Raw genomic sequence first — 57671 nt, forward strand, 5'->3', positions numbered from 1 at the left:
AAGATCCGGGCACTGAACCGTAGGCCGGATAAGGCGTTTTACGCCGCATCCGGCATTCAACGCCTGATGCGACGCTGACGCGTATTATCAGGCCTACAAAATCCGAGCACTGAACCGTAGGCCGGATAAGGCGTTTTACGCCGCATCCGGCATTCAACGCCTGATGCGACGCTGGCGCGTCTTATCAGGCCTACAAGATCCGGGCACTGAACCGTAGGCCGGATAAGGCGTTTTACGCCGCATCCGGCATTCAACGCCTGATGCGACGCTGGCGCGTATTATCAGGCCTACAAAATCCGGGCACTGAACCGTAGGCCGGATAAGGCGTTTTACGCCGCATCCGGCAACCGTTGCCGGAACCGAAAACAACAACTCACCCCGCCCGTAAAAGCATTTTCATTTTTTCGCTGCGACAAAACTGACGCTTCACTTCCACCACCAGCGGATGGCGCGACAGCACAATCATCACCACAAACGCCAGTGCGCCTGCGGTAATTTGCACCGCCAGCAGCGTCCCCAGTGCCAGTTGCCCTTTCAGCACCACGCCCAGCACATAACTGATCACCAGCGTCGGTAATGAGAGATAAAACGGTAGCCACAAGCTCAGGATGTACTGCCGATAACTGGAGCCGAGCACCGGTTTAATCATCACGAAATAACTCAGCACAGTGTTGATAATCTGCACCAGCAGGAAGCCCAGCGTGACGCCGATTGCGCCCGCCATCTGCCCACCAATAACAATCGCCGGAATAAACAGAAATGTTTTGAATACATTGAATTTAAAGCTGATATCGACCCGCGCTTTCGCCATCAGCAGCGAACCAATCGGGTTACCCACTGAACGCAGTAGCCCCACCACGCACAGCAATTGCAGCACCGGAATGATGCTGTTCCATTTCTCACCAAATACCAGCGGCACAAAATTATTGGCTACCACCATCAATCCCAACAGCGCTGGAAAGTTGATAATCCCCACCACCGACAGCAGCTTGTAGAAGTTGACGCGCAGCTTTTCGGTGTCGTCCTGAATTTTGGCGAACGCTGGAAACAGCACGCGGGTGATTATCGGGTTCAACTTCATCGGCGGTACAACAGCCACGTTGTACGCCAGGTTGTAGCCCCCCGCCACGCCCGCGCCGAGAATACGTGCCAGCACCAGCGTTGAAAGGTTGGTATTGAGATAGTTGATGATGCTGTCTGCCGTCAGCCAGGCACCAAAGCGTAAGTTTGGTGCCACCGACGCCAGCGAAAAACGCAGGCCGGGACGATAAATTTTACGGCCAAAGTAGCCAAACAGCAGCGTTCTCACCGCACTATTGACCAGATAACCAAGGATTGCGGTCATCGCCAGTGGCCAGAAATGAGCGCTAACCACCGTAAAGGTAAAGCCCGCCAGCACGGCGCTGGTTTCGATCATGCCGATCTTGTTGAACTCCAGTTCCTTCTGCATCAACGCGCGGAACTGTTGCCCGTGGGGGATCACCACAAACGCCAGCGACAATGTTTTAATCAACGGCACCAAATCCGGGTTATTCAGCACGCCACCAATGGCGTCACTCAACAAAAACACCGCCGCGCACACCACGATCCCCAGCCCAACGTTCAGCCAGTACAGTGTGGTGAGTTCAAGGTGACTGATTTCTTTCCGCTGAATAATGGAGTTGGCGATGCCGAAGTCAGAAAGCGTATCTGCCAGCGTAATGATCACCAGCGACACGGTAAGCAGGCCGAACTGATGGTTATCGATAATCCGCGCCAACACGGTCATCTGTACCAGTCCCAGGCCGATGATGATCACCGTGGCAATCGCTGACCACTTCGCGCCACTGATGGTTTTTTCACGTAAGCTCATATCAATATGCCGCTTTGTTAACGAAGCCCTTGAACACCGTCAGGAAAACGATCCGGATATCGAACCAGACGCTCCATTCGCGGATATACTCAAGGTCAAACTCGACGCGTTTTTCCATTTTCTCCAGCGTGTCGGTCTCGCCGCGCCAGCCGTTAATCTGCGCCCAACCGGTAATGCCTGGTTTCACTTTATGGCGCAGCATGTAGCCTTCAATGAGCTGGCGATATTGTTCGTTATGCGCCACCGCGTGCGGGCGCGGACCAACAATCGACATTCCTCCCGTCAGCACATTGATAAATTGCGGCAGTTCATCCAGCGAGGTTCGGCGTAGAAAGTTCCCCACTCTGGTCACACGCGGATCGTTTTGTGTCGCCTGGGTCACGACGTTGTCATTTTCCATCACTTTCATAGAGCGAAACTTCCACACTTTGATCGGCTTGCCATCCATGCCATAGCGGGTCTGGCGGAAAATTATTGGCCCAGGGGAACTCAGTTTCACTGCCAGGGCAATGCAGCACAGCACCGGGGAGATCAGCAGTAAGATCAAGGTAGCCAGCACAATATCTTCAGCGCGTTTGATCAGGCGGTTAACCCCAGAAAGCGGCGTGTCGTACAGCGGTACCACCGGTACGCCGTTCATCTCTTCGATACGTGAATGGAGAATGTTGAAAGTAAATACATCGGGGATCAGCAGCACCGAACAGGTGGTGTCTGCCAACGCATGTACCAGCTTTTTCACTCGCGCGCCGTCGCACATCTGCATGGCGATATAGACGTTATGAATCTTGCCCGCCTTAGCGTCCTCAACCAGTTGTTGCAGGTTGCCTGCCCAGTCATTAGAAACGCCGCCCGGCTTCGGATCGTGATATACGCCCACCACTTCAAACCCTAACCACGGCTGATTACGGAAGCTCTCGATCAGCATTTGTCCGGCGGCTAAGTCCCCCGCCACCGCGACCATGCGTTTGTTATAGCCATGATTACGCAACCATCCCGCCCCAATGCGAATACACGAACGGCAAACCACCAGTCCGATGCTGGTCAGCCCATACCACGCCAGCCAGATTTTCAGTTGCGTATCGAAATCATTGTTGAACGCCACCAGTCCGGCGCTGAAAATCACGCTTAAGGTCCAGTTTTGTAGCAGCAGGGCAAATTCTGTCGCTGCCCGAACACCTCGCCATGAGCGATAAAAATCGGTGATGCCGCCCAACATCTGGAACACCACCAGCGTAATCAGCGCCACCAACAGATGCATGTAGAAGAATGACCGCCCGCTCACTTCGCAAACCAGCCATAGCCCGGCAAACATGATGGTGATATCTGAAAAGCGTTGCACCATAGAGATTAACGATGCATTGGTTTTCGCTCGCTCGCGCTTTTTTAGATTTGTCATCGTTGTTCCTGTTATTAGCCCCTTACCCGCAATGGGGTAAGGGAAAAACAGACATTACTCGTTCAGCAACGTCAGCAGAGTGCGCGTTCGCGCTTCCATCAGCGGCACATCGCCGCGCGATTCCACATTCAGCCGCACCACCGGTTCGGTGTTGGAAGAGCGCAGATTGAAACGCCAGTCGGCAAAGGTCATGCTGATACCGTCGGTGCGATCCACCGCCAGCGCCTCGCGGCTAAAGTGCTGTTCGACGCGGTTAATTGCCTCAGCGGGTTGCGCCAGCTTGCTGTTGATCTCCCCACTTGCCGGAAATGCCGTCATGCGGTCACGCACCAGTTCACCCAGTGTTTTCCCTTTCAGGCACACCAGTTCGGCTACCAGCAGCCACGGGATCATGCCGCTGTCGCAATAAGCAAAATCACGGAAATAGTGATGGGCGCTCATTTCGCCACCGTAGATGGCGTCTTCCTTGCGCATACGTTCTTTAATAAAGGCGTGTCCGGTTTTCGACATCACCGACGTACCGCCTGCAGCGGTCACCACATCGACAGTGTTCCAGGAGAGACGCGGATCGTGGATGATCTTCGCGCCAGGATTTTTTTCGAGGAACGCTTCTGCCAGCAGGCCGACGATGTAGTAGCCCTCGATAAACTGCCCTTTTTCGTCGAACAGGAAGCAGCGGTCGAAATCGCCATCAAAGGCAATACCCATGTCCGCACCGTGTTTGATAACCGCATTACGCGTATCGTCACGGCATTCCGGCAGCAGCGGATTAGGAATACCGTTGGGGAAATTGCCGTCTGGCGTGTTGTGCACCTTGATTAATTCCACGGGGGCGTCGAGTGCTTTCAGACGGGCTTCGATAGCATCCACCACCGGCCCCGCAGCGCCGTTACCGGCGTTGATCACCAGCTTGAGCGGCGTGAGGTTTTTGTGGTTGATATAACCGAACAGGTGATCAACGTAAGCGTCACGCAGGTTGATTTGCTGATAGCGACCACGTGTTGTTTCATCGACAGGCGGGAAGTCATTGGCTTCAGCCAGACGCTGGACGTCGCGCAGTCCGGTATCGCCGCTGATCGGGCGAGCCCCTTCGCGCACCAGTTTCATGCCGTTGTAATCCATCGGATTATGGCTGGCGGTGACTTCGATACCGCCATCTACGCCGAGATGGAACGTGGCAAAATAGATCTCTTCGGTGCCTGACATGCCGATATCCAGCACATCGACGCCCGCGTCCTGTAAACCTTTTGCCAGCGCCAGTTTTAAGGTTTCACTGGTGAGGCGGACATCACCACCTAATACAATAGTTTTCGGTTTAAGAAATTCGCCATAGGCGCGACCAATACGCCAGGCAATATCTTCATTCAGTTCTTCGCCTAATTTTCCGCGAATATCGTAGGCTTTAAAGCAGGTTAATTTTTTCATGTCGATACCCTTTTTCAGGCAATAGTTGGCCCTGACCGAAGCGGCCAATTTTGTTTTTGTCGTTATTTACATCGCGATTCGGCATTCATTGCCTGATGCGACGCTACCGCGCCTTATCAGGCCTACAAAACCCGAACCACAGGTCGGATAAGGCGTTCACACCCGTCCGTAGCGATCCGAAAAACGCACCACATCATCCTCTTCGAGATAAGAGCCGGAGCGCACTTCAATTAAATCGAGCGGAATTTTCCCCGGATTTTCCAGGCAATGCGTCGCCCCCAGCGGAATATAAATGGACTCGTTTTCACCAAGCAGTTTGATATCACCGTCAATGGTGACTTTTGCCGTTCCCGCCACCACCACCCAGTGTTCTGCCCGGTGATGGTGCATCTGTACCGACAACCCCTCGCCCGGTTTCACGGTGATGCGTTTCACCTGGTAGCGGTCGCCTGCGTCGATAGAGTCATATTTGCCCCACGGGCGGTACACTTCGCGATGCACCCGATGCTCATGACGACCATCAGCTTTGATCTGCTCGACCACTTTTTTCACATCCTGCACCGCGTTCCGATCGGCAATCAACACCGCGTCTTTGGTCTGCACCACGACCAGATCTTTCACCCCAACGGTGGTCACCAGGCCAGATTCGGCATACACATAGCTGTTTTCGGTTTTGTGATTAATCACGTCGCCGTGGCAAACATTGCCCTCGGCGGTGTGTGCGCTGATCTCCCATAATGAGGACCAGGAACCGACATCGCTCCAGCCCGCATCCATCGGCACCACAACGGCATCTGCCGTGCGTTCCATGACCGCGTAATCCACCGACTCTTCCGGGCAGGCGAGAAACGCTTCTTCATCCACACGAATAAAATCGAGATCCGGATCGATGGCGCTCATCGCTTTTTCACAGGCGTCGAGAATATCCGGACGATATTTTTTCAGTTCTTCGAGATAACGTCCGGCGCGGAACAGGAACATGCCGCTGTTCCAGTAATAATCACCGTTTGCCACATAGCCCTGCGCGGTTTCCAGATTCGGTTTTTCGACAAACTGCGCCACTTCAAAGGCCACCATATCCTGCTCGCCGGGGGAAACGTCGCCGCGACGAATATAGCCATAACCGGTTTCAGGTAGATCCGGCACAATGCCGAAGGTCACCAGCTTGCCCGCTTCGGCATACGGCATGGCATTACGCACGGCGCTGCGAAAAGCGTCCTCATCGGCAATCACATGATCCGCCGCCAGCACCAGCATTAACGGGTCGCTCTCGGGGCTATGGCGTTTTGTCGCCAGTGCCGCCAGCGCAATGGCAGGTGCGGTGTTGCGCCCTACCGGTTCGAGAATAATGTTCTCGGTGAGTTTGTTTAGTTGACGCAATTGCTCCGCGACAATAAAACGATGTTGTTCATTGCAAATCACCACCGGGCTTTCGCACTCCACGCCATTCAGGCGGCAGATGGTGGTTTGCAGCATGGTGAGATCACCTTTCAGGCATAAAAACTGCTTGGGGTAAAGTACGCGGGAAAGCGGCCATAAGCGGCTACCGGAGCCACCTGCCATCACCACAGGATAGAGTTTCGACTGCGCCATAATTATCCCCGAATATCATTTATAAATTGACGTAACACGTTCTCTTTATCGAGCGTGCGTTCGGCATATTCACGTGCCACCGTGTTGTGTCTGGGCACCAGGAGCGCCTGGCGGATCCCCGCCACCAGCGCCTCTACCGATTCCGGTTCTACGCAAACCGCAATACCTGGAAAGGTGGCGCAAAGCTGCCCCAGTTCTGTGTGGGCTTCTGCGGTAATCACCGCGTTACCGCCTGCCGCCAGAATATTGGTCAGTTTCGACGGCAATACGGCATCTGCCGCGCCGCGTTTTTGCACTACCAGATGGCAATCGCCCATCTTCAGCAGTGCGGGCAAGGCTTTATACGATTGCAGCGGGAAAAATTGCATGTTGCGCAGCCCACGCTGCTGCGCCATTTTTTCCAGCCGCGCTTTGCCGCCGCCCTGCCCGACAATGGCAAAAATCAACGGTTCATCGCGCAGGCGATCGGCGGCTTCAATAACGTTTTCCAGCCCCTGCTTTTCGCCAATATTGCCGGAGTAAAGAATGATTTTTTTGTTATCCGGCAGACCAAGCTGGTTACGAAGGGCGTCGACATCGGCCTGTGCAACGTGCTGAAAACGAGCGATTTCCGACCAGTTGGGGAAGAAGATGACTTTTTCCGCCGCCACGCCTTTTTCGATGGCTTTATTCATCATCGAGCGTGAAATCGTGGAGACATTATCAACGTTGTGCAGCCCGCTACGTTCGAACGCTGTTGCCAGGTGGGCCACTTTGCCGCCGTTGCCTTTTCCGGCAAGACCCAGCCCCAGCATGGCGTCCACTTCGTAATCCTGAATATGCAGCACGGTACGCGCGCCAGAGAGTTTTGCCAGCAGGCGCATTCCCGGCGTGCAAAACAGCGTTGGCACCACGCCGATAATGCGATCCGGCCTCCAGCGGCGTTGCGCCATCAGCGGGAAGAAACTGCTGACGGCAAAACTGCCAAGATGCAAAAGGCGTTTCAGGGTACTGGGCTGTTCTGGCACATACAGCGGGCAGCGCCACACCGTGGCTGTGCCCTCTTCCCGTTTGTACCGCCAGGCGGAATAGTTCTCGCCCACCTGCCACTGCGGATAGTAAGGCGGCGCGGTAATGACCCGCACTTCATGACCTTGTGCTGCCAGCCATTCCACCATCTCGCCAGTGTATTTGCCGATGCCGGTTAGCTCTGGCGAGTAGTTAATGCCGTAGACCAGAATTTTCATAAGCCAGGCACTCCGGCACGCTTCTCAGCGAGAAAATAGGCGCGGCTGTTCGCATGAACATCGTCACTGGCCAGCAGCGCGTCCGCCGTCAACCAGCGGTAATCGTCATGCTGTTCGTCCGGCAGCAACAGCTCTTCTTCCGCTACCCTGAAGCGAAAACCGAGCACCACATAGTGGGTGGTGAAATCTGTACCGGAGAAGTTATCGTCATAAAAATGCTGCCAGACGCCGTAAAACTGGCCTGCTTTCATCGGCAGTCGCAGCCCCAGTTCCGCCAGCGTCAGCCGCTCAAATGCGGCTTCCAGCGTTTCATCCTTCTGCACGCGCCCTCCCGGCACAAACCAGTAACCCTGCGCCGGGCGGTTGGTTCTTTTGCCAAGCAGGAACTCGCCGCGGCTGTTCTCGACAATAAAGTCGAGAGAGACAAGCGGGGTCGAGCGCACTACTGTGGCAAAGTCTTCCTGACGTAAAAACATCATTACCCCCGAAAACGCACTTGATTCTCAAGAAACCACTGGTAGGTGCTGGCAAGCCCCGCCTCCAGTGAGATTTCGTGATACCAGCCAAGTTGATGCAGGCGTGTCACATCCAACAGTTTGCGCGGCGTGCCGTCCGGTTTGCTGGCGTCGAAAACTACCCGACCTTTGTAGCCCACCACTTTAGCGATAGTTTGCGCCAGCTCGCGGATGGTGCAGTCAACGCCGGTGCCAACGTTAATGTGCGACAGCATCGGCTGGGTGTTCTCCAACCAGACTTCGTGCGCCAGCTCCATCACATGAATGCTCGCCGCCGCCATATCATCGACATGCAGAAATTCGCGCATCGGTGTGCCGCTGCCCCACACCACCACGTCCGGCGCATTCTGTGCTGTCGCCTCGTGGAAGCGGCGCAGCAATGCAGGGATCACGTGCGAGTGACTCGGGTGGAAGTTGTCATGTGGCCCGTACAGGTTGGTCGGCATGACCGAGCGGTAATCGCGTCCATATTGGCGGTTGTATGATTCGCACAGTTTGATCCCGGCGATTTTGGCAATCGCGTAGGGCTCATTGGTCGGCTCCAGCGTCCCCTGTAACAACTCGCTTTCTGCCATCGGCTGTTTTGCCAGTTTTGGGTAGATGCAGGACGAACCGAGAAAGAGCAGTTTGTTCACGTCGTTCTGATGCGCGGCATGAATGATGTTGCTCTCAATCATCATGTTCTGGTAGATGAAATCCGCCGGATAAGTATTGTTGGCAACAATGCCGCCCACTTTCGCCGCCGCCAGATACACCTGGTCAATGCGCTCACTGGCAAAGAAATCATCCACCGCGCGGCTGTCCAGCAGGTTCAGTTCGTCGCGGGTAAGCAATACCAGTTCCACATCGCCGCGCTGTTCGAGCTGGCGCTTGATGGCGGAACCGACCATCCCGCGATGGCCAGCGATAAAAATACGTTGTTTACTCATGCTTAAGACTCCAGCGCGATCGCCACGTCGTAGCCGTGAGATTTCAGCAGAGAGTGTTTTTTCGCTGCCTCAAGGTCGTTAGCCACCATTTCAGAGACCATCTCTTTGAGGGTGATTTCCGGTTTCCAGCCCAGTTTTTCGTGCGCTTTGGTCGGATCACCGAGCAGCGTTTCAACTTCAGCCGGACGGAAGTAACGTGGGTCAACGGCGATAATTACATCACCCGGTTTTACGCCTGGTGCGTCATGCCCGGTGACGGAAACCACTATGCCCTTCTCTTCAACGCCCGTGCCTTCAAAGCGCAGTTTGATACCCAGTTGTGCCGCCGCCATTTCCACAAACTGGCGCACGGAATACTGAACGCCGGTCGCGATAACGAAATCTTCTGGCTGTTCCTGTTGCAGCATCATCCACTGCATTTTTACGTAATCTTTGGCATGACCCCAGTCACGCAGGGAATCCATATTGCCGAGGTACAGGCAGGACTCCAGCCCCTGAGCGATGTTGGCGATTGCGCGGGTAATTTTGCGGGTGACGAAGGTTTCGCCACGGCGCGGCGATTCATGATTAAACAGAATGCCGTTGCAGGCGTACATGCCATAGGATTCGCGGTAGTTGACGGTTATCCAGTAGGCGTACAGTTTGGCGACCGCATACGGAGAGCGCGGGTAGAACGGCGTAGTCTCTTTCTGTGGAATTTCCTGCACCAGACCGTACAGTTCAGAGGTGGAAGCCTGATAGAAACGGGTTTTCTTTTCCAGACCGAGGAAGCGGATCGCCTCCAACAGACGCAGTGTGCCCATCGCGTCAACGTCTGCGGTATATTCCGGTGATTCAAAAGAAACCGCAACGTGGCTCATCGCCCCCAGGTTGTACACTTCATCCGGCTGTACTTCACGCAAAATGCGCGTCAGGTTGGAGGTATCACTCAGGTCGCCATAATGCAGATGGAATTTCGGATTGCAGGTGTGTGGATCCTGATAAATATGATCCACGCGCTCGGTATTGAATGACGATGCGCGGCGCTTAATACCATGCACCTCGTAACCTTTCTCCAGCAGCAGTTCTGCCAGGTAAGAACCATCTTGTCCGGTTACGCCGGTGATGAGAGCGACTTTTGACATGTCTTATTCCTCTGTATTTTTTGAATTTATTCAGTTTCAACGCGTTTGCGTATCACCACTGCGGGGTTCCCCCGGCAAACCACATTTGCCGGAAGCGATTTAAAAACACTGCTTCGCGCACCTACGACGGTGCCGTCGGCAATAGTGACGCCGGGCGCGACAAAAACATCCGTCGCCAGCCAGCATTTCTCGCCAATCACAATTGGCAAGGCGTTAATAGTGAAATAGTCACTTGCATGATCATGACTGCCGGTACACAAATAACTTTTTTGTGAAATTACCGAATGAGCGCCAATGGTAATTTCGCCAAGGGTATATAAATTAACCTCATCACCGATCCACGCGTAATCACCTAAAGTTAATTTCCACGGATAAGTAATTTTTACTGACGGGCGAATAACTACGTTTTTTCCTATTTTTGCGCCGAATAAACGTAACAAAAATGCCCGCCAGCGATACAATACTTGCGGTGACCAGGCAAATAATGTTGCCTGTACCGCCCACCATAATTGCACTTTAATCGCGTTGCCGCCCCGGAACCCTTTCGGCACCGAGAACCCACTTAAATCCTGCATCGTTTTCCCTTATATTCAGCTTTTGTTATATAAGGCTTTCGTCTTTGAGGTAGTACGCTGGCGTAAATGCCAGGATAATTCAGCCCAGAAGCCAGGCACATGTAATATTTGTCGTTGTACTTTTTTGGCGTCTGCACACAATTCCATATTATTGGTGGTAGAAATGCCCCCCATGGAAAATTCAGACACCAGTCCATTGAGTTTTTTAAATGCGTAACCGGCCTTATACATTTTGGCCGCCAGCGCGTAATCGGAAGAAACTTTATATTCCAGATCATAACGCCATTTTTTCAGACCAGAAACCGGGAAAAATATCGCCTGATGACTGGCGGGCAGACTGTGATAAATATACCAGCCAGGTTTGGCGCTACGTTTAATTTTATGGCCATCGCCAAAATCCAGCAGCGCATCGCCAGTGACCATCACGTTATCTTGTTGTGTTTTTAACTTACGCACAAAATTCGCGGCATTCGGGTGAAAGATATCGCCCGAGTTGAGAAACAAAGCAAATTTGCTTTGCGCCATCGCAATGCCTTTGTTCATGGCGTCGTAGATGCCGTTATCTGGCTCACTGACAAAACGTAAGTTATGAACACCATTGAGATTTTCCAGATACTCACGGCTGCCGTCATTCGAACCGCCATCGACAACAATCCATTCGAAGCTGATATCCTCCGCCTGCGCCAGATGCGTCAGGGAGGCGTGTGTTTTAACTATCCCTTCGAGATTACGAAACGCGACGGTGATTATGCTAAGCAACATGTTCTTACCTCGTAATACCCGTCATACTTCAAGCTGCATGTGCGTTGGTTTTCCTCGCTCCCCCCAGTCACGTACTCGTGTAGGCTCCTGGGATTCGCTGTGTCACCAACTTCCTGCAACTCGAATTATTTAGGGTGTATATTTAACGCTTTTCGCAAAATAAACGGACAGACGATTAAAAATGCATATTCCGGGCTAAATATTGAACCGGTAAAAAACAGCGACACCGGAGTAAAAAGATATAATTGCACGCGAAAATTGCGGTTATCACCAAAAGCGTTGAGCATCATTTTTATCACTTTCCCCATGTACCACAGCGATAAAAACACCGCGAACCAGGAAAAATAAATAATCAGCAGATATAAACCATTGTCTATGGTTTTTCCGACATCCGCACCGTTAAATATTCCGAATGATGCGACATATTCATAAAGTGAGCCAAATCTGACCACACCGTCAATATGGGTCAAAGAATAACCGACCATCACCAGCGGACCAACAATACGATAATACGATGACGATCCTTCCGTACCTAAATCTCCCAGACGGGTGGAAATATAAGGAAACGCAATGACCACACCAACCAGGAATACAGCCAAAGAAATCAATGCCAGCGGTAATTTTTTCTTAATCGCCTCTTTATTCAGATACTGAAATGCCCACTCCAGCAAATAAAACAGGATAAAGGTCATAACCCCTGAAAACGATCCGGATAATATTATCCCTGCGAGAATCATAGCATCGGTTTTAGGGGTTTTGATACCAAACTGTTTGATACTGAGCCAAATTGAGATTAATGCCAGAGCGAAAAATGCTGGTTCGAAATAAAGTGCCGTGGTGCGCTTGCCACCGAATTTAATGAAATTCAGTACATAGCTGTTACTGTAAATCAGGTATTTCGAAATCGACTCCATAATACTGCTGCCGCCAGTAAGGATAATTTGCGCCATCTCCACCGCCGCCAGCGCCACCACCAGCCCAACCACCAAATAAAAGAAGCGTAATATCTTGCGGTGGTTGTGTGGCGAAATGGTTTTAAAGCGAATGCTCCACACCATGCCAATAATGATCACGATATAGACAAACAGCATCGTCGAGGTAACGTATTTGCTGGCATCCAAAGACTGACCAAACAGGTAGTTAAACGCCGTGAGTCCCGCACCAATCCCTAACGCTATCATCAATTTTTTAACGCTGATGCGCTCTAAAAACAGCAACAACAAGACAGGCAAAAAGGTGACGATGGTGATGGGAAAACTTTCGCCAAGCTGGGCGATTTTGACGTTAACCAGCAGGTAAATCAGCGGCAACAGCAGGTAGCTACAGATCCTGATAGAACTTGACATACTCCTCCAGCATCTGTTGTCCACTGTAGGCGGTGCGACTGCGCTGGCTGAACCCGGTAAGTGTGGTGCCAAATATCGCCTGCGCGATTTCTGGTTTACTTAACTGCACCAGTTGCAGCACTTCTTCTTCGCTGACGGTTTTACCGCCAGACTTTTGCAGCACTTCCCACGCCGCGTCGCTGTGAGTGGCAATCACCGGCACACCGATGGATAACGCTTCACACAAAATCAGCGGGTAGTTATCGACGCGAGAGCTAAATACCAGCGCATCCATTTGATTAAGCGCGCTCATCAGCTTACGTTTGTCGGTTTCAAAACCGTGATTGACCACGTTGCCTGCGCTAAACGGCGAGAACTTACCGAAGGTATGAAGTTCGATTTTATCGCCCAGCGCCATCATTTCGCGTACCAGTCGCTGGTTAGTTTTGCCGTCATAACGCAGGTCATGCGCCACCACAGCGATTTTCGGCTTGCCCTGGGTTTCGCGCACCGGTGGCAGTTCCGCCAGAATTGCCTCGGTTGCCACGTCAATCCCGTTATTGATAATCCGGCAACGCCCAGGCCCGTACAGACTATTGAAAGCGTCAGCCACATGCTGGCTGGGGGAAATAAACTGACAGCCCAGCGCCAGCATCTCACGGAACAACTGGCGTTTGCCTGTAACTCGCTGGTGCGCGCGATCAACCTTCACCGGCGGATAGTTATTTAGAGTCGGGCATTTCTGACAGCCCGTTTTCCAGCCTTCACAACCGTCGGTAAAGGCGCAGCGTCCGGTGACACTCCAGTGGTCGTGCAGCGTCCAGAGCAGAGTGACATCTGGCTTGTGGTTTTTCACTTTTTCGCAAAATCTCACCACGTTGTTGAGATTCAACCAGTAACTGTGCAGGACATGAAAATGCAGCACCACTGGCCCCTGCGTGCGGGTAATGGTGCGATATAACGCATTAAAATTGCCGAACACGTCGCGGTTAAACAGTGGAAACAGTGCGATATTCGCCATCGCCGTCAGGCGTGGGGTGTGTTTAATCACCTGCGGATAGTTTTGATGGCTGACACTCTCTTTGCCGCCCTTGCCGTAGCCGTAGACAAAATGTGACGCCAGCCCCTGTTGCAGTGCGCGCTGGTGGAGATCTAACGCCACGCCTGCCGCCCCGCCCTCCGCCAGCCGCACATTAAATTGCAAAATATTCATTTAATTACCTTCACTCGCGCTTTTTCTCCCACCACCAGCGCGTTGTCCGGGACAGCATCGAGCACCACGCTGCCCGCGCCGACAGTCACGTTGTGACCAATGGTGATATCGCCAAGAATAATGACATTGGCACCGAGTTCGACGCCGTTGCCAATTTGGGGGCACGCCATGTTGTCGGCTCCTCGATTGCCAATAGTGACGCCGTGGCGAATGGTGAAATCATCCCCCGCCACCACGTTTTTATTGATCACCACCGCGTAGCCGTGATGGATGGTAAAACGACGTCCGATGGTCGCGGCAGCCTGGATTTCATAACCGAAAAAGCATTCAGTGATAATGCGATACAGCACCAGCAGCGGAACCGCCCACAGATTGTTGAGGACGTTCTTTTTGCGCCACACCGAGCAAAAATGGGCAACGCGATAGGCGAGAACCATGCAGCACGGGCGGAGACTCCAGCTATTGGCGCGCAGATCTTCCAGCATCCTTAGCGCCCCCGCAGCCCGTCCGCCAGACGTTTACCATTGCGCACTGACAACAGTGTCAGCAAAGTGCGCCAGGTCATGTGCTTATTGCGGATTTGATAGAGGGTAAACAGTTGATACTTTTTGCTGGCGCGGTCGAATTTGTCTTTGTGCTTGCGGTAAAAATGGAAGTATCCGGAGAATTTTTTCGGTGACGAGGTGATCTGCATTTCGCCGTGATTGATATGCAGGATCTGCGTCGCCTCTTCCACTTTCCACGGTTCGCCATACTCCACCACCATCCGCAGGAAGATGTCGTAATCCTGTGCCGCTTTCAGTTCGGTATCGAACAAGCACTCTTTGAAACGCCACGCCCAGGTAAAAACCTGGTTGCCGATGATGTTGCGCTTGTAGAACAGGCGGCGTGAATACGGCGATTTAGGATACAGCGGCAGGCTTGCCGGTTGGGAATAGACTTCGCCCTGGCAAACGTAGTCGTTAGCGTACAAAAAGGCGTGAGTGACCAGTTGCTGTTTATGGGCGAAGAAGACGCTCAGGCGGTTGGGTGTCCACTCGTCATCGTCATCGATCCCGGTGATGTATTCCCCTTGAGCCAGCATAATCGCCTGGTTGCGTACCGCGCAGGCTCCGTTGTTAATATCGTTGTGAATGTAGGTGATGCGTGGGTCATTGAGGGCTGTGACGTATTGTTGCAACTGTTCCCAGGACGTAGAGCAATCATCAACGATGATCATCTCCCAGTTGCTGTAGTCCTGGCGCAGGACCGATTTGATCGCCCGAATCGCCAGTTGTTGGCGGTTCCAGGTCGGCATATAGATTGAGATCAGCGGATTTTCTTTCATAGTTTGTTCTCCCGGCTTATGAGCTGGTTTGCTTGCCGGATGCGGCGTGAACGCCTTATCCGGCCTACGGGGCGGTGCGAATGCAGGTATCGGGAAACCGACCTCGTTATTTTGCATCCGACTTATATTCATATTCGTAGTAGCCATAATCCTGATACGCACTGGCGCGGCGGAAGATGGAGTTCAGAATCACCCCTTTCACCGTAATCCCGTTTTGCTCAAAACGGCTGAGGCTGGTTTCCACTTCTTTCAAGGTGTTGACCGCATAACGCGCCACCATCAAGGTGGTTCCGACATGACGCCCGACAATTGCCGCATCGGTCACCGCCAGAATCGGCGGCGTATCAATCAACACCAGGTCGTAGTTTTTACTCGCCCAGCTCACCAGTTCGGCAAAGCGTTCGCTCATCAGAAGTTCAGACGGATTTGGCGGCACCTGACCGCGCGGGATCAGGTCAAAATTAGGAATCGAAGTGGGTTTGGCACTGGCCGCAATATCACCCTTGCCAATCAGTAGCTCCGACAGGCCATTGACGTTATTGGTGCCGAGTAACTCGTGGGTATAGCCTTTGCGCATATCGCAGTCGATCAACAACACCCGTTTATTGGTCTGACTGATCACCGCGGCAAGGTTGGCACAGACAAAGGTTTTACCAATTGACGGGCTAACCCCGGTCAGCATCAGCACATTATTTTGCGCCTGCATCATCGCGAAGTGCAGGCTGGTACGCAGACTGCGGACGGCTTCAATCGCCAGATCGGTTGGATTCCCCACCGCCAACAACTGGCTCTGTTTGTAGCGTTTAATACCTTTAATCGTTTTGACACTATCGCGTGCTTTCTGCCATTCCGACAGTGGAATGCTGGCGTAAACGCTGATGCCATGTTCTTCCAGCACCTGCGGGCTTTCAATACCGCGATTAAACAGTGAGCGCAGCAACACGCCAACAATGGAGAGCATCAGGCCGAGGATAATCGCACCAAGAATAATCAACCCTTTCTTCGGTTTCAGTACACCAGGCTGGGTGATTGCCGGGTCAACAATACGTACATCACCGACGGTACTGGCTTCAGTAATTTTCAGCTCCTGCTCTTTATTCAGCAGTTGCATATAGACCTGTTGACCAGATTCCACATCGCGGGTCAGGCGCACAATCTCTTGCTGAGTTTTCGGCATCGCCGTCACCCGGCCGTTAAGTTTGGCTTTTTCGTCTTCCAGTGCCTGACGTTTCTCCAGCAAGGTACGGTAGGCCGGGTGGACTTTGGTATACAGTTTGGAGATTTCCGCCTCTTTAAAGGTCAGTTCGTTAAGCTGTGCGTCGATGTTGACCATCGAATCGAGCACTGCTTTTGCTTCCAGCGGTAAATCGACGGAATCTTTATCCTGACGGAAGGCATTCAGTTTGTTTTCAGCGACATCAAGGCGGCTGCGCACTTCCGGCAACTGCTGTGCGAGGAAGGCGAGGCTTTTCGACGCTTCTGCCGACTTACGTTCAATATTTTGTTCCTGATAGTTACGGGCGATGCTGTTAAGAATGTCGCGGATCTGTTCGCGATCTTCACCGGTATAAGTCAGGCTAAGTACACCAGCGTCTTTGCCGTTCTCCGTTACCGTCAGGCTATTTTGCAGTTGATTAATCATCCCGAGCGTGGAGTATTTCGTAACCGTAAACGCACTGCCCGGACTGGCGTGAATGGCTTCGACCATCAGCGCGACGCCCTCTTTTTTCAGCATCTGGCCTGCTTGCCCACGGGCGCTAAAGCCACCATCACTGATCAGGGTGTAGTTTTTGTTGTCCAGAACGTTAAGCGTAAATACCTGATCCGCCATCTCTTTTGGACGATTAAAGGTGGTCACTTTCACCGTCTCGTTCTGGCGTCCCATCAGACGATCCCAACCCGCACCGAAAATCGGGAACGTGTTTTTGCTCACCGCAATATCAAGGTCGAGATCGTCAACCGTTTTGCCGAGCACCAGACGCGATCGAATCAACTGGATCTCGGCGTCCGATGCTGGCGGTTTGTTGGCTAACGCCGAACCGATGTCCTGCACCAGCGAATTACCGCCACTTTGTTCGATTTGAACCAGTGCATCGGCGCTGTAAATCGGCGTGGCGAAGAAGGTGTAAATCACGGCACAGAGGGCGAATACGGCAGTGATGCCAAGCACCCACCAGCGCGCTTCAATGACGGTGCCGACCAGACGACCAATATCGATTTCATCACTGCCCGTTACCGGTGCGGCATGTTGTTTTACTTTTTCTGTCATTCTTATACCTGCTCTGCGTTCAATGCCTGCGCCCACTGGCGGGCAGACCGTTCAAGTAATGTGTACACCGCTGCAAACGTTTCCCGACTTTTGCGATAGGGGTCGGGGATTTCACATTCGTTATCCCAGTGACCAAACAGCATCACTTTGCCGCGCATCTCCGGCGCTATCTCGCATAAACGGGCGATATGGCGCTTTTCCATGGTCAAAATCAGGTCGTAGTTGCGACACAGGCGGCGGCTGATTTGCCGGGCGCAGTGACCTTCCAGAGACAGTTGATGTTCTGCGGCGACGCTGATGGCGGTAGGATCAGCGCCTTTACCTACCAACGCACCGAGCCCAGCGGACTCCACTTTCAGCTCAGGGTGATAACGTTGCAGTAAGCGCTCCGCCGTCGGGGAGCGGCAAATATTGCCGACGCAGACAACTAAGATGTTGTTAAACATGACGATTACCAGTTATGAATGTCGCTGGCTGTATCCGTCATGTAACGGACACCGCTAATAGTTGGCAGCAACTGATTGATCAGGCGGTTCCAGCGGGAAACCGGGGCGGTGGTGACATACACCACGTCGTAAGGCTGGAGGCGGAATTCCGTCGCCATCACCAGCGAAGTGGCATCGGACATATCCAACTGGTAGATGTTGGCAATCTTGCCGCCGCGCCCGCCCTCGCCTTTCAGCGGGCGAATGACAAAGATGCCGCTGGCGTTAGAGGTGGTCATATCAATACCTTCGGCATTGCCCAGGGCTTCAGTCAGGGTCATGCCGCTAAAGTCCATTTTCAGGGTGCTCTGTTTCTTCACTTCGCCCATCACGAACACTTTCAGATCGTCATTACGCGGCACGTAAAGAATATCGCCCGGATAAAGCAGTCGGTTCTGGTTGAGATCGCCGTTTTGCATCAGCGCCTGCAAAGAAATACGTTCTTCGCGGCCATTGTGTGTCAGAACGACGTTGCGCCAGTCGGCGGTGTCGGTCAGGCCACCAGCGGCGTTAATGGCATCGAGAATGGTCAGCGGCACGTTGGTAATGGCCTGCTGACCGGATTTATTCACCTGGCCGGAGATATAGGCTTTTTGCGAACGGAAGGCGGCGATATTAACGTCCACCTGCGGGTCAGCGATGTATGTCGCTAAGCGGCGGGTAATATCACTGCGAATTTCAGCGAGAGTTTTGCCCACCACGTGAACCTTGCCAATATACGGATAGAACATGGTGCCGTCAGGCTGTACCCAGTTACCGGCATCGCTGGAGCTGCGGTACTGACCGGCAGGCGTGGTGAGTTCAGGGTGATCCCAGACAGTGACGTTAAGAACATCGCCGGGTCCAACACGATACTGGTAATTAGCAATCTCACTTTCCAGCGTCATATTAGGGCGCGCCACGTTGGGGCGTGGGCGTAATTGATCAACCAGACGTGGGGTAAGCGGATAAACATTCACCATTTTGTCGAGATCGAAATCAGCGTCCTGCTGTTTGATGACGTCTTTACCCATCGTAGACATATTGCTGCCCGGAAGTACTGTGCAACCGCTTATCAAGGTTACTGACACCAATAATGGCATCAATTTCATTTTGGATTTCATCATTGTTTATTTATCACTTTGGCAGAGTCATTATCCTGTGCATTATTCGTCGCAATATCACTATGCACATTTACCTTGCAGTTAATTGAATAAAAATTTAACTGGCATCAGTCCTAAAAAAATTGATTTCATCCGCAGGCTATTGACAGAATAATTCAGACTCATCGTTCAGGCATCCAGACACGCTACCGCCCCTGGCTTTTTAGCTACCAATACACTGATTTGGTTCAAATTTTCTAACCCTTTCACCCTGCAACAGTCTATGTGAAAGCATTATTCCGGAAATTATTTCCCCGACTATAAGATAGCATTATGGTAATTAAATACTTGCTCTCCAATAATTCAGGAAGAAGTGTTACAGCTAAAGGAATAGCAGGCAAGGTAACAAATCGGTAATTGACTATTTTTAAGAATTATATGAAGGCTATTTTTTGTATCTTTTAGGAGTTTCTTTATGTTGACAATATTTAATATACCACCTCCATATGCGATATTTCTTAAATATATTTGCGGTAAGAGAGTTATTTTCAACACAAAATAAAGGGGATTGATTACCGGATTCATTGTGAATAAAAATCTGATAAGTCATGCCTGAGCATTGCAATTTGGCGCATCATTATCCATGATCGAATTGTGACATTTGTCATACAACGAATAGGTATTGCACTTACTATGGAATGGATTGCCGATCCGTCTATCTGGGCCGGGTTAATCACGCTGATAGTGATCGAACTGGTCCTCGGTATTGATAACCTGGTCTTTATTGCCATCCTCGCAGAAAAACTACCGCCGAAGCAGCGCGACCGCGCACGAGTTACCGGACTACTGCTGGCAATGTTAATGCGCCTGTTACTGCTGGCGTCAATCTCCTGGCTGGTCACTCTGACCCAACCGCTGTTTAGCTTCCGCTCGTTTACCTTTAGCGCCCGCGACTTAATCATGCTGTTCGGTGGTTTCTTCCTGCTGTTCAAAGCTACGATGGAGCTGAACGAACGGCTGGAAGGGAAAGACAGCAATAACCCCACACAACGCAAAGGAGCGAAGTTCTGGGGCGTGGTGACGCAGATAGTCGTGCTGGACGCCATCTTCTCTCTCGACTCGGTGATTACCGCCGTTGGGATGGTCGATCATTTACTGGTAATGATGGCCGCCGTCGTTATCGCTATCAGTCTGATGCTGATGGCCAGCAAGCCGTTAACTCAGTTCGTTAATAGCCACCCAACCATCGTTATACTGTGCTTAAGTTTCCTGTTGATGATTGGCTTTAGCCTGGTCGCGGAAGGTTTCGGATTCGCCATTCCGAAGGGGTATTTGTACGCTGCTATTGGTTTCTCAGTGATGATCGAGGCGCTCAACCAGTTAGCCATCTTTAACCGACGCCGTTTTCTTTCCGCCAACCAGACGCTGCGTCAGCGCACAACCGAAGCAGTGATGCGCCTGTTAAGCGGGCAAAAAGAAGATGCAGAACTGGATGCCGAAACCGCGTCAATGCTGGTGGATCATGATAATCAGCAAATCTTTAATCCGCAGGAGCGGCGGATGATCGAGCGGGTACTCAATCTGAACCAGCGTACCGTCAGCAGCATTATGACCTCACGTCACGATATTGAGCATATTGATCTCAACGCCCCGGAAGAAGAGATCCGCCGGTTACTGGAGCGAAATCAGCACACGCGTCTGGTCGTTACCGACGGTGACGACGCCGAAGATTTGCTCGGTGTTGTTCACGTTATCGACCTGCTGCAACAGTCGCTGCGCGGTGAACCGCTCAACCTGCGGGTGTTAATTCGCCAGCCGCTGGTATTTCCGGAAACCTTGCCATTGTTACCTGCCCTCGAGCAGTTCCGTAACGCTCGCACGCACTTTGCTTTTGTGGTGGATGAGTTTGGCTCAGTGGAAGGGATTGTGACATTAAGTGACGTCACCGAAACCATCGCCGGGAACCTGCCGAACGAAGTGGAAGAGATCGACGCCCGTCATGATATTCAGAAAAACGCCGACGGCTCCTGGACGGCGAATGGCCATATGCCGCTGGAAGATCTGGTGCAATATGTGCCGCTGCCGCTGGACGAGAAGCGTGAATATCACACCATTGCCGGGCTGCTGATGGAATATTTGCAGCGCATTCCACAACCTGGCGAAGAAGTACAGGTAGGGGATTATTTGCTCAAAACGTTGCAGGTGGAGAGCCATCGCGTGCAGAAGGTGCAGATTATTCCGCTGCATAAGGAAGATAATTTGGAGTATGAGGTGTGAGGGCATGTAGGCCTGATAAGACGCGTAAAGCGTCGCATCAGGCGTTTCATTCAACCGGGAGAGTATGTGACATTGAAGGCTGTTCCGTTCACTTTATGTTCCTCGCTACTTTGGAACGCTCAAGCCGGTGAACGTGCCAGGGTGGCTCAATCGCCACCACCCTGGCAACCCGGGCTCCCGGCGGTAAATCGCCGCTGGCGCGGTCCCCTCATCTTATTCCTTTCGGCTATCGGGTACGGGCGCGAGGTAACATCCCTGTAAAACGCGCCCTCAGCCCACATCCATGTGGGCTGCCCCGGCCTACAGGAAACGATTCGGCGATTTACAGCCGGACCAACACCCTCGCTGAAATACCTTACTTTTACTGATGATTCATCTTTGCTGAAAGTAATCTACGTGATTGCCTGATGCGACGCTTTACGCGTCTTATCAGGCCTACAAATTATGTCATCTGGAAACTTACATCTTCTCCAGCAACTTCTTCACATCTTTGCCATTGCGGGAGTCTTTATTGCGCTCAGCCCAGTCGTTCAGGCGACGTTTGGCTTCGTCCTGTAACTGTTTACGCAGCAACTGATCCACTTGCAGACTGTAATTGAGTTGCTGCCAGTTGCCATAAACCCGCAGCGGAACCGGTGTTTCTTTGAAGAATTCAACCAGCTTGCTTTCTCCGTTCCAGCCGCCAACGACACGAATATCAAACTGGGTGTCACAGGTTTGCTCTGCCAGATTCAACGTGCCAGCCCCTGTCAGCGCCAGCACTGGCGATTCACCCTGCATGTCGTTTAACGTCACGACGCCATTATTTAGCGTCAAATCCGTCGTAAAACGGTCAAGCCGTGTCACATTATCGAAGTTTTCAGCAGCCTTCACATCACCGCCGTTACGTTCTACCGCCTGCTGGATCATCTGCTGGAAGTTCATCCCTTCCATGCGCGTGTCGGCCATTTCAATATGCGCCTTCCCTTGCCAATTATGGCGGAAATCTTCCGCATCAATGTCAGCACCGGAGAAATCACCGGCCAGCGACATTTTGCCGGTCAGCGAAATCGGATAGTTAAACGCCTTCAGAATAGTGCCAATCTCAACGTTTTCCAGCCGGGGTTGAAAGGATATCCGCGGATTTTTTACCGTCGAGTCCAGCGTGCCCGGCAGCGAAACTTGCCCACCGTTGAGTTTGCCTTGCAGTTGGATAATCTCCAACAAGCCCGACTTGTTGGTCATTTGCGTGGCGACATCGGTAAAATTCATTCCGCGCCAACGCACGTTATCAGCCTGCAACAATATATCGGCGGCAAAACCTTTTAACCCCTGGTAGGCTGGCTCATCAATACGCGAGGAAATAACGGGACGTGGTAACGTTGGTTGATTCTGCCCCTGCTGCGCAGCACCGATTTCACCGTTAACTGTTTCATTAAGCGGGATTAAGTTATCGAGATTAAGCTGCGGGAATTGCAGTCTTAACAACCATTCCGGCTTCTCTGTCAGCGTGACCTGCGCTTGCCCACTGAGCGTACTGTCGTTAGCGGTCAAATTGATTTGATGAAATGACAGACGTTTATGTGGCTCTTGCCACTGGGCCTGGAAACTCCCCTGCCCCTGAATACCTTGTTTTGGCAAGTCTGCGCCCTGCAACTGCCAGTTAATTTGTTCAATAGCCGCCGTTAAATCTTGCGGATAATCAGAGGCATCCACCGTGCCTTTGAGAGATAACGTGAGGTCGCGCTGGTCGCGATTAACCCGCCCGGAGAACTCAAACGAGCCACGATGTTGGGGATCTTGCTCCATTTGCAGACGGATATTGCGAATCGTCACCTGCTCGTCATTTTCATGCTGGAACACCAGCACACTGTCAGATACCTTCAGGCTGGAGATATCAAACGACCAGCCGCGATCTTCTGACAGCTCCGGCAACGTATTATCGCGCGGCGCAACGGGGGCATCTTCACTCCGCACCGCTTCTGTCTGCGGCGTCAGTTGAATGACTGCGCCTTTCAGCATCACCTGCTTAACGCTCAGTTGATGGCTCAGTAGCGGTAAAAGCGCCACATCAAGGCGCATATTATCGGCTCGTACCAGCGGCTGGCTGGCACCCTGGGCGGTAAGGGACATGCGCCCGGAGAGAATACTAAGTTGCGGCCAAACGTGCCAACGCAGTGGCCCGTCCAACTGCAATTGATAGCCGCTACGCGCAGCAACCTGCTTGACCATATAGTCGCGGAAATCATTCGGATTCACCAGCAACACTAGCGCAGATAACCCGGCCACCAGCACGACCAGGAGTATCATCAGCGTCGTCAGAAATCGTCTCATGGAATCCTCAATGGGCCTGAATTAGTCTTTATCGATTCGACTGGCGACCGCGCCCTGCTGGTTGCGATATTTCGCATCTTCACGGCGGTTGTATGGACGCGCTGCCGGGCCGGAAAGCGGCTCAAAGCTCAGCGCGCCAATTAACATCCCCGGGCGCAGCGCCAACGGCAGTTTACCGGAGTTGTAAAACTCCAGCACAATGCAGCCAGACCAGCCCGGATCGATACGGTGTGCGGTGACGTGCACCATCAGCCCTAAACGCGCCAGTGAAGAACGCCCGTCCAGCCAGCCCACTAAATCAGCAGGCAAGGTTACCGACTCCAGCGTCACCGCCAGCGCCAGCTCACCTGGATGAAGAAAAAACGCCTCGTTTTCATCGAGCACGATCTCATCACTCATCACGCGATCAAGGGCCGCGCTCACTTCGTCTTTAGGACCGCTCAGATCGATAAACGCTGCCGTGTGGCCCCGGAAGGTACGAAATTTATTGCCCAGGCGCACATCCACCGTCGCGCCATTAATACGCTCCACCGGCGGACGTGGGTTGATCGACAAACGGCCTTCATCAAGCCAGGCTTCAATATCTCGGTCACACAGACGCATGGCATTTTCTCCTTTCGCGCATCACTCCCTTAACGCCTTTTACGTCAAGGGCATACCAGGTTATCACTGAACGGTACACAATTTACCAGGCTTATTCAAAGAACTGACTTATTTTCGCTTTCAATATATCGATCGCGATGCGGTTTTTACCGCCGCGCGGCACGATAATGTCGGCATATTGTTTGGAAGGTTCAATGAATTGCAGGAACATTGGGCGCACGGTTTTTTGATATTGCGCCATCACCGAATCCATCGAACGCCCGCGCTCGTTAACATCGCGCTTGATGCGGCGCATCAGGCAGATATCCAGCGGGGTATCAACAAAAATGGAGAAGTTGAGTTCGTCACGTAAACGCGCATCCGTCAGCAGCAAAATGCCTTCGAGAATGATGACTTTCTTCGGTTCAACCTTCACCGTTTCTTTCATACGCGTATGTTCAACATAGCTGTAAACCGGCAGGTCAATAGCCGAACCACGTTTCAGCGCTTGTAAATGCTCAAGCAGCAGACTGTGATCCATCGCACTCGGATGGTCGTAGTTGGTCTTAACGCGTTCTTCCATCGACAGATGGCTTTGATCTTTGTAGTAGCAGTCTTCCGGAATAACGCCGATGTGTTCATCACCCACTTGTTCACGTAATTCACGATAAAGGGTACTGGCAATGAGACTCTTGCCGGAAGCCGATGCGCCAGCGATACCGATAATGACGCACTGATGAGACTGATCAGTCATAAATTTAGCGACCTGATTAACCTGGATGTTAGGAAGGGGGTGCCGAAGCACCAAACGCGGCAATTATAGGGATTTCATCCGCCTGATACCAGTCGAATAGCGTTGCCGCACATTTAGAGTTAATTGTTGACGATCCATTCCCTGACGCAAATTTAATTGTTTGCTTTTAACGCAATGTGAAAGATGTTATGTCCGGTTGTGCAAATTGCCGCCAATTACGTCACTTTATGAACAAACCGCATATAAAATGTAAAACTTTTGTACTAGCATAAACACAGATACTAATGCTGGCGACCTGGCCATATGGATAGAGCGGTAATGAGTAAACGATCACAACGTGTTTTAATTACCCTGCCTCATCCACTGCTTCACCTTGTCAGTTTAGGTTTAGTCTCGTTTATCTTTACCCTCTTCTCACTTGAACTTTCGCAGTTTGGTAGCCAGCTTGCGCCGCTGTGGTTTCCGACGTCCATTATGATGGTGGCGTTTTACCGCCATGCCGGGCGGATGTGGCCGGGAATCGCATTGGCCTGCTCGCTGGGAAATGTCGCCGCATCTGTACTGCTTTTTTCTACCAGTTCGCTCAATATGACCTGGACGGCCATCAACATTATTGAGGCCGTCGTGGGCGCAATGCTGCTGCGTAAATTATTACCGTGGTATAACCCACTACAAAATCTGGCTGACTGGCTACGTCTGGCATTTGGCAGCGCTATCGTGCCACCTGTATTGGGCGGCGTGCTGGTTGTCTTGCTGGTTCCAGACGACGATCCACTTAAAGCATTTCTGATCTGGGTGCTTTCCGAATCAATCGGCGCACTGGCGCTAGTCCCGCTGGGATTGTTGTTTAAGCCACACTATCTATTGCGCCATCGCGACCCGCGGTTGCTGTTTGAGACGCTGTTAACGTTATCCATCACGCTGGCGTTAAGCTGGCTCTCGATGCGGTATCTGCCGTGGCCTTTTACTTTCATTATTGTGCTGCTGATGTGGAGCGCCGTGCGTTTGCCACGGATGGAAGCCTTTTTGATTTTTCTTGCCACGGTGATGATGGTGTCGCTGATGTTGGCAGCCGATCCGGCTTTACTCGCCACGCCGCGAACCTACCTGATGAGCCATATGCCGTGGCTGCCATTTTTGCTGATCCTGCTGCCCGCCAATATCATGACCATGGTGATGTATGCCTTTCGCGCTGAACGCAAGCATATTTCCGAAAGCGAAACCCGCTTTCGGAATGCGATGGAGTATTCCGCCATCGGCATGGCGTTAGTGGGTATCGAAGGGCAATGGCTGCAATCCAACAAATCGCTATGCCAGTTTCTTGGTTACAGCCAGGAAGAGCTGCGTGCCATTACCTTTCAACAACTTACCTGGCCGGAAGATCTCAATAAAGATCTGCAACACGTTGAGAAGTTGATCAGCGGTGAAATAAACACCTATTCAATGGAAAAACGCTACTACAACCGTAATGGCGACGTTGTCTGGGCGTTGCTTGCCGTCTCACTGGTACGCCACACCGATGGCACACCACTCTATTTTATTGCCCAGATTGAAGACATAAACGATCTCAAACGCACCGAACAGATCAACAAACGTCTGATGGAACGGATAACACTGGCTAACGAAGCCGGTGGCATTGGCATCTGGGAGTGGGAGCTGAAGCCTAACATCTTCAGTTGGGATAAGCGGATGTTCGAGCTGTATGAAATTCCGTCACATGTCAAACCGAACTGGCAGGTGTGGTACGACTGTGTGCTGCCAGAAGATCGCGGGCACGCCGAGAAAGTGATTCGCGATTCATTGCAGGCTCGTTTGCCTTTTAAACTGGAATTTCGCATTACCGTAAAAGATGGCATCCGCCATATTCGCGCCCTCGCCAATCGTGTGCTGAATAAAGAGGGCGAAGTCGAGCGCCTGCTCGGCATTAATATTGATATGACCGAAGTGAAACAGCTCAATGAGGCGCTGTTTCAGGAAAAAGAGCGCCTGCACATTACGCTGGATTCCATCGGTGAAGCCGTGGTCTGTATTGATATGGCGATGAAAATCACCTTTATGAATCCGGTTGCCGAGAAGATGAGCGGCTGGACGCAAGAAGAGGCGTTGGGTGTTCCGCTACTCACGGTGTTGCAAATTACATTTGGTGATAATGGTCCCTTAATGGAGAACATTTACAGTGCCGACACGTCGCGTTCCGCTATCGAACAAGATGTCGTTCTCCACTGCCGTAGCGGCGGCAGCTACGACGTCCATTACAGCATTACGCCGCTAAGTACCCTTGATGGCAGCAATATTGGTTCGGTGCTGGTAATTCAGGACGTCACCGAATCACGCAAAATGCTGCGCCAGCTTAGCTACAGCGCCTCCCATGATACCCTGACACATCTCGCCAACCGTGCCAGTTTTGAGAAGCAGTTGCGGATACTTTTGCAGACGGTAAGCAGTACGCATCAACGACATGCTCTGGTGTTTATCGATCTTGATCGCTTTAAAGCCGTAAATGACAGCGCCGGGCACGCGGCAGGTGATGCCCTGCTGCGAGAACTGGCATCGCTGATGTTAAACCTGTTGCGCTCCAGTGACGTGCTGGCGCGGCTCGGCGGTGATGAATTTGGTCTTTTACTACCTGACTGTAATGTTGAAAGTGCCCGCTTTATCGCGACACGCATTATCAGCACGATTAATGACTACCACTTTATGTGGGAAGGCCGTGTGCATCGGGTTGGAGCCAGCGCAGGAATTACACTGATCGATAACAGCAATCATCAGGCGGCAGATGTGATGTCGCAGGCCGATATCGCCTGTTATGCTTCAAAAAATGCGGGCCGCGGCCAGGTGACGGTTTACGAACCACAGCAAGTTACCGCACATAGCGCACAGGCAGCGATGTCACTCGATGCTCCGTGGATGATGATTAAAGAGAATCATCTGCTGCTGATCGCCCACGGCGTCGCTTCTCCGCGAATTCCGGAAACGCGTAATCTGTGGCTGATTTCGCTTAAGCTCTGGAGTCGTAACGGCGAGGTTATTAACGAACTGACATTTCGCCGTAGCTTCAGTGATCCGATGCTCAATCTCGCCCTTGATCGCCGGGTATTGCATGAATTTTTCCAACAGGCAGCAAACGCAGTTGCCAGTAAAGGCTTAAGCATCGCCCTTCCCCTTTCCGTTACCGGTTTAAGCAACACCACGCTGGTGGATGAACTGCTTGAACAACTGGAAAATAGCCCACTACAACCACGGTTATTACATCTGATTATTCCGGCAGAAACCATTTTCGACCACGCAGAAAATATGCACAAACTGCGGCTGGCGGGCTGCCGGATCGTGCTCAGTCAGGTGGGACGCGACCTGCAAATCTTCAACGCACTGAACGCGAATATGGCAGATTATCTGCTACTCGACGACGAGTTATGCGCCAGCGTACAAGGCAATTTGATGGATGAAATGCTGATTTCGATCATTCAGGGTCACGCCCGGCGGCTGGGATTGAAAACCATCGCCGGGCCAGTAACGCTGCCGCTGGTAATGGATACGCTTTCTGGCATCGGCGTCGATCTGATTTATGGCGAGGTGATTGCCGATGCCCAACCGCTGGATTTGCTGGTTAATAGCAGTTATTTCGCAATTAACTGAGTATTTTGCCGCCCCCATCGCCTGATGCGTCTACAATTCATCCATTTCGTCGGCCGCCTGGCGACCAGCATCATGCTTCATCTGGTTGCCAGCCTTCCGTATACCAGATATGCAACAGCGCATAAGAACGCCAGGGTTTCCAGCGTTCGGCATAACAGCGGATTTGTGCCGGTGTCATTCCCGGAAATCGCTGTTTAATTAAATAATCATCCGGTAGAAAAACATCTTTCGCTTGCCAGCCGCGCAAGGCGAAATAATTCGCCGTCCAGCGCCCGATTCCAGGAAAGGTTTGCAGCGTTTTCATCGCCTGCTCAACATCACCGGGCATTGTTATCGGTAAGGAGCCATCCAGTACCGCATTTGCCAGATGGATCAACGCCTCTGCCCGTTTCAGCGGCATCCCCAACGCTTTTAGCGCCTGCGAGTCGGCTGCTGCCAGCCGTTGAGGCGTGGGAAAGCAGATATAATCCGGGAAATCATCCAGACGTTCGCCATAAAGCTGCACCACTTTGGCGGTCAATTTCGCCGCCATCGCCACGCTCACCAGTTGGCCTAAAATGGCGCGCACGCCCTGTTCAAAAGCATCAACACAGCCAGGTAAACGCAATCCCGGCCGCGCCGCGCCTAACTCACCTAACGCCCCATTAACAATCTGCGGATTACATTGCAGATCAAACAGGCGGCTTATTTTCGCCAGGCACCCGGTCGCCACCGGTTCTAATCCCGAACTTAAGTTCACTTGCAACGTATTATTTTCGACATCAGGAACCACCGTTATCATGCCCCGATGTTCGCCCACTGCCAGACTGCGAGCATAATAATTGTCAGCGACCGTTTCCACACCGCTCACCGCACGAGTGGCAAGAAATCCCAACATCCACGACCAGTCATACGGCGGTTGCCAGTTCAGGGTATACATTGCATCTCCTTTTTTATCCGCTTTCAGCATAAACGTTATTCAGACGCAGCGCTTTGCTTTCATATTCCGGTTGTCGCGGCGACAACATTTCGCTAAAGTCACGCCCCTTCTTCACCGGCATGGGGATTATTTCGTGTTTATTGGTTTTGATTACGGTACAGCAAACTGTTCAGTAGCGGTGATGCGTGACGGTAAACCACAGTTGCTGAAAATGGAAAATGACAGCTCGCTGCTGCCTTCAATGCTTTGCGCACCAACGCGTGAAGCTGTAAGCGAATGGCTGTACCGCCATCATGATGTTCCGGCAAACGACGATGAAACGCAGGCGCTGCTGCGTCGGGCGATTCGTTACAACCGCGAAGAAGATATCGATGTTACGGCGAAAAGCGTGCAGTTCGGTCTTTCCTCACTGGCGCAGTACATTGATGATCCGGAAGAAGTGTGGTTTGTGAAATCACCGAAATCGTTCCTCGGAGCCAGCGGTTTAAAACCGCAGCAGGTGGCGCTGTTTGAAGATCTGGTCTGCGCAATGATGTTACACATTCGCCAACAAGCACAAGCGCAGTTACCTGAAGCGATTACCCAAGCGGTGATTGGCCGTCCGATTAACTTCCAGGGGCTGGGTGGCGATGAAGCTAACGCCCAGGCGCAGGGGATCCTCGAACGTGCGGCGAAGCGTGCCGGGTTCAAGGATGTGGTATTCCAGTACGAACCGGTGGCAGCCGGGCTGGATTACGAAGCGACCTTGCAGGAAGAAAAACGTGTACTGGTGGTGGATATCGGTGGCGGTACGACTGACTGTTCATTGTTGCTTATGGGCCCCCAGTGGCGTTCGCGCCTGGATCGTGAAGCCAGTCTGCTTGGTCACAGTGGCTGCCGTATTGGCGGTAACGATCTGGATATCGCACTGGCGTTTAAACACCTGATGCCACTGCTGGGCATGGGTGGCGATACAGAAAAAGGTATCGCCCTGCCGATTCTGCCGTGGTGGAATGCGGTCGCCATCAACGACGTACCTGCGCAAAGCGATTTCTACAGTAGCGCCAATGGTCGTCTGCTTAATGATTTAGTACGAGATGCCCGCGAACCGGAAAAAGTTGCCCTGTTGCAGAAAGTCTGGCGGCAACGTTTAAGTTATCGCCTGGTACGCTGCGCAGAAGAGAGCAAAATTGCGCTTTCCAGTGAAGTTGAAACTCGCGCGTCGCTGCCATTTATCCGCGACGAACTGGCTACGCTGATTAGCCAGCAAGGGTTGGAGAGCGCCCTCAACCAGCCGTTGGCGCGGATTCTGGAACAGGTGCAACTGGCGCTGGATAACGCCCAGGAAAAACCGGACGTCATCTATCTGACTGGTGGTAGCGCCCGCTCGCCGCTGATTAAAAAGGCACTGGCGGAACAGTTGCCGGGGATTCCGATTGCTGGCGGCGATGACTTTGGCTCCGTCACCGCCGGACTGGCACGCTGGGCGGAAGTGGTATTTCGTTAAATGAAGGATGGCTCAGCAACGGCTTAAATCTGCCTGCACCTGAGCCAGTTTCTCCGCCGCCTGACGTAACGGTTCCAGCAACGGCATAGTCCGTGCAGAAGCATGAAGACGGAAACGCTGCAACTCTGTCGCGCCGACAGTCAACGCCGATTCCAGTCGATGTCGTTTGGCGGCAATTTTCGCCATTACCGCCTGCCTGTCTGCTGGCGTTACCGCTTCATTCGGCCTGAACACAAATCGGCGTTCGCAGCTCGCTTTCCAGTCAATGACAGCCTGGGTCAGATGGTCGCCAAACCCTTTCACTTGCTTAACGCCGCGTCGGGTAACATCCGCCGCCGTTTCAATACCAAAGGAACGTAACGCCGCTTTACGAGCCGTGCCAACGCCTGGAATCGACGCGGTATCAATAAAAAATCCTTCGAGGAATTTGTGCTTCTGGCGTTCCCGTGCTGTGTCATGGAGTGCTGCCAACGCTTGCGTTTCTTCTTCCGGCAGACCGAGAAGCTCGCTCTTCATTTTTTCGAGCATCGTCCGTTTAGCGATAAAACCCTCCAGCCCACCTGCCTGCTGGATCTGGTTAACTAAATGGTCATAGTCCATTTTTGCGCTATTAAACGCCTCACGGCGTCGTTGGACTTCTGCTTTGTACGCTTTGCTTGCCAGACTGCCAATAATCCAGATAGCCGCCAGCACGGGAACCAAAATGATATAGCGCGGTTCCGCCTGAAGACCGCAAAGTAACAGCGATAACGCTGACAACGCGATCTCAATCAGAATGATGTATTTACTCCTTAGTACCCCAACAGGAAGCAGCCTGCCAGTAAGTTGGAAATGCCCCGGTAATGGTAACTGTAATGCTGGCGGTGGCACTGACGCCATTACCATCGCCCAGACTTTCGCCAGCACAAAATTTCCGCCGGTGGTAATGACCTCTTCACCGGGATCAATAAAATAGATAACGCCTTGATTATCGAGCGCACACCACGGGCAGTCAGTTAAATGATCCGGGTAAATATGCATTGCTGAAACGGTACATTTCTTTAACTGTTGGCGTAGAGAATCAAGTGCCGCTACCCATGTTTTTGCCGTCGGACGCGCGGTTGCCACGCCACTTTCGGTGAACGCCTGCTGAAACAGCGCTTCAATATGGGTTGGTAGAATCGATAACGGAATAGATCGTGGCGGCGGTTTTAATCCTCGTTGCTGACTGTCCGACGCGTAGGCATAACGGAAATGGGCAATATCCGTCTCCAGCGCATTACCCGCTTCAGGTATAAGCGGCACACCGGAATAAGGATGACGCCCACCAAATAAGACGTGAAAAATCAGCAACGCAAGGCCAAAATTATCGTGATTCACTGTGCGTTCAAAGCCAACAAATGACGGCAAGCTTTGCAGTTCTGGCGGCGTAAAATGCGACACGCCGACTTCGCATAAATGCAGCGTGCCATTGGCGTTAATCTGAAAGGAATCACTGTCGATCAATACAACTTTGCTATCGCGGCCTACCATAAAGCTATTCTGGTTTACGTCACCCACGACATGCCCGTGCTCGTGAATCGTAGCAAAAGATGAAGCTATATTACGCGCAACATAGAGTAGAAAATCCCACGCACAATGAGGGTAACTCTGGCGACGATGTGCCGGGCTATAGATCATATGAATCGGTTCTTTACCTGAAACCTTTGGCATCATAAAACCGATGGTTTTTCCGCCGCGCCCGGCGTGAAGCGTTGCCTGCGGCCAGGCGACATAATTCAGCAACTGCGCATCAACTGTCGCCGCCATAAAGGCAAGTTTGTCCTGTTTTAAGGCGGGTGGCGGCGTGTGATAAATCTTGGCGACGCTATCGACAAACTCCTCAATATCATAAACCGCACCTTCGCCACCTTTGCCCAGTTCACGGTCTGGCGTAACGCACTCGCCAGTAGCGGTATACAAGGTTGATTTCATGGTAACCAAATAGCCAGCGCCAGCGTTTTATCATCGTTCGTGCGTTCATTTACTGCCTCACTGAACAAAAATTGCTTCAATAAATCTGGCAGTAAATCGTATTGTTCAGGCGTAGCTGATTTGAGTCCATTGAAAAATGGCGCAAAGAAAGGCTCATGGGGCACGTTATCCAGCATATTTAATGCCAGCCGTTGAATGCCATCCGTAAATGTTGCCACTTTTACCGTCCGTTCAGTGCAGGTGTAAGTTTCCAGTCTGGAAACGGCATCTTCATCGGTAACGAAGTGCGTCATATTGGCATATTCACCCACCATCGGCATGAGCGGCAGTTGCAGGCCGTGACCAAAATCCACCACCACGCCACCATCGCCAATCTGCATAATCAAGGTGCCGTTAGCCGATGAAATCAATCCCAGAAACGTGCAGGCAAAATCGCGAACCGCTAATTCTTTGGCTTCAGCCTCGGCAAAAAGTCGCTGACGAATAGACAGCACAATATCCGTGGCGAGGACGTCATTAAGCCCCAATTCCCCGCCCTGCACTTTCTGCAACATATAAGCCATCGCTTCATTGACAGCAAGCATCGCGCCTTCACCACCCAGCGACACGCTACCTGCGCCATCAGCAAGAAACACCACCAGTAATGGCTGCTGGTCTTTTAGCCAGACAACCTGCATCTGGCAGGCATCCTGGCAAGGCAAGCCTGAGCTGATGTGCGACGTTCCGACGGCAGATGCATAAACCAGGCGCCAGCTCACACTGACGTCCAACCTTTCGGTGCTTCCAGTACAACTTCCGTTCCCGGCGTGGAACGGGAAACCGAACGTAGCGAACTGGATAACCAACTAAACAATTCGCGGAATTGTAATCCTTGCAGTGTCAAAGGCTGGCGGACGCTGATTTGTGCCAGGGTCTTCATATCAGCCCCCTGAACACCAATGGTGAAAAAGGCAAACTTCTTAGCGTCTTCCCCCTGAAACACTTTGTGGGCGGCAGTCTGCCACTCATCGGTTGGCGCGCCATCGGTGATCAGGAAAATCCACGGACGATAATAGGAGATACCATTGGCACGATACTCCCGCTTACGTTCCTCAACCATATTCAAGGCTTTGGTAATGGCTGCGCCCATGGGTGTATCGCCCTGAGCAAACAGGATGGGTGGGAAAAAGTTAGCGGCGCTGGTAAATGGTTGTTCCACATACACCGGGCCGAAAGTCACAATACCCAGTTCGACTCTTTTTAATGCCAGCGGATCGGCAAGCAGTTCATCGCGAAAGGTAACCAATCCGGCGTTAAGTTCATTAATGGGTTTGCCGTTCATCGAACCAGAAACATCCAGCAGCAAAATGCAGGGGCAACGTGGTTCCGGATTACTGGCAAAATCGCTGGTGGCAAAGGTGATTTGTTCGCTCATAAGAGATCCTTTCTTAGAGAATTATTAAGGCTCGGTATCATACCGACTGCAATAATGAATTAAGAGCAGGTGAAACGACTTTCAGAATTCAGTCCAACTGCGTAGATAATTTTGCTATTCGCCTCGCAAGAACGAGGTCTTATAGATTGACAGTAAGGGGGGAGTGACATACTTTCAGGAGTGAGGGTTGAGCGGGGTTTCCCCCGCCCTGGTAGTCTTAGTAAGCCGGTAAGCTAATGACTAAGAGCACCACGATGATGATCCATTTCATCATGACCCTTTCCTTCTTTAAGGCCCCTTCTTCGGGAGGGGCTTTCCCGTTTCAGCATCCCGCTGAAATCGTCGGCTTACCTCCTTATCGCCATGCACGTAGTCTATCGCTAACCTGCAGATAAAATAGTTTCACATGTTATTACTGGATGCGCGCTCGCAAAGTGCACAACCATTCAGACGATTCGCGAAACTGTTTCATAATTCCTCCATTTTTCTCCCTGATTAGCTGGCTACACTAGTATCATTCCGCGAAACGTTTCAGGAAGAGAAACTCTTAACGATGAAAGGCAGTTATAAATCCCGTTGGGTAATCGTAATCGTGGTGGTTATCGCCGCCATCGCCGCATTCTGGTTCTGGCAAGGCCGCAATGAATCCCAGAGCGCAGCGCCAGGTGCGACGAAGCAAGCGCAGCAGCCGCCAGCCGGTGGCCGTCGTGGTATGCGCTCCGGACCGCTGGCTCCCGTGCAGGCAGCAACTGCCGTTGAACAGGCAGTTCCGCGTTATCTCACCGGGCTTGGCACCATTACCGCTGCAAACACCGTCACAGTGCGCAGTCGCGTTGACGGCCAGTTGATGGCGTTGCATTTTCAGGAAGGTCAGCAGGTAAAAGCGGGGGATTTACTGGCTGAGATTGATCCCAGCCAGTTCAAAGTTGCACTGGCCCAGGCACAAGGACAACTGGCAAAAGATAAAGCCACACTTGCCAATGCCCGCCGTGATTTGGCGCGTTATCAACAACTGGCAAAAACCAACCTCGTTTCCCGTCAGGAACTGGATGCCCAACAGGCACTGGTCAGTGAAACCGAAGGCACCATTAAGGCGGATGAAGCCAGCGTTGCCAGCGCACAACTGCAACTCGACTGGAGTCGCATTACCGCACCAGTCGATGGTCGGGTTGGCCTGAAACAGGTTGATGTCGGTAACCAAATCTCCAGCGGCGATACCACTGGCATTGTGGTGATCACCCAGACACATCCTATCGATCTGGTATTTACTCTACCGGAAAGCGATATCGCCACCGTTGTGCAGGCACAAAAATCCGGAAAACCGCTGGTTGTTGAAGCCTGGGATCGCACCAACTCGAAGAAATTAAGTGAAGGTACGCTGTTAAGTCTCGATAACCAAATCGACGCCACCACTGGCACCATCAAAGTAAAAGCACGCTTTAATAATCAGGATGATGCGCTGTTCCCCAACCAGTTTGTTAACGCCCGCATGTTAGTGGACACTGAACAAAACGCCGTGGTGATCCCAACCGCTGCACTGCAAATGGGTAACGAAGGCCACTTTGTCTGGGTGCTGAATAGCGAAAACAAAGTCAGCAAGCATCTGGTGACACCGGGCATTCAGGACAGCCAGAAAGTGGTGATCCGCGCAGGTATTTCCGCAGGCGATCGGGTAGTGACGGACGGCATTGACCGCCTGACCGAAGGGGCGAAAGTGGAAGTGGTTGAAGCGCAAGGCACAAGCACACCAGAAGAGAAAGCCACCAGCCGCGAATATGCGAAAAAAGGAGCGCGCTCCTGATGCAGGTGTTACCTCCGAGCAGCACAGGCGGCCCGTCGCGCCTGTTTATTATGCGTCCTGTCGCCACCACGCTGCTGATGGTAGCGATCTTACTCGCCGGGATTATTGGCTACCGTACCCTGCCCGTTTCGGCGTTGCCGGAAGTGGATTATCCGACGATTCAGGTGGTTACGCTTTACCCCGGTGCCAGCCCGGATGTGATGACCTCTGCCGTTACCGCGCCACTTGAACGCCAGTTCGGGCAAATGTCCGGACTGAAACAGATGTCGTCGCAAAGTTCCGGCGGCGCGTCGGTCATCACTTTACAGTTCCAGCTAACATTACCGCTGGACGTTGCCGAGCAGGAAGTGCAGGCCGCAATTAACGCCGCCACTAACCTGTTACCAGGCGATCTGCCTAACCCACCGGTTTACAGCAAAGTGAATCCGGCAGATCCGCCGATCATGACGCTTGCCGTTACCTCAACCGCCATGCCGATGACGCAGGTGGAAGATATGGTAGAAACCCGCGTGGCGCAGAAAATCTCGCAGATTTCCGGCGTCGGGCTGGTAACGCTTTCCGGCGGTCAGCGTCCGGCCGTTCGCGTCAAACTTAACGCTCAGGCGATTGCCGCCCTCGGCCTGACCAGCGAAACTGTACGCACAGCTATTACCGGCGCGAACGTTAACTCGGCTAAAGGTAGCCTCGACGGCCCCTCCCGCGCAGTCACGCTTTCCGCAAACGATCAAATGCAGTCTGCGGAAGAGTACCGTCAGTTAATTATCGCGTACCAGAACGGCGCGCCGATTCGTCTTGGCGATGTCGCTACCGTAGAACAAGGGGCGGAAAACACCTGGCTTGGTGCGTGGGCGAATAAAGAACAAGCCATCGTCATGAATGTTCAGCGCCAGCCTGGCGCTAACATTATCTCCACCGCTGACAGCATTCGTCAGATGCTGCCGCAGCTCACTGAGAGTCTGCCGAAATCGGTAAAAGTGACGGTGCTTTCTGACCGCACCACCAATATCCGCGCATCGGTCGACGATACCCAGTTTGAGCTGATGATGGCTATCGCGCTGGTGGTGATGATTATCTACCTGTTTCTACGAAATATTCCGGCAACCATCATTCCTGGCGTCGCGGTGCCGCTGTCGTTAATCGGCACCTTCGCGGTCATGGTATTTCTCGATTTCTCGATCAATAACCTGACCCTGATGGCGTTAACCATCGCCACCGGGTTTGTGGTCGATGATGCCATCGTGGTGATCGAAAACATTTCGCGCTATATCGAAAAAGGTGAAAAACCGCTGGCAGCGGCGCTCAAGGGTGCAGGCGAAATCGGCTTTACCATTATCTCGCTGACCTTCTCGCTGATTGCAGTGCTGATCCCATTGCTGTTTATGGGCGATATCGTCGGGCGACTGTTCCGCGAATTTGCCATTACTCTGGCAGTAGCGATTTTGATCTCAGCCGTCGTGTCGCTGACCCTGACGCCGATGATGTGCGCGCGGATGCTTAGCCAGGAGTCGCTGCGTAAACAGAACCGCTTCTCCCGCGCCTCGGAAAAAATGTTCGAGCGGATAATCGCCGCCTATGGTCGCGGACTTACGAAGGTGCTGAATCATCCGTGGCTGACCTTAAGCGTGGCGCTCAGTACGCTGCTGCTTAGCGTGCTGCTGTGGGTGTTTATTCCAAAAGGCTTCTTCCCGGTGCAGGACAACGGCATTATTCAGGGCACCTTGCAGGCACCGCAATCCAGCTCCTTTGCCAATATGGCCCAGCGGCAACGCCAGGTCGCGGAGGTGATTTTGCAGGACCCGGCAGTGCAAAGCCTGACCTCATTTGTGGGCGTTGATGGCACTAACCCGTCGCTGAACAGTGCGCGTTTGCAGATCAATCTGAAACCGCTGGATGAGCGTGATGATCGGGTACAAAAAGTTATCGCCCGTTTGCAAACGGCGGTAGATAAAGTGCCGGGCGTCGATCTCTTCCTGCAGCCAACGCAGGATCTGACCATCGATACTCAGGTCAGCCGCACGCAGTACCAGTTTACATTGCAGGCCACGTCTCTGGATGCGCTCAGTACCTGGGTGCCGCAGCTAATGGAAAAACTCCAGCAACTGCCGCAGCTTTCTGATGTCTCCAGCGACTGGCAGGACAAAGGACTGGTGGCGTATGTTAACGTTGATCGCGACAGCGCCAGCCGTCTGGGGATCAGCATGGCGGATGTTGATAACGCCCTGTACAACGCCTTTGGTCAGCGGCTAATTTCGACGATTTATACTCAGGCCAACCAGTATCGCGTGGTGCTGGAGCACAACACTGAAAACACACCAGGGCTGGCGGCGCTGGATACCATTCGCCTGACCAGCAGCGACGGCGGCGTAGTGCCACTCAGCTCGATAGCTAAAATTGAGCAGCGTTTTGCGCCGCTCTCCATCAACCATCTGGATCAGTTCCCGGTAACGACCATCTCCTTTAACGTGCCGGATAACTATTCACTGGGCGATGCGGTGCAGGCGATTATGGATACCGAGAAGACGCTAAATCTGCCAGTGGATATCACCACGCAATTCCAGGGTAGTACCCTCGCCTTCCAGTCGGCATTGGGTAGCACTGTCTGGCTGATTGTCGCGGCAGTGGTGGCGATGTATATCGTGCTCGGTATTCTGTACGAAAGCTTTATTCACCCGATCACTATTCTCTCGACGTTGCCAACGGCAGGTGTCGGCGCATTGCTGGCGTTGCTGATTGCCGGTAGTGAGCTGGATGTGATCGCCATTATCGGCATTATTTTGCTGATCGGTATTGTGAAGAAAAACGCCATCATGATGATCGACTTCGCGCTGGCCGCTGAGCGCGAGCAAGGCATGTCGCCGCGAGATGCCATCTACCAGGCCTGCCTGCTGCGTTTTCGTCCGATCCTGATGACCACGCTGGCAGCGCTGCTCGGTGCATTGCCGCTGATGTTGAGTACCGGAGTCGGCGCGGAACTGCGTCGTCCGTTAGGTATCGGCATGGTCGGCGGTCTGGTTGTCAGTCAGGTGCTGACGCTGTTCACCACGCCGGTGATTTATCTGCTGTTCGACCGCCTGGCATTGTGGACCAAAAGCCGCTTTGCCCGCCATGAAGAGGAGGCGTAAGTGAAGTTTTTTGCCCTCTTCATTTACCGCCCGGTGGCGACGATTTTACTGTCGGTTGCCATTACCCTTTGCGGCATACTGGGCTTCCGTATGCTGCCGGTCGCCCCGCTGCCGCAGGTCGATTTTCCGGTAATTATGGTCAGCGCCTCGCTGCCCGGTGCGTCGCCAGAGACGATGGCGTCTTCCGTTGCCACACCGCTGGAACGCTCGCTTGGGCGCATTGCCGGGGTCAGTGAAATGACCTCCAGCAGTTCGCTCGGCAGCACGCGTATCATTTTGCAGTTTGATTTTGACCGGGATATCAACGGCGCGGCGCGCGATGTACAGGCGGCGATCAACGCCGCCCAAAGTCTGCTGCCCAGTGGGATGCCAAGCCGTCCGACTTATCGCAAAGCGAACCCGTCGGATGCACCAATTATGATCCTGACGCTGACGTCCGATACTTATTCGCAGGGGGAACTGTACGATTTTGCCTCGACGCAACTGGCTCCGACAATTGCACAAATCGACGGCGTCGGTGATGTCGATGTCGGCGGCAGCTCGCTGCCTGCGGTGCGCGTCGGGCTGAATCCACAGGCGCTGTTTAATCAGGGCGTGTCGCTGGACGATGTGCGCACCGCCATCAGCAATGCCAACGTGCGTAAACCGCAGGGGGCGCTGGAAGATGACACTCACCGCTGGCAGATCCAGACCAACGATGAGCTGAAAACTGCCGCCGAATACCAGCCGTTGATTATTCATTACAACAACGGCGGCGCGGTTCGTCTGGGTGATGTGGCAACGGTAACCGACTCAGTACAGGATGTGCGCAACGCCGGGATGACCAACGCCAAACCGGCTATTTTGTTGATGATCCGCAAACTGCCGGAAGCCAATATCATCCAGACGGTAGACAGCATCCGGGCGAAATTACCGGAGTTACAGGAGACAATCCCGGCGGCGATTGATCTGCAAATAGCTCAGGATCGCTCCCCCACCATTCGCGCCTCGCTGGAAGAAGTCGAGCAGACGCTGATTATTTCGGTGGCGCTGGTGATTTTAGTGGTCTTTTTGTTCCTGCGTTCAGGTCGGGCGACGATCATTCCTGCAGTTGCAGTGCCGGTTTCGCTGATTGGCACCTTTGCAGCGATGTATCTTTGCGGTTTCAGTCTCAATAACCTGTCGCTGATGGCACTCACCATCGCTACTGGCTTTGTAGTCGATGACGCCATCGTGGTGCTGGAAAACATTGCCCGTCATCTGGAAGCGGGAATGAAACCGCTACAGGCCGCACTGCAAGGCACCCGCGAAGTCGGTTTTACAGTTCTGTCGATGAGCCTGTCACTGGTAGCTGTGTTCCTGCCGCTGTTGTTGATGGGCGGCTTGCCGGGGCGCTTGTTACGCGAGTTTGCCGTGACGCTTTCGGTGGCGATAGGTATTTCACTGCTGGTTTCCCTGACGCTGACGCCGATGATGTGCGGCTGGATGCTGAAAGCCAGCAAGCCGCGTGAGCAAACACGGTTACGCGGTTTTGGCCGGATGCTGGTTGCGCTGCAACAAGGCTACGGCAAGTCGCTGAAATGGGTTCTCAATCACACCCGTCTGGTAGGCGTAGTGCTGCTTGGCACCATTGCGCTGAATATCTGGCTGTATATCTCGATCCCGAAAACTTTCTTCCCGGAGCAGGACACCGGCGTACTGATGGGCGGGATACAGGCCGATCAGAGTATTTCGTTTCAGGCGATGCGCGGTAAGTTGCAGGACTTCATGAAAATTATCCGTGATGACCCGGCGGTGGATAATGTCACTGGCTTTACCGGTGGCTCGCGAGTTAACAGCGGAATGATGTTTATCACGCTGAAACCGCGCGATGAACGCAGCGAAACCGCCCAGCAAATTATCGACCGTCTGCGCGTGAAGCTGGCGAAAGAGCCAGGGGCGAATCTGTTCCTGATGGCGGTACAGGATATTCGCGTTGGCGGACGTCAGTCGAACGCCAGCTACCAGTACACGTTATTGTCTGACGATCTGGCAGCACTGCGCGAATGGGAGCCGAAAATCCGCAAAAAACTGGCGACGTTGCCGGAACTGGCGGACGTTAACTCTGACCAGCAAGACAACGGCGCGGAGATGAACCTGGTTTACGACCGCGACACGATGGCGCGATTGGGAATCGACGTGCAGGCCGCTAACAGCCTGCTGAATAACGCCTTCGGTCAGCGGCAAATCTCGACCATTTACCAGCCAATGAACCAGTATAAAGTGGTGATGGAAGTTGATCCGCGCTATACCCAGGACATCAGCGCGCTGGAAAAAATGTTCGTCATTAATAACGAAGGCAAAGCGATCCCGCTGTCATATTTCGCTAAATGGCAACCGGCGAATGCGCCGCTGTCAGTGAATCATCAGGGACTGTCCGCAGCCTCAACCATCTCGTTCAACCTGCCGACCGGGAAATCACTCTCGGACGCCAGTGCGGCAATCGACCGCGCAATGACGCAGCTTGGCGTACCTTCCACGGTGCGCGGCAGTTTTGCCGGAACGGCGCAGGTGTTCCAGGAGACGATGAATTCGCAGGTGATCCTGATTATCGCGGCCATCGCCACGGTGTATATCGTGCTGGGGATGTTGTACGAGAGTTACGTGCATCCGCTGACCATTCTCTCCACCCTGCCCTCGGCTGGCGTTGGAGCGCTACTGGCGCTGGAGCTGTTTAATGCTCCGTTCAGCCTGGTCGCCCTGATAGGGATTATGCTATTAATCGGCATCGTGAAGAAAAACGCCATCATGATGGTCGATTTTGCGCTTGAAGCCCAACGCCACGCTAATCTGACGCCGCAGGAGGCCATTTTCCAGGCCTGCCTGCTGCGTTTTCGCCCGATAATGATGACGACCCTGGCGGCGCTGTTTGGCGCGCTGCCGCTGGTATTGTCGGGCGGCGATGGCTCGGAACTGCGGCAACCATTGGGGATCACCATTGTCGGCGGCCTGGTGATGAGTCAGCTCCTGACGCTGTATACCACGCCGGTGGTGTATCTCTTTTTCGACCGTCTGCGACTGCGTTTTTCGCGAAAATCTAAAGAAACGGTAACCGAGTAAATGACAGATCTTCCCGACAGCACCCGCTGGCAATTGTGGATTGTGGCTTTCGGCTTCTTTATGCAGTCGCTGGACACCACCATCGTTAACACTGCCCTTCCCTCAATGGCGCAAAGCCTGGGGGAAAGCCCGCTGCATATGCACATGGTCATTGTCTCTTATGTGCTGACCGTGGCGGTGATGCTGCCTGCCAGCGGCTGGCTGGCGGACAAAGTCGGCGTGCGCAATATTTTCTTTACCGCTATTGTCCTGTTTACCCTTGGTTCACTGTTTTGCGCGCTTTCCGGCACCCTTAATGAACTGTTGCTGGCGCGCGCATTGCAGGGCGTGGGCGGTGCGATGATGGTGCCGGTTGGCAGGTTGACGGTGATGAAAATTGTTCCGCGCGAGCAATATATGGCGGCGATGACCTTTGTGACGCTGCCTGGCCAGGTTGGCCCACTGCTTGGCCCGGCGCTGGGCGGCCTGCTGGTGGAGTACGCGTCATGGCACTGGATCTTTTTGATCAACATTCCGGTTGGAATTATCGGCGCGATCGCCACACTAATGTTAATGCCGAACTACACCATGCAGACGCGGCGCTTTGATCTCTCCGGCTTTCTGTTGCTGGCGGTTGGCATGGCGGTATTAACGCTGGCGCTGGATGGCAGTAAAGGTACGGGCTTATCGCCGCTGGCGATTGCTGGCCTGGTTGCTGTTGGCGTGGTGGCGCTTATGCTTTATCTCATACATGCCAGAAATAACGCCCGCGCCCTGTTCAGCCTGAAACTGTTCCGCACCCGTACCTTTTCGTTGGGCCTGGCGGGGAGCTTCGCCGGACGTATCGGCAGCGGTATGTTGCCCTTTATGACGCCGGTTTTCTTGCAGATTGGTCTCGGCTTCTCACCCTTTCATGCCGGATTGATGATGATCCCAATGGTGCTCGGCAGCATGGGGATGAAGCGGATAGTCGTGCAGGTAGTGAACCGCTTTGGTTATCGTCGGGTACTGGTGGCGACTACGCTGGGCCTGTCGCTGGTCACACTGCTGTTTATGGCCACCGCGCTGCTTGGCTGGTACTACGTTTTACCATTCGTTCTGTTTTTACAAGGGATGGTCAACTCAACGCGTTTTTCCTCCATGAACACGCTGACACTGAAAGATCTGCCGGACAAACTGGCAAGCAGTGGCAACAGCCTGCTGTCGATGATTATGCAATTGTCGATGAGTATCGGCGTGACCATCGCCGGGCTGTTGCTTGGGCTTTTTGGTTCGCAGCATGTCAGCGTCGACAGCGGTGCCACACAAACCGTCTTTATGTACACCTGGCTAAGCATGGCGTTTCTTATCGCCCTTCCGGCGTTCATCTTTGCCAGAGTTCCGAACGATACACATCAAAATGTGGCTATTTCGCGGCGCAAAAGGAGCACTGAATGAAGTTCTGGCGGCCCGGCATTACCGGCAAACTGTTTCTGGCGATCTTCGCCACCTGCATCGTCTTGCTGATCACGATGCACTGGGCGGTGCGTATCAGTTTTGAGCGCGGCTTTATCGATTACATTAAGCATGGCAATGAGCAACGGCTGCAAATGCTTGGCGACGCACTTGGCGAGCAGTACGCCCAGCATGGCAACTGGCGCTTCCTGCGTAACAACGATCGTTTTGTGTTTCAGATCCTGCGTTCACTTGAACATGATAGCAACGACGATAAGCCCGGCCCCGGTATGCCGCCGCACGGCTGGCGCACCCAATTCTGGGTGGTCGATCAAAATAACAAAGTGCTGGTTGGCCCTCGCTCACCTATTCCACCGGACGGCACACGGCGGCCTATTCTGGTCAATGGTCTGGAAGTCGGCGCGGTGATCGCCTCCCCTGTCGAGCGGCTGACCCGCAATACCGATATCAATTTTGATAAGCAACAACGGCAAACCAGTTGGCTGATTGTGGCTTTATCTACTTTACTGGCAGCGCTGGCGACGTTCCCACTGGCACGCGGCTTGCTGGCACCGGTAAAACGGTTAGTTGACGGCACGCACAAACTGGCAGCAGGTGATTTCACCACTCGCGTGACGCCCACCAGCGAAGACGAACTGGGCAAACTGGCACAGGACTTCAACCAGCTCGCCAGTACGCTGGAGAAAAACCAGCAGATGCGCCGCGATTTTATGGCCGACATTTCTCACGAACTGCGCACGCCTTTAGCGGTACTGCGCGGCGAACTGGAAGCCATCCAGGATGGTGTACGTAAATTCACGCCAGAGACAGTGGCTTCTTTACAGGCGGAGGTCGGAACGTTGACTAAACTGGTCGACGATCTCCATCAGTTGTCGATGTCTGATGAAGGCGCTCTCGCCTACCAGAAAGCAACGGTGGATCTCGTTCCACTACTTGAAGTCGCGGGCGGCGCATTTCGCGAACGTTTCGCCAGTCGTGGGTTGACTCTGCAATTCTCCTTGCCGGACAGCATTACCGTATTTGGCGATCGCGATCGTTTAATGCAGTTGTTTAATAACTTACTGGAAAACAGCCTGCGCTACACCGACAGTGGCGGTGGCCTGCATATTTCCGCCGAACAGCACGACAAAATGGTGCATCTGACCTTTGCCGACAGCGCACCGGGAGTCAGCGACGATCAGTTACAAAAATTGTTTGAGCGTTTTTATCGCACGGAAGGTTCCCGCAACCGTGCCAGCGGCGGCTCCGGGCTGGGGTTGGCAATTTGCCTGAACATTGTTGAAGCACATAATGGTCGCATTGTTGCCGCCCATTCGCCTTTTGGCGGGGTTAGCATTACAGTAGAGTTACCGCTGGAACGGGATTTACAGAGAGAAGTATGACCGAGTTACCTATCGACGAAAACACGCCGCGTATTTTGATCGTGGAAGATGAACCCAAACTGGGGCAGTTGCTCATTGATTATCTGCGTGCCGCAAGCTATGCGCCGACGTTGATTAGCCACGGCGATCAGGTACTGCCGTATGTACGCCAGACGCCACCGGATCTGATCCTGTTAGATCTGATGCTACCAGGCACCGATGGTCTGACACTGTGTCGGGAGATTCGTCGTTTTTCTGATATTCCCATTGTTATGGTGACAGCGAAAATCGAAGAGATCGACCGCCTGCTGGGGCTGGAAATCGGTGCTGATGATTACATCTGTAAACCGTATAGCCCGCGGGAAGTGGTAGCGCGCGTCAAAACTATATTGCGTCGTTGCAAACCGCAGCGTGAGTTGCAACAGCAGGATGCAGAAAGCCCGTTAATTATCGACGAAGGTCGTTTTCAGGCTTCGTGGCGCGGCAAAATGCTTGATCTGACCCCTGCGGAATTTCGCCTGCTGAAAACACTCTCCCATGAACCGGGAAAAGTGTTCTCCCGCGAGCAGTTACTCAATCATCTTTATGACGACTACCGCGTAGTGACCGACCGTACCATCGATAGCCACATTAAAAACCTGCGCCGCAAGATGGAAGCACTGGACGAAGAGCAGTCATTTATCCGCGCCGTTTACGGTGTCGGTTATCGCTGGGAAGCCGACGCCTGCCGCATTGTTTAACGTATCTTTGCCCTCGCGAGGGCTGAATTCCTTGTTTATTAATCCGTCATGCCCCTCTCTGAAAGGAGCTGTCTCTTGATCAGGAGATCTGATCAAGAGACAGCTCCTTTAGGGGGGTATTCCCCTGATTGGCAACCTTATGAATATCACCCATACTTAAATCGTTACATACTGTTTTCAATACGCAATTTCAATCAAGGAGTCATTATGGCTGGTTGGTTTGAACTCAATAAGAGCAGTGATAATCAGTTCCGGTTTGTGTTAAAAGCGGGTAACGGTGAGACTATTCTCACCAGCGAACTGTATACCTCAAAAGCCGCTGCGGAAAAGGGCATTGCCTCTGTGCAAAGCAACAGCCCGCAGGATGAACGCTATGAGAAAAAAACAGCGAGCAACGGCAAATTTTATTTCAATCTGAAAGCCGCTAATCATCAGATAATCGGCTCCAGTCAAATGTACGCCACCGCTCAATCACGCGAAATCGGAATTGCCTCAGTAAAAAACAATGGCGTAAGCCAGACTGTGAAAGATAAGACTTAATTGTTATGCCGGGCGCGGATAACGCGCCCGGCTTTATTTCTAATAAACACTTACTTATTGATGCTAAGGATCAATCCGCGCCATTAAAATAATGGGAGGATAAGTTTCATATCAGGTGAAAGAATTTTTGTTCTTCTTTTTGAACGCCACGTTATTTATTTCCTGCAAGTGCCGAAGAAATTATCGTTATTCGTATCCTTACCAAAACCAGGACGCGACCAGACATTTGCACTGGAGCCAACCCCACCGATTGCGCTACAATGCCCGCCCTTAAAGTGGGGACACTCCCCTAACCGCTTCATCAGGTGAAGCGGATCTGACCTGTCATCAGAACGAGAGAATTATGTTTAAACCGGAACTCCTTTCCCCGGCGGGAACGCTGAAAAATATGCGTTACGCTTTCGCTTATGGCGCAGATGCTGTTTATGCGGGGCAACCGCGTTACTCCCTGCGTGTGCGCAACAACGAATTTAACCACGAAAATCTCCAGCTCGGCATCAATGAAGCCCACGCGCTGGGGAAAAAGTTTTATGTCGTGGTCAACATTGCGCCACACAATGCCAAGCTAAAAACCTTTATCCGTGATCTGAAACCGGTGGTGGAAATGGGGCCGGACGCACTGATTATGTCCGATCCGGGGCTGATTATGCTGGTGCGTGAACACTTCCCTGAAATGCCGATCCACCTTTCCGTGCAGGCCAACGCCGTAAACTGGGCGACGGTGAAATTCTGGCAGCAAATGGGGTTGACCCGCGTGATCCTCTCCCGCGAGCTGTCGCTGGAAGAGATTGAAGAGATCCGCAATCAGGTTCCGGATATGGAGCTTGAAATCTTCGTTCACGGCGCGCTGTGCATGGCCTACTCCGGCCGCTGCCTGCTCTCTGGCTACATCAACAAACGCGATCCAAACCAGGGCACCTGCACCAACGCCTGCCGTTGGGAGTACAACGTGCAGGAAGGGAAAGAAGATGACGTTGGCAACATCGTACACAAATACGAGCCGATTCCGGTGCAAAACGTCGAGCCGACGCTGGGTATCGGTGCGCCAACCGACAAAGTGTTTATGATCGAAGAAGCCCAGCGCCCGGGCGAGTATATGACAGCGTTTGAAGATGAGCACGGCACTTACATCATGAACTCGAAAGATCTGCGCGCCATCGCCCACGTTGAACGCCTGACCAAAATGGGCGTGCATTCGCTGAAAATCGAAGGCCGCACTAAATCTTTCTACTATTGTGCACGTACCGCGCAGGTTTATCGTAAAGCTATCGATGACGCCGCTGCGGGCAAACCGTTCGACACCAGCCTGCTGGAAACACTGGAAGGCCTGGCGCATCGTGGTTACACCGAAGGTTTCCTGCGTCGTCATACTCACGACGATTACCAGAACTACGAATACGGTTATTCCGTTTCTGACCGCCAGCAGTTTGTTGGAGAGTTTACCGGTGAGCGTAAAGGCTCTCTGGCAGCCGTAGCGGTGAAAAATAAATTCTCCGTTGGCGACAGCCTGGAACTGATGACGCCACAGGGCAATATCAACTTTACCCTTGAGCACATGGAAAACGCCAAAGGTGAAGCGATGCCGGTCGCGCCTGGCGATGGCTATACCGTGTGGCTCCCGGTTCCGCAGGATCTCGAGCTGAATTACGCACTGCTGATGCGTAATTTCTCCGGGGAAACCACGCGTAACCCGCACGGTAAGTGATTCATTTCGATTATTTTTCCCGGATAGAAAATTCTTAGAAACCGATCACATACGGCTGCATTTATTAAGGTTATTATCTGTTTCGCTGAAAAACATAACCCATAAAATGCTAGCTGTACCAGGAACCACCTCCTTAGCCTGTGTAATCTCCCTTACACGGGCTTATTTTTTTGTACCACGCTTTCATCCTGTTCTGACTCCGCCTTTTCTTTTCTGCTCTACACTATCTACAGACCAATCATAAAGGCAGACGACCATGGCAGATTTTCCCGCCAGCTTACTGATTCTTAACGGCAAAAGTGCTGGCAATGAGATATTGCGCGAAGCGATTATGCTGTTGCGTGAGGAAGGAATGACGATCCATGTACGAACCACCTGGGAGAAAGATGATGCCGCGCGTTATGTTGCTGAAGCCCGTCAGCTTGGCGTTGCAACGGTAATTGCCGGAGGTGGAGATGGCACTATTAATGAAGTCTCCACGGCATTGATTCAGTGCGAAGGTGATGACATTCCTGCTTTGGGAATATTGCCGCTAGGTACAGCGAACGATTTTGCCACCAGTGTGGGTATTCCTGAAGCGCTGGATAAGGCACTTAAACTGGCAATTGCCGGTAACGCCATTGCGATTGATATGGCGCAGGTCAACAAACAAACCTGTTTTATCAACATGGCGACGGGCGGATTTGGTACGCGCATTACCACCGAAACACCGGAGAAATTAAAAGCCGCGCTGGGTGGCGTCTCTTACATCATTCACGGCTTAATGCGCATGGATACGTTGCAACCGGACCGCTGTGAAATCCGTGGTGAAAATTTTCACTGGCAAGGCGATGCGCTGGTTATTGGTATTGGCAACGGGCGTCAGGCCGGTGGCGGTCAGCAACTGTGCCCGAATGCGCTGATTAACGATGGGTTATTGCAACTGCGTATTTTCACCGGTGACGAAATTCTTCCCGCTCTCTTCTCAACCTTAAAACCTGATGAAGAAAACCCGAATATTGTTGAAGGCGCTTCGGCGTGGTTCGAGATACAAGCGCCGCATGAAATCACCTTTAACCTTGATGGCGAACCATTAAGTGGCCAGCGTTTTCATATAGAAATACTTCCGGCGGCGTTGCGTTGTCGATTACCGCCGGACTGCCCGTTATTGCGCTAGTCAAAAATTTATTCTCTCCTGAACAGGGGTACATCAATTTTTGCCGGATGCGGTGCGAACGCCTTATCCGGCCTACGGGAGGTGTGTTGTTCGCAGGCCAGATAAATGAAGCACATCAGGCAATCGTAATTTTGCTATCGAGATAAACGTCCTGCACGGCGTTAATCAGTTTCACGCCGTCGGCCATCGATTTCTTGAACGCTTTACGCCCGAGAATCAGCCCCATTCCGCCCGCTCGTTTGTTGATAACCGCAGTACGCACCGCATCGCTAAGGTCGGTTTCACCGCCCGCGGCACCGCCGGAGTTAATCAGCCCTGCGCGGCCCATATAACAGTTAGCTAACTGATAACGCACCAGGTCAATCGGGTTTTCGCTGGTTAACTTGCTGTAAACGCGATCGTCGGTATAACCGTAATTAATCGCTTTATAGCCGCCGTTATTCTCCGCCATTTTTTGTTTGACAATATCCGCGCCAATGGTCGCCGCCAGATGGTTCGCCTGACCGGTCAGGTCAGCGGAAACATGGTAATCGATGCCCTCTTTCTTAAAGGCGGAGTTGCGCAAATAAGCCCACAGCACGGTCACCATGCCCAGCTCATGTGCACGTTCAAAGGCCGCAGAAATTTCTTCAATCTGCCGACGTGACTCTTGCGAGCCAAAATAGATGGTCGCGCCAACTGCCACTGCTCCCATGTTGAACGCCTGCTCTACACTGGCATACAGCGTTTGATCGTAGGTGTTTGGGTAACTTAGCGTCTCGTTGTGGTTGAGTTTGACGAGGAATGGAATGCGGTGAGCGTAACGCCGCGATACCGATGCCAGCACGCCATAAGTTGACGCCACACAGTTACAGCCCGCTTCTATCGCCAGTTCAACAATGTTTTTCGGGTCGAAATAGAGCGGGTTAGCAGCAAATGAAGCCCCCGCGGAGTGCTCGACCCCCTGGTCAACCGGCAGAATAGAAAGATACCCGGTTCCGGCCAGACGCCCGGTGTTATACAGCGTCTGCATATTACGCAGCACCGCTGGCGGACGATTATTGTCAATCATCACGCGGTCTACGTAGTCATGTCCGGGGAGATAAAGCTGGTCAGAAGGAATAGTCATACAACGATGCTGTAAAAGGTTGTCGGCATCTTTGCCAAGCAACTGCGCAATATCTGTCATTACTATGCTCCCGTAAATTCCGATTGGATATCGGCTATGGATTGTCCTGGCCCACCTTTTGCGGGCAATTATAATCCTGGTCGTTATGAGCTATTTTTTCCATCTTTCGGCTGTTTTTTCAGCGTTTCCTGTTGGCACGACTCATCAGAAAAAGTGTTACCGCGGTCAAGATTTCACCACAAAGGTATTTAAAAGGTATCATCAAATGGTATTGTCAGCGCGTACCTTACATTACCTGTCATGAAGGAATCAAAAGATGAAAACAACAGCAAAGCTGTCGTTCATGATGTTTGTTGAATGGTTTATCTGGGGCGCGTGGTTTGTACCATTGTGGCTGTGGTTAAGTAAAAGCGGGTTTAGTGCCGGAGAAATTAGCTGGTCGTATGCCTGTACCGCCATCGCGGCGATCCTGTCCCCTATTCTGGTTGGCTCCATCACTGACCGCTTTTTCTCGGCGCAGAAAGTGCTGGCTGTGTTGATGTTCGCAGGTGCAGTGCTGATGTATTTCGCTGCGCAACAGACCACTTTTGCCGGATTCTTCCCGTTACTGCTGGCCTACTCGCTAACCTATATGCCGACCATTGCACTGACTAATAGCATCGCCTTTGCCAACGTGCCGGATGTGGAACGTGATTTCCCACGCATTCGTGTGATGGGTACTATCGGCTGGATTGCCTCTGGTCTGGCATGTGGATTCTTGCCGCAAATGCTGGGTTATGCCGATATCTCACCGACTAATATTCCGCTGCTGATTACCGCCGGAAGTTCTGCTCTGCTCGGTGTGTTTGCATGTTTCCTACCCGACACACCACCAAAAAGCACTGGCAAAATGGATATTAAAGTCATGCTTGGCCTGGATGCACTGATCCTGCTGCGCGATAAAAACTTCCTCGTCTTTTTCTTCTGTTCATTCCTGTTTGCTATGCCGCTGGCGTTCTATTACATCTTTGCCAACGGTTATCTGACCGAAGTCGGTATGAAAAACGCGACCGGCTGGATGACGCTCGGCCAGTTCTCTGAAATCTTCTTTATGCTGGCATTGCCGTTTTTCACCAAACGATTTGGTATCAAAAAGGTATTATTACTTGGTCTGGTCACCGCTGCGATTCGTTATGGCTTCTTTATTTACGGCAGCGCGGATGAATATTTCACCTACGCACTATTGTTCCTCGGCATTTTGCTGCACGGCGTAAGTTACGATTTTTACTACGTTACCGCATACATCTATGTCGACAAAAAAGCCCCCGTGCACATGCGTACTGCCGCGCAGGGGTTGATTACGCTCTGCTGCCAGGGTTTCGGTAGTTTGCTCGGCTATCGTCTTGGCGGCGTAATGATGGAAATGATGTTCGCTTATCAGGAACCAGTCAACGGGCTGACCTTCAACTGGGCCGGGATATGGACTTTCGGTGCGGTGATGATTGCCATTATCGCCGTGCTGTTCATGATTTTTTTCCGCGAATCCGACAACGAAATTACGGCTATTAGGGTCGATGATCGCGATATTGCGTTGACACAAGGGGAAGCAAAATGAAAACAGAACGTATTCTCGGTGCTCTTTACGGGCAGGCGTTAGGGGATGCGATGGGGATGCCCTCCGAGCTTTGGCCGCGCAGCCGCGTCAAAGCGCATTTTGGCTGGATTGACCGTTTTCTGCCCGGCCCAAAGGAGAATAACGCGGCCTGCTATTTTAACCGCGCCGAATTTACCGACGACACCTCGATGGCGCTGTGCCTGGCGGATGCGTTGCTGGAACGCGAAGGCGAGATCGACCCGGATCTGATTGGGCGTAAAATCCTCGACTGGGCACTGCGTTTCGACGCCTTCAACAAAAACGTGCTTGGCCCGACCTCAAAAATTGCGCTTAACGCCATTCGCGACGGTAAACCCGTCGCTGAACTGGAAAACAACGGCGTGACTAACGGTGCGGCGATGCGCGTCTCACCATTGGGGTGTTTACTCCCGGCGCGTGATGTTGATTCCTTTATTGATGATGTGGCGCTGGCGTCCAGCCCGACCCATAAATCCGATCTGGCGATTGCGGGGGCGGTGGTTATTGCATGGGCGATTTCTCGTGCCATTGACGGCGAAAGCTGGTCAGCGATTGTTGATTCTCTACCCTCGATTGCGCGACATGCTCAACAAAAACGCATCACTACCTTCAGCGCCTCACTGGCGGCACGTCTGGAGATTGCACTAAAAATCGTTCGTCACGCCGACGGCACCGAATCTGCCAGCGAACAGCTATATCAAGTGATTGGCGCAGGCACCAGCACTATTGAGTCCGTTCCGTGCGCCATTGCGCTGGTTGAACTGGCACAAACCGATCCGAACCGCTGCGCTATTCTGTGCGCCAATCTTGGTGGTGACACTGACACCATCGGCGCTATGGCGACGGCGATTTGTGGCGCATTGCATGGCGTAAATGCTATCGATCCGGCATTAAAGGCTGAGCTGGATGCGGTTAATCAGCTTGATTTCAACCGCTATGCCACGGCGCTGGCGAAGTATCGCCAACAACGGGAGGCGGTATGAGCGGCACCAGGTTACACACGCTGCTGTCGCAATTAACTACGCGTCAACCGGTGATGGTTGTCGGTGCGGCTGTCATTGATGTGATCGCTGACGCTTACGCCCTGCCCTGGCGCGGGTGCGATATCGAACTGAAACAGCAGAGCGTAAATGTTGGCGGCTGTGCGCTGAACATTGCCGTGACGTTAAAACGCCTCGGTATAGAAGCGGATAACGCCCTGCCGCTCGGTCAGGGGGTGTGGTCGGAGATTATTCGTAACCGGATGGCAAAAGAGGGATTGCTCAGCCTGCTCGATAACGCCGAAGGCGATAACGGCTGGTGTCTGGCGCTGGTTGAACCTGATGGTGAACGTACCTTTATGTCGTTCAGCGGTGTGGAAAATCAGTGGAATAGCCAGTGGCTGACGCGATTAACCGTTGCACCAGATAGCCTGCTCTATTTTTCCGGTTATCAACTGGCCTCGCCCTGTGGCGAATTGTTAGTGGAATGGCTGGAAGGACTGCAAGACGTGACGCCGTTTATTGATTTCGGCCCGCGGATTGACGATATCCCGGATGCATTGCTTGCGCGCATCATGGCCTGTCGGCCACTGGTGTCGCTCAATCGCCAGGAAGCTGAGATTGCCGCCGAACGTTTTGCTTTATCCGCAAATATCACAATGCTTGGCACGCAATGGCAGGAGAAATTTGCCGCGCCGCTGATCGTTCGTCTCGATAAAGAAGGCGCGTGGTATTTCAGCAACAACGCTTCTGATTGCGTTCCGGCATTTCCAACGCAAGTCGTGGACACTATTGGCGCAGGTGATAGCCATGCTGGTGGCGTGCTTGCCGGACTGGCCTCCGGTCTCCCACTGGCAGACGCCGTATTGCTGGGCAATGCGGTAGCGTCGTGGGTTGTCGGACATCGCGGCGGTGATTGCGCGCCAACGCGCGAAGAACTACTCCTCACACACAAAAACGTATAGATCGCTGCGACAGTGGCTGATGCTGTACTCAATAGGCCGTTGCTGTTGGTCAAGCGCCACTTGCTTGATCACCAGCACCGGTATTTTGCTATCTAACTGAATATGTGACTGAAACTCGGCATCCGGCATTCGGGCGCTAACGCGGGAACGGGTGCGCAGGGGAAAGATACGCTGACTGCGGAAATAGTCATAGAGAGAAATACCGATGGCATCAACATCATGAATTAAATGCACTGGAACCCACGACTCTTCTATCGATACCGCTTCTTCATCCACATAGCGAATACGCTTAAGCAAGAAGACATCGCTGCCCGCGGCAATCGCCAGTTGCTGCGCAACTTCTTCGGGACACTTTACCACTCGCTTATTAACCCACAACGTATCGGGTTTTTTCCCACGCAACACCACCTGCTGAGAAAAACCTCGCGCTTCTTTCAACGAGTATTCGAAGATGTTGTTGATCTGCGTTCCGTAGCCACGCGAACGCGTCACCACTCCCTCTTCTTCCAGCGCCTGCATCGCCTTGCGCACCGTAATGCGCGAAACGCCGGTTAACTGACTTAAATCACGCTCGCCGGGCAAAATATTTCCATGCTCCAGCACCCCACTGCGCACGGCATTTTTTACCGTTTCGGCAAACTTAATATAAAGCGGCGTGTTGTCCGCCGCTAAAATACGTTCGTTCAGTTGAGCGATAAGCTGGGTATGCGCTTGTTCCATTTGTCTTTTTCCAGGCGATGAGTCTGGAGGAAGTATATCACTGCTGGTTATTTAAGGCGTTTCTTTAATGCCATCAACGAAAGCCTGCAGCTCCTCCACCGTGCCATTAAACACATTAAAATCCACCGGACCATTTACGCCATCCACCTGTCCACGGTCGGAATGCTGCCAGAAATGCCAGGCCAGGCCGTCATTGTCCGGGCGTCGTTGATAATAATGGGCCACCCACCACGGGTATTCATTGAAATATCCCGCCAGATTCGTGTGATAAAACGTCGCCCCCGCATAAATAATCGGCTTTTTGCCCGTGCTCTTTTCAACCATTTTTAGCCACTGACTTACCCGCTTGCGTAATTCTTTTGCCGATAATTTCCCACGTTCTTCTACGTCCAGCACCGCTGGCAGATCGCCTTGTGAGAAATCCACCGTTTGCAGAAATAATCGCGCCTGAACGGAAGCTGAGACCGACGGAGAAAAATAGTGATATGCCCCGCGCAATAAGCCATTTTTGTGGCTTTGACGCCAGTTACGCGAGAAATACGGATCTACCAGCTTTTCGCCTTCCGTAGCCTTAATAAAAGCAAACTGTAAGCGGATACCGTTGTCGCGCATTTTTGCGACACGTTGCCAGTCGATCCGCGCCTGCCAGCGTGAAACATCAATACCATGAATGGTGTAATTGGCAGGGATTCGAATAGCAAAAGATTTGACCGGGCGATAACCATAAAAGTGGATGTAGTCTTTAATCTGAATTGCTGTCGACCAGAAAAAATTCACCGTCTGACGAGGATAAATCGCCACGATGGAAATTAGCCCCAGAGCGCAGAACAAGGCGGTGAATTTTTTTCGACTGGCTATTTTTAGCTGCATTGGTTTCATCCCTGAATTTCAGCGCGAACACGCTGAAAAATGCCAAAGCAGCTATAGTATGATGCTCACCACCAGGCGTGAAAGTGGTGAACCGGACCATTCCCGTGGCCAACTTCCAGCGTGTCGGCCTGGGCTAACGCCGCTGATAGCCAGCTTTTTGCTTCCTGTACGGTGTCAGCCCAATTCGTGTGACGCGGACGCAGCGCTGCCAGCGCCGCAGATAATGTACAACCAGTGCCATGCGTGTTTTTGGTCATAATACGCGGTGCGGTAAACCGTTGTTCGCCGTCGCGGGTAAACAACCAGTCCGGGCTTTGCTCATCATCCAGATGACCACCTTTCATCAACACGGCACCACAGCCCATCGCCAATAATTCACGCCCCTGCTCCAGCATTTCCTGTTCATTACGCGCGTGTGGAGAATCGAGTAAAGCAGCAGCCTCCGGCAAATTTGGGGTGATTAATGAAACCTGCGGCAATAATTGACTGCGTAGCGTGGCAACCGCCGAAGGTGAAAGCAGCGGATCACCGCTTTTAGCCAGCATAACGGTATCCAGCACCACATTTTGGATCTGGTAACGTTGCAGCCGTTCTGCCACCGCTTCAACAATATCCGTCTCTGCCAGCATGCCGATTTTGGTGGTATCGATTCGCACATCGCTGAACACTGAGTCGAGTTGTGCGGCAACAAAGTCAGGCTCAATGCGATACACCGACTGTACACCGCGGGTATTTTGCGCCACCAGTGCGGTGATTACCGAACAACCATAAGCGCCAAGTGCCGAGAAAGTTTTAAGATCGGCCTGAATCCCCGCACCACCACTCGGATCAGTACCGGCAATCGTCAGAGCGTTAACCCGTTTCATGCCTGCACCTCCTGCGTCAGTTGCCAGAGCGCATCAAGGAAATGGGGGATAAAACTACCCGGCCCTTCGCTTCTGGCGACCGCACGTTCTCCGGCTTGTTTCATCCAGTGGCAGGCAGATGCAACATTTTCCAGCGTATCGCCCGGTAATGCACAACTGGCAGCGACAACTGCCGATAATGCACAACCAGTTCCTACCACTTTGGTCATTAACGGATCGCCGCCGTGAATGCCAACGATGCGACGACCATCGGTAACATAATCTACCTCGCCCGTGACCACGACGACAGCCCCGGTTTCATTCGCCAGTGTTTGTGCTGCGGGTAACGCGTTGGCTGCGGCGTCGGTGGAATCCACACCGCGACCACCATTGGCGATACCAGCTAATGCCATAATTTCAGAGGCATTACCGCGTATCGCCGCTGGCTTTAACGATAAAAGTTCGTGGCAAAAATGACGGCGATATTCAAGTGCGCCAACCGCGACCGGATCAAGCGTCCAGGGGGTTTGGGAGCGTGTTGCCTGTTCTACGGCAGCACGCATCGCTTGTGCTCGTAGCTGCGTCAGTGTGCCTACGTTAATCAACAAGGCACTGGCGATGGCCGCAAACTGACTGGCCTCTTCGGTTTCGATAACCATCGCTGGCGATGCACCGAGCGCCAGTAAGGTATTGGCAGTAAAGGTTTGCACCACATCATTGGTCATGCAATGCACAAGGGGAGAGTGTTGGTGAAAGAGGTGTAACATGCGCGCAGATTGCGCGGAACTCAGCAGGTCGACTTGCATAGTTTGCTCCTGCCATAACGTGAAGAAGCAATGACCTGATGGTCTGTGACTTCCCTACGCTGGCATTATCCAGATCAGGTGATACGGGTATTTCTCAGCCTTCACGCAGAAGGGCACCCCGAGTCGTTTGGTTGCGATGATGGATCGCAGATAAGGATGGTAAGGCCCCGCGCACACGTTGTAAACGAGGAAAAACGGCGATATTACAATAACGTTGTGAAATTATTTTATATAAGAATCCAGCACCTTCAGAACGACATCCAGATCTTCTTCACGCTTTAATTCATCGCCCTGATGAACAATGTGTTCCGTCAGATGGCCTTTAATCACTTCTCGCATCAAGCCGTTTACCGCACCACGAATGGCGGCAATCTGTTGTAGTACGGCAGCACATTC

46 protein-coding genes and 1 riboswitch (1 of these 47 running past the window's edge) are annotated in these 57671 nt (G+C 52.6%); of the genes, 15 read left to right on the plus strand and 31 right to left on the minus strand.

The window, feature by feature from the left end:
* Positions 1-373 precede the first annotated feature (373 nt).
* The 17 genes from wzxC to wza form a co-directional block, all read right to left on the minus strand.
* Positions 374-1852 (minus strand): colanic acid undecaprenyl disphosphate flippase WzxC, encoded by a 1479-nt coding sequence (wzxC, locus tag BEA93_RS19120; protein ID WP_105224962.1) that lies wholly within the window; start codon positions 1850-1852, stop codon positions 374-376.
* A gap of 1 nt (position 1853) precedes the next feature.
* Positions 1854-3248, minus strand: a complete 1395-nt coding sequence (wcaJ, locus tag BEA93_RS19125; protein WP_105224963.1) for an undecaprenyl-phosphate glucose phosphotransferase — start codon at positions 3246-3248, stop codon at positions 1854-1856.
* A gap of 54 nt (positions 3249-3302) precedes the next feature.
* On the minus strand, positions 3303-4673 hold the full coding sequence (gene cpsG, locus BEA93_RS19130) for a colanic acid biosynthesis phosphomannomutase CpsG (protein WP_105224964.1): 1371 nt from the start codon (positions 4671-4673) through the stop codon (positions 3303-3305).
* Between the two features lie 156 nt (positions 4674-4829).
* Positions 4830-6266, minus strand: coding sequence for a mannose-1-phosphate guanyltransferase (gene cpsB / locus BEA93_RS19135; protein ID WP_000079312.1), 1437 nt, complete (start codon positions 6264-6266; stop codon positions 4830-4832).
* 2 nt (positions 6267-6268) lie between these two features.
* A complete protein-coding gene (wcaI, locus tag BEA93_RS19140; RefSeq protein WP_105224965.1) occupies positions 6269-7492 on the minus strand; it encodes a colanic acid biosynthesis fucosyltransferase WcaI in 1224 nt (407 codons plus the stop codon).
* On the minus strand, positions 7489-7968 hold the full coding sequence (gene gmm / locus BEA93_RS19145; RefSeq protein WP_000479830.1) for a GDP-mannose mannosyl hydrolase: 480 nt from the start codon (positions 7966-7968) through the stop codon (positions 7489-7491). Before gmm ends, wcaI begins: the two co-directional genes overlap by 4 nt.
* Positions 7969-7970: 2 nt before the next feature.
* Complete coding sequence (fcl, locus tag BEA93_RS19150; protein WP_105224966.1) at positions 7971-8936, minus strand: GDP-L-fucose synthase; 966 nt, start codon at positions 8934-8936, stop codon at positions 7971-7973.
* A gap of 2 nt (positions 8937-8938) precedes the next feature.
* Positions 8939-10060: a GDP-mannose 4,6-dehydratase gene (gene gmd, locus BEA93_RS19155; protein WP_000048206.1), complete on the minus strand. Its 1122-nt coding sequence runs from the start codon at positions 10058-10060 to the stop codon at positions 8939-8941.
* Positions 10061-10086: 26 nt separating this feature from the next.
* Positions 10087-10635 (minus strand): colanic acid biosynthesis acetyltransferase WcaF, encoded by a 549-nt coding sequence (wcaF, locus tag BEA93_RS19160; protein WP_001153571.1) that lies wholly within the window; start codon positions 10633-10635, stop codon positions 10087-10089.
* Positions 10636-10650: 15 nt separating this feature from the next.
* Positions 10651-11397: a colanic acid biosynthesis glycosyltransferase WcaE gene (gene wcaE / locus BEA93_RS19165; protein WP_105224967.1), complete on the minus strand. Its 747-nt coding sequence runs from the start codon at positions 11395-11397 to the stop codon at positions 10651-10653.
* Positions 11398-11522: 125 nt separating this feature from the next.
* Positions 11523-12743: a colanic acid polymerase WcaD gene (gene wcaD, locus BEA93_RS19170; protein WP_000099000.1), complete on the minus strand. Its 1221-nt coding sequence runs from the start codon at positions 12741-12743 to the stop codon at positions 11523-11525.
* Positions 12718-13935, minus strand: coding sequence for a colanic acid biosynthesis glycosyltransferase WcaC (gene wcaC / locus BEA93_RS19175; protein ID WP_001023865.1), 1218 nt, complete (start codon positions 13933-13935; stop codon positions 12718-12720). Before wcaC ends, wcaD begins: the two co-directional genes overlap by 26 nt.
* Positions 13932-14420, minus strand: a complete 489-nt coding sequence (wcaB, locus tag BEA93_RS19180) for a colanic acid biosynthesis acetyltransferase WcaB (RefSeq protein WP_000888754.1) — start codon at positions 14418-14420, stop codon at positions 13932-13934. The genes wcaC and wcaB overlap by 4 nt, the downstream gene beginning before the upstream one ends.
* A 2-nt stretch (positions 14421-14422) precedes the next feature.
* The gene (wcaA, locus tag BEA93_RS19185; protein WP_105224975.1) at positions 14423-15262 is read right to left on the minus strand and encodes a colanic acid biosynthesis glycosyltransferase WcaA; all 840 of its coding nucleotides are present in this window, start codon (positions 15260-15262) and stop codon (positions 14423-14425) included.
* 106 nt (positions 15263-15368) lie between these two features.
* Complete coding sequence (gene wzc / locus BEA93_RS19190; protein ID WP_000137202.1) at positions 15369-17531, minus strand: tyrosine-protein kinase Wzc; 2163 nt, start codon at positions 17529-17531, stop codon at positions 15369-15371.
* 2 nt (positions 17532-17533) lie between these two features.
* Positions 17534-17977 carry a low molecular weight protein-tyrosine-phosphatase Wzb gene (gene wzb / locus BEA93_RS19195; RefSeq protein ID WP_000482894.1) on the minus strand — a complete coding sequence of 148 codons (444 nt, stop codon included), beginning with the start codon at positions 17975-17977 and terminating at the stop codon, positions 17534-17536.
* A 5-nt stretch (positions 17978-17982) separates the two neighbouring features.
* Positions 17983-19122 carry a polysaccharide export protein Wza gene (gene wza, locus BEA93_RS19200; RefSeq protein ID WP_000978108.1) on the minus strand — a complete coding sequence of 380 codons (1140 nt, stop codon included), beginning with the start codon at positions 19120-19122 and terminating at the stop codon, positions 17983-17985.
* Positions 19123-19791: 669 nt separating this feature from the next.
* Here wza and BEA93_RS19210 point away from each other — a divergent pair.
* Positions 19792-21375 carry a TerC family protein gene (locus BEA93_RS19210; protein WP_000454698.1) on the plus strand — a complete coding sequence of 528 codons (1584 nt, stop codon included), beginning with the start codon at positions 19792-19794 and terminating at the stop codon, positions 21373-21375.
* A gap of 459 nt (positions 21376-21834) precedes the next feature.
* On the opposite strand, the gene asmA is transcribed toward BEA93_RS19210, so the two are convergent.
* The 3 genes from asmA to udk all read right to left on the minus strand — a co-directional run bounded on the left by asmA (position 21835) and on the right by udk (position 25024).
* Complete coding sequence (gene asmA, locus BEA93_RS19215) at positions 21835-23688, minus strand: outer membrane assembly protein AsmA (RefSeq protein WP_105224968.1); 1854 nt, start codon at positions 23686-23688, stop codon at positions 21835-21837.
* A gap of 21 nt (positions 23689-23709) precedes the next feature.
* Positions 23710-24291 carry a dCTP deaminase gene (gene dcd, locus BEA93_RS19220; RefSeq protein WP_001234771.1) on the minus strand — a complete coding sequence of 194 codons (582 nt, stop codon included), beginning with the start codon at positions 24289-24291 and terminating at the stop codon, positions 23710-23712.
* A 91-nt stretch (positions 24292-24382) separates the two neighbouring features.
* Positions 24383-25024, minus strand: coding sequence for a uridine kinase (gene udk / locus BEA93_RS19225; protein ID WP_000132077.1), 642 nt, complete (start codon positions 25022-25024; stop codon positions 24383-24385).
* Positions 25025-25342: 318 nt separating this feature from the next.
* Between udk and BEA93_RS19230 the strand changes: the two genes are divergently transcribed.
* Entirely contained in the window at positions 25343-28660 is a 3318-nt protein-coding gene (locus BEA93_RS19230; RefSeq protein ID WP_105224969.1) for a diguanylate cyclase, read from the plus strand.
* Between the two features lie 70 nt (positions 28661-28730).
* Here the strand turns inward: BEA93_RS19230 and alkA are convergent, their stop codons facing one another.
* On the minus strand, positions 28731-29579 hold the full coding sequence (gene alkA / locus BEA93_RS19235; protein ID WP_105224970.1) for a DNA-3-methyladenine glycosylase 2: 849 nt from the start codon (positions 29577-29579) through the stop codon (positions 28731-28733).
* Between the two features lie 133 nt (positions 29580-29712).
* Between alkA and yegD the strand changes: the two genes are divergently transcribed.
* Positions 29713-31065, plus strand: coding sequence for a molecular chaperone (gene yegD / locus BEA93_RS19245; protein WP_000469721.1), 1353 nt, complete (start codon positions 29713-29715; stop codon positions 31063-31065).
* Between the two features lie 12 nt (positions 31066-31077).
* Here yegD and BEA93_RS19250 read toward each other — a convergent pair whose 3' ends face one another.
* The 4 genes from BEA93_RS19250 to BEA93_RS25115 form a co-directional block, all read right to left on the minus strand.
* Positions 31078-33018 carry a helix-hairpin-helix domain-containing protein gene (locus BEA93_RS19250; RefSeq protein ID WP_016248905.1) on the minus strand — a complete coding sequence of 647 codons (1941 nt, stop codon included), beginning with the start codon at positions 33016-33018 and terminating at the stop codon, positions 31078-31080.
* On the minus strand, positions 33015-33776 hold the full coding sequence (locus BEA93_RS19255) for a PP2C family serine/threonine-protein phosphatase (RefSeq protein ID WP_105224971.1): 762 nt from the start codon (positions 33774-33776) through the stop codon (positions 33015-33017). The genes BEA93_RS19250 and BEA93_RS19255 overlap by 4 nt, the downstream gene beginning before the upstream one ends.
* Positions 33773-34432, minus strand: coding sequence for a vWA domain-containing protein (locus BEA93_RS19260; protein WP_000003146.1), 660 nt, complete (start codon positions 34430-34432; stop codon positions 33773-33775). The genes BEA93_RS19255 and BEA93_RS19260 overlap by 4 nt, the downstream gene beginning before the upstream one ends.
* A 217-nt stretch (positions 34433-34649) precedes the next feature.
* Positions 34650-34706, minus strand: a complete 57-nt coding sequence (locus tag BEA93_RS25115) for a type I toxin-antitoxin system Ibs family toxin (RefSeq protein ID WP_106907789.1) — start codon at positions 34704-34706, stop codon at positions 34650-34652.
* A gap of 279 nt (positions 34707-34985) precedes the next feature.
* Here BEA93_RS25115 and mdtA point away from each other — a divergent pair, with 279 nt between their 5' ends.
* The 9 genes from mdtA (at position 34986) to yegS (ending at position 49369) form a co-directional block, all read left to right on the plus strand.
* A complete protein-coding gene (gene mdtA / locus BEA93_RS19265) occupies positions 34986-36233 on the plus strand; it encodes a multidrug efflux RND transporter subunit MdtA (protein WP_000679018.1) in 1248 nt (415 codons plus the stop codon).
* A complete protein-coding gene (gene mdtB / locus BEA93_RS19270; protein WP_001516645.1) occupies positions 36233-39355 on the plus strand; it encodes a multidrug efflux RND transporter permease subunit MdtB in 3123 nt (1040 codons plus the stop codon). The genes mdtA and mdtB overlap by 1 nt, the downstream gene beginning before the upstream one ends.
* Positions 39356-42433, plus strand: a complete 3078-nt coding sequence (mdtC, locus tag BEA93_RS19275; RefSeq protein WP_000667491.1) for a multidrug efflux RND transporter permease subunit MdtC — start codon at positions 39356-39358, stop codon at positions 42431-42433.
* The gene (locus tag BEA93_RS19280; RefSeq protein WP_000130868.1) at positions 42434-43849 is read left to right on the plus strand and encodes an MFS transporter; all 1416 of its coding nucleotides are present in this window, start codon (positions 42434-42436) and stop codon (positions 43847-43849) included.
* Complete coding sequence (baeS, locus tag BEA93_RS19285; RefSeq protein WP_000675181.1) at positions 43846-45249, plus strand: two-component system sensor histidine kinase BaeS; 1404 nt, start codon at positions 43846-43848, stop codon at positions 45247-45249. The genes BEA93_RS19280 and baeS overlap by 4 nt, the downstream gene beginning before the upstream one ends.
* A complete protein-coding gene (baeR, locus tag BEA93_RS19290) occupies positions 45246-45968 on the plus strand; it encodes a two-component system response regulator BaeR (protein WP_105224972.1) in 723 nt (240 codons plus the stop codon). Before baeS ends, baeR begins: the two co-directional genes overlap by 4 nt.
* Before the next feature lie 207 nt (positions 45969-46175).
* A complete protein-coding gene (locus BEA93_RS19295; RefSeq protein WP_001516646.1) occupies positions 46176-46508 on the plus strand; it encodes a YegP family protein in 333 nt (110 codons plus the stop codon).
* 343 nt (positions 46509-46851) lie between these two features.
* A complete protein-coding gene (gene trhP / locus BEA93_RS19300) occupies positions 46852-48213 on the plus strand; it encodes a prephenate-dependent tRNA uridine(34) hydroxylase TrhP (RefSeq protein ID WP_000476033.1) in 1362 nt (453 codons plus the stop codon).
* 256 nt (positions 48214-48469) lie between these two features.
* Complete coding sequence (yegS, locus tag BEA93_RS19305; RefSeq protein WP_000753102.1) at positions 48470-49369, plus strand: lipid kinase YegS; 900 nt, start codon at positions 48470-48472, stop codon at positions 49367-49369.
* A 115-nt stretch (positions 49370-49484) separates the two neighbouring features.
* Here the strand turns inward: yegS and fbaB are convergent, their stop codons facing one another.
* Positions 49485-50537, minus strand: a complete 1053-nt coding sequence (fbaB, locus tag BEA93_RS19310; RefSeq protein ID WP_000129564.1) for a class I fructose-bisphosphate aldolase — start codon at positions 50535-50537, stop codon at positions 49485-49487.
* Positions 50538-50793: 256 nt separating this feature from the next.
* On the opposite strand from fbaB, the gene BEA93_RS19315 reads away from it, so the two are divergent.
* Genes BEA93_RS19315 through BEA93_RS19325 form a run of 3 tightly spaced genes read left to right on the plus strand, consistent with a single transcriptional unit; the run spans position 50794 to position 54034 of the window.
* Positions 50794-52071, plus strand: a complete 1278-nt coding sequence (locus BEA93_RS19315) for a nucleoside permease (RefSeq protein ID WP_001516671.1) — start codon at positions 50794-50796, stop codon at positions 52069-52071.
* Entirely contained in the window at positions 52068-53072 is a 1005-nt protein-coding gene (locus tag BEA93_RS19320) for an ADP-ribosylglycohydrolase family protein (protein ID WP_000846195.1), read from the plus strand. The genes BEA93_RS19315 and BEA93_RS19320 overlap by 4 nt, the downstream gene beginning before the upstream one ends.
* A complete protein-coding gene (locus BEA93_RS19325) occupies positions 53069-54034 on the plus strand; it encodes a carbohydrate kinase family protein (RefSeq protein WP_001516672.1) in 966 nt (321 codons plus the stop codon). Before BEA93_RS19320 ends, BEA93_RS19325 begins: the two co-directional genes overlap by 4 nt.
* Here BEA93_RS19325 and BEA93_RS19330 read toward each other — a convergent pair.
* From BEA93_RS19330 to rcnR, 5 genes are all read right to left on the minus strand, one after another.
* On the minus strand, positions 54008-54754 hold the full coding sequence (locus BEA93_RS19330) for a GntR family transcriptional regulator (protein WP_000434029.1): 747 nt from the start codon (positions 54752-54754) through the stop codon (positions 54008-54010). The genes BEA93_RS19325 and BEA93_RS19330 overlap by 27 nt on opposite strands.
* Positions 54755-54805: 51 nt before the next feature.
* On the minus strand, positions 54806-55624 hold the full coding sequence (locus BEA93_RS19335; protein WP_105224973.1) for a glycoside hydrolase family 25 protein: 819 nt from the start codon (positions 55622-55624) through the stop codon (positions 54806-54808).
* A 65-nt stretch (positions 55625-55689) separates the two neighbouring features.
* Entirely contained in the window at positions 55690-56490 is an 801-nt protein-coding gene (gene thiD, locus BEA93_RS19340; protein WP_016248946.1) for a bifunctional hydroxymethylpyrimidine kinase/phosphomethylpyrimidine kinase, read from the minus strand.
* Positions 56487-57275, minus strand: a complete 789-nt coding sequence (gene thiM / locus BEA93_RS19345) for a hydroxyethylthiazole kinase (RefSeq protein ID WP_001195641.1) — start codon at positions 57273-57275, stop codon at positions 56487-56489. The genes thiD and thiM overlap by 4 nt, the downstream gene beginning before the upstream one ends.
* Before the next feature lie 34 nt (positions 57276-57309).
* Positions 57310-57406: riboswitch (TPP riboswitch) on the minus strand.
* Between the two features lie 91 nt (positions 57407-57497).
* A protein-coding gene (gene rcnR / locus BEA93_RS19350) for a Ni(II)/Co(II)-binding transcriptional repressor RcnR (protein ID WP_000019944.1) crosses the window boundary here: on the minus strand, positions 57498-57671 show its 3' portion. Its footprint extends 99 nt past the window's final position; only the last 174 of its 273 coding nucleotides appear in the window; its start codon lies beyond the right edge, outside the window — the gene reads right to left on this strand; it ends in the stop codon at positions 57498-57500.

This window comes from Escherichia sp. MOD1-EC5950 (assembly GCF_002965345.1).
Lineage (GTDB): Bacteria > Pseudomonadota > Gammaproteobacteria > Enterobacterales > Enterobacteriaceae > Escherichia > Escherichia marmotae.

What these genes read in the sequence shown, in the direction of transcription:
- wzxC (WP_105224962.1), bottom strand. Translation starts at nt 1,852, where the DNA reads ATGAGCTTACGTGAAAAAACCATCAGTGGCGCGAAGTGGTCAGCGATT.
- wcaJ (WP_105224963.1), bottom strand. Translation starts at nt 3,248, where the DNA reads ATGACAAATCTAAAAAAGCGCGAGCGAGCGAAAACCAATGCATCGTTA.
- cpsG (WP_105224964.1), bottom strand. Translation starts at nt 4,673, where the DNA reads ATGAAAAAATTAACCTGCTTTAAAGCCTACGATATTCGCGGAAAATTA.
- cpsB (WP_000079312.1), bottom strand. Translation starts at nt 6,266, where the DNA reads ATGGCGCAGTCGAAACTCTATCCTGTGGTGATGGCAGGTGGCTCCGGT.
- wcaI (WP_105224965.1), bottom strand. Translation starts at nt 7,492, where the DNA reads ATGAAAATTCTGGTCTACGGCATTAACTACTCGCCAGAGCTAACCGGC.
- gmm (WP_000479830.1), bottom strand. Translation starts at nt 7,968, where the DNA reads ATGTTTTTACGTCAGGAAGACTTTGCCACAGTAGTGCGCTCGACCCCG.
- fcl (WP_105224966.1), bottom strand. Translation starts at nt 8,936, where the DNA reads ATGAGTAAACAACGTATTTTTATCGCTGGCCATCGCGGGATGGTCGGT.
- gmd (WP_000048206.1), bottom strand. Translation starts at nt 10,060, where the DNA reads ATGTCAAAAGTCGCTCTCATCACCGGCGTAACCGGACAAGATGGTTCT.
- wcaF (WP_001153571.1), bottom strand. Translation starts at nt 10,635, where the DNA reads ATGCAGGATTTAAGTGGGTTCTCGGTGCCGAAAGGGTTCCGGGGCGGC.
- wcaE (WP_105224967.1), bottom strand. Translation starts at nt 11,397, where the DNA reads ATGTTGCTTAGCATAATCACCGTCGCGTTTCGTAATCTCGAAGGGATA.
- wcaD (WP_000099000.1), bottom strand. Translation starts at nt 12,743, where the DNA reads ATGTCAAGTTCTATCAGGATCTGTAGCTACCTGCTGTTGCCGCTGATT.
- wcaC (WP_001023865.1), bottom strand. Translation starts at nt 13,935, where the DNA reads ATGAATATTTTGCAATTTAATGTGCGGCTGGCGGAGGGCGGGGCGGCA.
- wcaB (WP_000888754.1), bottom strand. Translation starts at nt 14,420, where the DNA reads ATGCTGGAAGATCTGCGCGCCAATAGCTGGAGTCTCCGCCCGTGCTGC.
- wcaA (WP_105224975.1), bottom strand. Translation starts at nt 15,262, where the DNA reads ATGAAAGAAAATCCGCTGATCTCAATCTATATGCCGACCTGGAACCGC.
- wzc (WP_000137202.1), bottom strand. Translation starts at nt 17,531, where the DNA reads ATGACAGAAAAAGTAAAACAACATGCCGCACCGGTAACGGGCAGTGAT.
- wzb (WP_000482894.1), bottom strand. Translation starts at nt 17,977, where the DNA reads ATGTTTAACAACATCTTAGTTGTCTGCGTCGGCAATATTTGCCGCTCC.
- wza (WP_000978108.1), bottom strand. Translation starts at nt 19,122, where the DNA reads ATGATGAAATCCAAAATGAAATTGATGCCATTATTGGTGTCAGTAACC.
- BEA93_RS19210 (WP_000454698.1), top strand. Translation starts at nt 19,792, where the DNA reads ATGGAATGGATTGCCGATCCGTCTATCTGGGCCGGGTTAATCACGCTG.
- asmA (WP_105224968.1), bottom strand. Translation starts at nt 23,688, where the DNA reads ATGAGACGATTTCTGACGACGCTGATGATACTCCTGGTCGTGCTGGTG.
- dcd (WP_001234771.1), bottom strand. Translation starts at nt 24,291, where the DNA reads ATGCGTCTGTGTGACCGAGATATTGAAGCCTGGCTTGATGAAGGCCGT.
- udk (WP_000132077.1), bottom strand. Translation starts at nt 25,024, where the DNA reads ATGACTGATCAGTCTCATCAGTGCGTCATTATCGGTATCGCTGGCGCA.
- BEA93_RS19230 (WP_105224969.1), top strand. Translation starts at nt 25,343, where the DNA reads ATGAGTAAACGATCACAACGTGTTTTAATTACCCTGCCTCATCCACTG.
- alkA (WP_105224970.1), bottom strand. Translation starts at nt 29,579, where the DNA reads ATGTATACCCTGAACTGGCAACCGCCGTATGACTGGTCGTGGATGTTG.
- BEA93_RS19250 (WP_016248905.1), bottom strand. Translation starts at nt 33,018, where the DNA reads ATGAAATCAACCTTGTATACCGCTACTGGCGAGTGCGTTACGCCAGAC.
- BEA93_RS19260 (WP_000003146.1), bottom strand. Translation starts at nt 34,432, where the DNA reads ATGAGCGAACAAATCACCTTTGCCACCAGCGATTTTGCCAGTAATCCG.
- mdtA (WP_000679018.1), top strand. Translation starts at nt 34,986, where the DNA reads ATGAAAGGCAGTTATAAATCCCGTTGGGTAATCGTAATCGTGGTGGTT.
- mdtB (WP_001516645.1), top strand. Translation starts at nt 36,233, where the DNA reads ATGCAGGTGTTACCTCCGAGCAGCACAGGCGGCCCGTCGCGCCTGTTT.
- BEA93_RS19280 (WP_000130868.1), top strand. Translation starts at nt 42,434, where the DNA reads ATGACAGATCTTCCCGACAGCACCCGCTGGCAATTGTGGATTGTGGCT.
- baeS (WP_000675181.1), top strand. Translation starts at nt 43,846, where the DNA reads ATGAAGTTCTGGCGGCCCGGCATTACCGGCAAACTGTTTCTGGCGATC.
- baeR (WP_105224972.1), top strand. Translation starts at nt 45,246, where the DNA reads ATGACCGAGTTACCTATCGACGAAAACACGCCGCGTATTTTGATCGTG.
- BEA93_RS19295 (WP_001516646.1), top strand. Translation starts at nt 46,176, where the DNA reads ATGGCTGGTTGGTTTGAACTCAATAAGAGCAGTGATAATCAGTTCCGG.
- trhP (WP_000476033.1), top strand. Translation starts at nt 46,852, where the DNA reads ATGTTTAAACCGGAACTCCTTTCCCCGGCGGGAACGCTGAAAAATATG.
- yegS (WP_000753102.1), top strand. Translation starts at nt 48,470, where the DNA reads ATGGCAGATTTTCCCGCCAGCTTACTGATTCTTAACGGCAAAAGTGCT.
- fbaB (WP_000129564.1), bottom strand. Translation starts at nt 50,537, where the DNA reads ATGACAGATATTGCGCAGTTGCTTGGCAAAGATGCCGACAACCTTTTA.
- BEA93_RS19315 (WP_001516671.1), top strand. Translation starts at nt 50,794, where the DNA reads ATGAAAACAACAGCAAAGCTGTCGTTCATGATGTTTGTTGAATGGTTT.
- BEA93_RS19320 (WP_000846195.1), top strand. Translation starts at nt 52,068, where the DNA reads ATGAAAACAGAACGTATTCTCGGTGCTCTTTACGGGCAGGCGTTAGGG.
- BEA93_RS19325 (WP_001516672.1), top strand. Translation starts at nt 53,069, where the DNA reads ATGAGCGGCACCAGGTTACACACGCTGCTGTCGCAATTAACTACGCGT.
- BEA93_RS19330 (WP_000434029.1), bottom strand. Translation starts at nt 54,754, where the DNA reads ATGGAACAAGCGCATACCCAGCTTATCGCTCAACTGAACGAACGTATT.
- BEA93_RS19335 (WP_105224973.1), bottom strand. Translation starts at nt 55,624, where the DNA reads ATGCAGCTAAAAATAGCCAGTCGAAAAAAATTCACCGCCTTGTTCTGC.
- thiD (WP_016248946.1), bottom strand. Translation starts at nt 56,490, where the DNA reads ATGAAACGGGTTAACGCTCTGACGATTGCCGGTACTGATCCGAGTGGT.
- thiM (WP_001195641.1), bottom strand. Translation starts at nt 57,275, where the DNA reads ATGCAAGTCGACCTGCTGAGTTCCGCGCAATCTGCGCGCATGTTACAC.